The sequence below is a fragment of the Dechloromonas agitata is5 genome (assembly GCF_000519045.1).
Lineage (GTDB): Bacteria > Pseudomonadota > Gammaproteobacteria > Burkholderiales > Rhodocyclaceae > Azonexus > Azonexus agitatus.
The window spans coordinates 2595867-2653537 of the sequence record NZ_KI912532.1 but is presented as its reverse complement, the minus strand read 5'-3'; the positions used below and the strand labels follow the sequence as shown (position 1 = coordinate 2653537).

The 57671-nt window shown below is 60.5% G+C and carries 52 protein-coding genes and 1 tRNA gene (1 of these 53 only partly in view); 24 read left to right on the top strand and 29 right to left on the bottom strand.

Features of this window, described 5'->3' with window-relative positions; genetic code table 11:
• The 4 genes in view from K420_RS0112920 to K420_RS18980 are tightly spaced (at most 5 nt apart) and all read left to right on the top strand, a layout consistent with a single transcriptional unit that may run on beyond the window.
• Nucleotides 1-814, top strand: the 3' portion of a protein-coding gene (locus K420_RS0112920; protein ID WP_027458433.1) for a TolC family protein. It extends 428 nt beyond the left edge of the window; 814 of the gene's 1242 nt are visible here — the last part of the coding sequence; its start codon lies beyond the left edge, outside the window; it ends in the stop codon at nt 812-814.
• The gene (locus tag K420_RS0112915; protein WP_051453127.1) at nt 811-1938 is read left to right on the top strand and encodes an efflux RND transporter periplasmic adaptor subunit; all 1128 of its coding nucleotides are present in this window, start codon (nt 811-813) and stop codon (nt 1936-1938) included. The genes K420_RS0112920 and K420_RS0112915 overlap by 4 nt, the downstream gene beginning before the upstream one ends.
• On the top strand, nt 1935-5024 hold the full coding sequence (locus tag K420_RS0112910; protein WP_027458431.1) for an efflux RND transporter permease subunit: 3090 nt from the start codon (nt 1935-1937) through the stop codon (nt 5022-5024). The genes K420_RS0112915 and K420_RS0112910 overlap by 4 nt, the downstream gene beginning before the upstream one ends.
• Before the next feature lie 5 nt (nt 5025-5029).
• Complete coding sequence (locus K420_RS18980) at nt 5030-5566, top strand: SRPBCC family protein (protein WP_157275091.1); 537 nt, start codon at nt 5030-5032, stop codon at nt 5564-5566.
• Nucleotides 5567-5579: 13 nt separating this feature from the next.
• Here K420_RS18980 and K420_RS0112900 read toward each other — a convergent pair whose 3' ends face one another.
• A complete protein-coding gene (locus K420_RS0112900; protein ID WP_027458430.1) occupies nt 5580-5786 on the bottom strand; it encodes a hypothetical protein in 207 nt (68 codons plus the stop codon).
• Nucleotides 5787-5892: 106 nt separating this feature from the next.
• Between K420_RS0112900 and K420_RS18975 the strand changes: the two genes are divergently transcribed.
• A complete protein-coding gene (locus tag K420_RS18975) occupies nt 5893-6984 on the top strand; it encodes a formylglycine-generating enzyme family protein (protein WP_051453125.1) in 1092 nt (363 codons plus the stop codon).
• A 42-nt stretch (nt 6985-7026) separates the two neighbouring features.
• Here the strand turns inward: K420_RS18975 and K420_RS0112890 are convergent, their stop codons facing one another.
• The 11 genes from K420_RS0112890 to K420_RS18965 all read right to left on the bottom strand — a co-directional run bounded on the left by K420_RS0112890 (nt 7027) and on the right by K420_RS18965 (nt 22189).
• Complete coding sequence (locus tag K420_RS0112890; RefSeq protein ID WP_157275090.1) at nt 7027-9504, bottom strand: hypothetical protein; 2478 nt, start codon at nt 9502-9504, stop codon at nt 7027-7029.
• Nucleotides 9505-9542: 38 nt separating this feature from the next.
• Nucleotides 9543-12446: a type VI secretion system Vgr family protein gene (locus K420_RS18970; protein WP_051453124.1), complete on the bottom strand. Its 2904-nt coding sequence runs from the start codon at nt 12444-12446 to the stop codon at nt 9543-9545.
• Between the two features lie 39 nt (nt 12447-12485).
• A complete protein-coding gene (locus tag K420_RS0112880; protein WP_027458428.1) occupies nt 12486-12950 on the bottom strand; it encodes a hypothetical protein in 465 nt (154 codons plus the stop codon).
• 20 nt (nt 12951-12970) lie between these two features.
• On the bottom strand, nt 12971-15664 hold the full coding sequence (tssH, locus tag K420_RS0112875) for a type VI secretion system ATPase TssH (RefSeq protein ID WP_027458427.1): 2694 nt from the start codon (nt 15662-15664) through the stop codon (nt 12971-12973).
• 13 nt (nt 15665-15677) lie between these two features.
• A complete protein-coding gene (gene tssG / locus K420_RS0112870) occupies nt 15678-16742 on the bottom strand; it encodes a type VI secretion system baseplate subunit TssG (protein WP_027458426.1) in 1065 nt (354 codons plus the stop codon).
• Nucleotides 16706-18538, bottom strand: coding sequence for a type VI secretion system baseplate subunit TssF (gene tssF, locus K420_RS0112865; RefSeq protein WP_027458425.1), 1833 nt, complete (start codon nt 18536-18538; stop codon nt 16706-16708). The genes tssG and tssF overlap by 37 nt, the downstream gene beginning before the upstream one ends.
• A complete protein-coding gene (gene tssE / locus K420_RS0112860; RefSeq protein WP_027458424.1) occupies nt 18538-19014 on the bottom strand; it encodes a type VI secretion system baseplate subunit TssE in 477 nt (158 codons plus the stop codon). The genes tssF and tssE overlap by 1 nt, the downstream gene beginning before the upstream one ends.
• Nucleotides 19015-19063: 49 nt before the next feature.
• Complete coding sequence (locus K420_RS0112855) at nt 19064-19600, bottom strand: Hcp family type VI secretion system effector (protein ID WP_027458423.1); 537 nt, start codon at nt 19598-19600, stop codon at nt 19064-19066.
• Nucleotides 19601-19625: 25 nt separating this feature from the next.
• Complete coding sequence (tssC, locus tag K420_RS0112850) at nt 19626-21110, bottom strand: type VI secretion system contractile sheath large subunit (protein ID WP_027458422.1); 1485 nt, start codon at nt 21108-21110, stop codon at nt 19626-19628.
• Complete coding sequence (tssB, locus tag K420_RS0112845; protein ID WP_027458421.1) at nt 21107-21619, bottom strand: type VI secretion system contractile sheath small subunit; 513 nt, start codon at nt 21617-21619, stop codon at nt 21107-21109. Before tssB ends, tssC begins: the two co-directional genes overlap by 4 nt.
• Before the next feature lie 78 nt (nt 21620-21697).
• Nucleotides 21698-22189, bottom strand: coding sequence for a tetratricopeptide repeat protein (locus K420_RS18965; protein WP_198293847.1), 492 nt, complete (start codon nt 22187-22189; stop codon nt 21698-21700).
• Nucleotides 22190-22332: 143 nt separating this feature from the next.
• On the opposite strand from K420_RS18965, the gene tssJ reads away from it, so the two are divergent.
• The 8 genes from tssJ to K420_RS0112800 are packed head-to-tail and all read left to right on the top strand — an operon-like array spanning nt 22333 to nt 31361.
• Entirely contained in the window at nt 22333-23091 is a 759-nt protein-coding gene (tssJ, locus tag K420_RS0112835) for a type VI secretion system lipoprotein TssJ (protein ID WP_198293846.1), read from the top strand.
• Between the two features lie 13 nt (nt 23092-23104).
• Nucleotides 23105-24448, top strand: coding sequence for a type VI secretion system baseplate subunit TssK (tssK, locus tag K420_RS0112830; RefSeq protein WP_198293845.1), 1344 nt, complete (start codon nt 23105-23107; stop codon nt 24446-24448).
• Nucleotides 24445-25218, top strand: coding sequence for a type IVB secretion system protein IcmH/DotU (gene icmH, locus K420_RS0112825; RefSeq protein ID WP_027458418.1), 774 nt, complete (start codon nt 24445-24447; stop codon nt 25216-25218). The genes tssK and icmH overlap by 4 nt, the downstream gene beginning before the upstream one ends.
• 10 nt (nt 25219-25228) lie before the next feature.
• The gene (locus tag K420_RS0112820) at nt 25229-28018 is read left to right on the top strand and encodes a type VI secretion system Vgr family protein (RefSeq protein ID WP_027458417.1); all 2790 of its coding nucleotides are present in this window, start codon (nt 25229-25231) and stop codon (nt 28016-28018) included.
• A 9-nt stretch (nt 28019-28027) separates the two neighbouring features.
• Complete coding sequence (locus K420_RS0112815) at nt 28028-29467, top strand: hypothetical protein (protein ID WP_027458416.1); 1440 nt, start codon at nt 28028-28030, stop codon at nt 29465-29467.
• Between the two features lie 5 nt (nt 29468-29472).
• Entirely contained in the window at nt 29473-30414 is a 942-nt protein-coding gene (locus K420_RS0112810; protein ID WP_027458415.1) for a hypothetical protein, read from the top strand.
• A gap of 10 nt (nt 30415-30424) precedes the next feature.
• Entirely contained in the window at nt 30425-30727 is a 303-nt protein-coding gene (locus K420_RS0112805; RefSeq protein ID WP_035854811.1) for a hypothetical protein, read from the top strand.
• Between the two features lie 16 nt (nt 30728-30743).
• The gene (locus tag K420_RS0112800) at nt 30744-31361 is read left to right on the top strand and encodes a contractile injection system protein, VgrG/Pvc8 family (protein ID WP_027458413.1); all 618 of its coding nucleotides are present in this window, start codon (nt 30744-30746) and stop codon (nt 31359-31361) included.
• A gap of 114 nt (nt 31362-31475) precedes the next feature.
• Here K420_RS0112800 and iscX read toward each other — a convergent pair whose 3' ends face one another.
• From iscX to cysE, 10 genes are all read right to left on the bottom strand, one after another.
• Entirely contained in the window at nt 31476-31670 is a 195-nt protein-coding gene (gene iscX / locus K420_RS0112795; RefSeq protein ID WP_027458412.1) for a Fe-S cluster assembly protein IscX, read from the bottom strand.
• Nucleotides 31667-32011, bottom strand: coding sequence for an ISC system 2Fe-2S type ferredoxin (fdx, locus tag K420_RS0112790; protein ID WP_027458411.1), 345 nt, complete (start codon nt 32009-32011; stop codon nt 31667-31669). The genes iscX and fdx overlap by 4 nt, the downstream gene beginning before the upstream one ends.
• Nucleotides 32008-33897, bottom strand: a complete 1890-nt coding sequence (gene hscA, locus K420_RS0112785; RefSeq protein WP_027458410.1) for a Fe-S protein assembly chaperone HscA — start codon at nt 33895-33897, stop codon at nt 32008-32010. Before hscA ends, fdx begins: the two co-directional genes overlap by 4 nt.
• Nucleotides 33898-33900: 3 nt before the next feature.
• Entirely contained in the window at nt 33901-34428 is a 528-nt protein-coding gene (gene hscB, locus K420_RS0112780) for a Fe-S protein assembly co-chaperone HscB (protein WP_027458409.1), read from the bottom strand.
• Entirely contained in the window at nt 34428-34751 is a 324-nt protein-coding gene (iscA, locus tag K420_RS0112775; RefSeq protein WP_027458408.1) for an iron-sulfur cluster assembly protein IscA, read from the bottom strand. The genes hscB and iscA overlap by 1 nt, the downstream gene beginning before the upstream one ends.
• A gap of 2 nt (nt 34752-34753) precedes the next feature.
• Nucleotides 34754-35137 (bottom strand): Fe-S cluster assembly scaffold IscU, encoded by a 384-nt coding sequence (gene iscU, locus K420_RS0112770; RefSeq protein ID WP_027458407.1) that lies wholly within the window; start codon nt 35135-35137, stop codon nt 34754-34756.
• Between the two features lie 87 nt (nt 35138-35224).
• Nucleotides 35225-36436 (bottom strand): IscS subfamily cysteine desulfurase, encoded by a 1212-nt coding sequence (locus K420_RS0112765; protein WP_027458406.1) that lies wholly within the window; start codon nt 36434-36436, stop codon nt 35225-35227.
• Nucleotides 36437-36461: 25 nt separating this feature from the next.
• The gene (locus K420_RS0112760) at nt 36462-37619 is read right to left on the bottom strand and encodes a cysteine desulfurase family protein (protein ID WP_027458405.1); all 1158 of its coding nucleotides are present in this window, start codon (nt 37617-37619) and stop codon (nt 36462-36464) included.
• 9 nt (nt 37620-37628) lie between these two features.
• The gene (iscR, locus tag K420_RS0112755; protein WP_027458404.1) at nt 37629-38126 is read right to left on the bottom strand and encodes a Fe-S cluster assembly transcriptional regulator IscR; all 498 of its coding nucleotides are present in this window, start codon (nt 38124-38126) and stop codon (nt 37629-37631) included.
• Between the two features lie 58 nt (nt 38127-38184).
• The gene (cysE, locus tag K420_RS0112750; RefSeq protein ID WP_027458403.1) at nt 38185-38940 is read right to left on the bottom strand and encodes a serine O-acetyltransferase; all 756 of its coding nucleotides are present in this window, start codon (nt 38938-38940) and stop codon (nt 38185-38187) included.
• A gap of 164 nt (nt 38941-39104) precedes the next feature.
• Between cysE and K420_RS0112745 the strand changes: the two genes are divergently transcribed.
• Entirely contained in the window at nt 39105-39392 is a 288-nt protein-coding gene (locus tag K420_RS0112745; protein WP_269746431.1) for a phosphopantetheine-binding protein, read from the top strand.
• 63 nt (nt 39393-39455) lie between these two features.
• Here the strand turns inward: K420_RS0112745 and K420_RS0112740 are convergent, their stop codons facing one another.
• Both K420_RS0112740 and K420_RS18960 read right to left on the bottom strand, forming a co-directional pair.
• Nucleotides 39456-41342: a SurA N-terminal domain-containing protein gene (locus K420_RS0112740; protein WP_027458401.1), complete on the bottom strand. Its 1887-nt coding sequence runs from the start codon at nt 41340-41342 to the stop codon at nt 39456-39458.
• Between the two features lie 138 nt (nt 41343-41480).
• Nucleotides 41481-41693 (bottom strand): hypothetical protein, encoded by a 213-nt coding sequence (locus K420_RS18960; RefSeq protein WP_035854809.1) that lies wholly within the window; start codon nt 41691-41693, stop codon nt 41481-41483.
• A 154-nt stretch (nt 41694-41847) separates the two neighbouring features.
• Between K420_RS18960 and K420_RS20735 the strand changes: the two genes are divergently transcribed.
• From K420_RS20735 to K420_RS0112720, 3 genes are all read left to right on the top strand, one after another.
• Nucleotides 41848-42012, top strand: a complete 165-nt coding sequence (locus tag K420_RS20735) for a hypothetical protein (RefSeq protein ID WP_198293844.1) — start codon at nt 41848-41850, stop codon at nt 42010-42012.
• A gap of 37 nt (nt 42013-42049) precedes the next feature.
• A complete protein-coding gene (locus K420_RS0112725; protein WP_051453122.1) occupies nt 42050-42616 on the top strand; it encodes an O-acetyl-ADP-ribose deacetylase in 567 nt (188 codons plus the stop codon).
• A 96-nt stretch (nt 42617-42712) separates the two neighbouring features.
• The gene (locus K420_RS0112720) at nt 42713-43069 is read left to right on the top strand and encodes a CZB domain-containing protein (RefSeq protein WP_027458399.1); all 357 of its coding nucleotides are present in this window, start codon (nt 42713-42715) and stop codon (nt 43067-43069) included.
• A gap of 60 nt (nt 43070-43129) precedes the next feature.
• Here the strand turns inward: K420_RS0112720 and K420_RS0112715 are convergent, their stop codons facing one another.
• Entirely contained in the window at nt 43130-44842 is a 1713-nt protein-coding gene (locus K420_RS0112715) for an AsmA-like C-terminal region-containing protein (RefSeq protein WP_027458398.1), read from the bottom strand.
• Nucleotides 44843-44921: 79 nt separating this feature from the next.
• Between K420_RS0112715 and K420_RS0112710 the strand changes: the two genes are divergently transcribed.
• Nucleotides 44922-44997, top strand: a tRNA-Asn gene (locus K420_RS0112710).
• On the opposite strand, the gene K420_RS21185 is transcribed toward K420_RS0112710, so the two are convergent.
• From K420_RS21185 to K420_RS0112695, 4 genes are all read right to left on the bottom strand, one after another.
• A complete protein-coding gene (locus K420_RS21185) occupies nt 44956-46566 on the bottom strand; it encodes a recombinase family protein (protein WP_408605885.1) in 1611 nt (536 codons plus the stop codon). The two genes, K420_RS0112710 and K420_RS21185, sit on opposite strands and share 42 nt — an antisense overlap.
• A 2-nt stretch (nt 46567-46568) precedes the next feature.
• Nucleotides 46569-46784, bottom strand: coding sequence for a hypothetical protein (locus K420_RS20515; RefSeq protein WP_157275087.1), 216 nt, complete (start codon nt 46782-46784; stop codon nt 46569-46571).
• A gap of 204 nt (nt 46785-46988) precedes the next feature.
• Nucleotides 46989-47642, bottom strand: a complete 654-nt coding sequence (locus K420_RS0112700) for a hypothetical protein (protein ID WP_027458397.1) — start codon at nt 47640-47642, stop codon at nt 46989-46991.
• A 232-nt stretch (nt 47643-47874) separates the two neighbouring features.
• A complete protein-coding gene (locus K420_RS0112695; protein WP_035854808.1) occupies nt 47875-48507 on the bottom strand; it encodes a hypothetical protein in 633 nt (210 codons plus the stop codon).
• 1490 nt (nt 48508-49997) lie between these two features.
• Here K420_RS0112695 and K420_RS0112690 point away from each other — a divergent pair.
• The 6 genes from K420_RS0112690 (at nt 49998) to cas2 (ending at nt 57572) form a co-directional block, all read left to right on the top strand.
• Nucleotides 49998-50300 carry a DUF3077 domain-containing protein gene (locus K420_RS0112690; RefSeq protein ID WP_027458395.1) on the top strand — a complete coding sequence of 101 codons (303 nt, stop codon included), beginning with the start codon at nt 49998-50000 and terminating at the stop codon, nt 50298-50300.
• A gap of 461 nt (nt 50301-50761) precedes the next feature.
• Nucleotides 50762-51664, top strand: a complete 903-nt coding sequence (locus K420_RS0112685; protein ID WP_027458394.1) for an MBL fold metallo-hydrolase — start codon at nt 50762-50764, stop codon at nt 51662-51664.
• Nucleotides 51665-51748: 84 nt separating this feature from the next.
• Nucleotides 51749-52708, top strand: a complete 960-nt coding sequence (locus K420_RS0112680) for a GlxA family transcriptional regulator (protein ID WP_027458393.1) — start codon at nt 51749-51751, stop codon at nt 52706-52708.
• A 351-nt stretch (nt 52709-53059) separates the two neighbouring features.
• Complete coding sequence (cas9, locus tag K420_RS0112675; RefSeq protein WP_027458392.1) at nt 53060-56347, top strand: type II CRISPR RNA-guided endonuclease Cas9; 3288 nt, start codon at nt 53060-53062, stop codon at nt 56345-56347.
• Nucleotides 56334-57236: a type II CRISPR-associated endonuclease Cas1 gene (gene cas1 / locus K420_RS0112670; protein ID WP_027458391.1), complete on the top strand. Its 903-nt coding sequence runs from the start codon at nt 56334-56336 to the stop codon at nt 57234-57236. Before cas9 ends, cas1 begins: the two co-directional genes overlap by 14 nt.
• A gap of 27 nt (nt 57237-57263) precedes the next feature.
• Nucleotides 57264-57572 (top strand): CRISPR-associated endonuclease Cas2, encoded by a 309-nt coding sequence (cas2, locus tag K420_RS0112665; protein WP_027458390.1) that lies wholly within the window; start codon nt 57264-57266, stop codon nt 57570-57572.
• Nucleotides 57573-57671 lie beyond the last annotated feature (99 nt).

The following is a 57671-nucleotide window of genomic DNA, read 5'->3' as shown; positions in this document are numbered from 1 at the left end:
GGAAAAGCTCGAACTCGCCCGCGATACCGCAGCCCTCTACGGCAAGTCGGCCCAGGCCGGCCGGCTGCGCCAGAAGGCCGGCGATCTGGCACCGGTCGACGTCTCCCGCCTGCAGATCGACCAGGCCCGGGCCGAAGCCGATGCCCGGCAGGCGCAGGCCGACCTGGCCCAGGCCCAGCAGATGCTCGCCTACCTGATCGGCCGCGACCGCGAAGCCGAGCAACTGGTCGCCGCCGACAACTGGCCGCAACTTGAGGAAATTGCCTTCCAGGCCGCCCCGCTCGACGAGCGCCCCGACCTGGCCGCCGCCCGCAAGCGCCTGCAGGCCGCCGAGGCCGACCGCGATCTGGCCCGCGCCAAGCGCAATCGCGATATTTCGGTCGGCGTCCAGTTCGAACGCAATCTGCAGAATGCGCCGACCAACAGCTACGGCTTCGGCGTCAGCGTGCCGCTCTTCATCTGGCACGAGTACGAGGGCGAAATCGCCCGCGCCGAAAGCGATTACAACGCGGCCCGCCTGCTCGTCGAACAGCAGCAGGCCGTCGCCATCGGCCAGGTTGCCCAGGCCCGCAGCACCTTGCTCGCCGCCCGCGACCGCATGCAGCGCCTGGAGGGTGGCCTGCTGGCCGATGCCGAGCGCGTCGCCAGGGCGGCCGAACTCGCCTACGGCAAAGGTGCCATGAGCCTGATGGACCTGCTCGACGCCCGCCGAACCCTGCGCCAGATCCAGATCGAAACCACCAGTGCGCGGGCCGATTACGCCAAAGCCTTGTCTGCCTGGCAGGTCCAGGCCGAATTCAGGAAAACCCCATGAAGCTGACTCCCATCCTGGTTGCCCTCCTGTTCGCCCTCGCCGGCTGTTCGGCCGAACCGGAAGCGCCGAAGGCCGCCAACGTCAAGGTCGAGGGCGATATCGCCCTGCTCGCCGAGCCGGACAAGGCCGGTTTCCTCAAGCTCGCCGTCGCCGAGCCGGACAAGGGCGGCCTGTTGCGCCTGCCCGGCCGCCTGGTCTGGAACGAAGAAAAGACGGTGCGCGTCTTCCCGCAGGTCGGCGGACGGGTCCAGCGCATCGCGGTCGATGTCGGCACCCCGGTCAAGATCGGCCAGCCCCTCGCCATCCTGAGTTCGCCCGACTACGGCCAGGCCCTGGCCGATGCCCGCAAGGCACGGGCCGACGCACAGGTCGCCGCCCAGGCGCTGGAGCGCACCCGCGTGCTGCGCGAGGCCGGCGTCGTTGCCGAGAAGGACTGGCAACAGGCCGAAGCGGCGGCGATTGCTGCCCGGGCGGAAGCCGAACGGGCTGGCCGACGGGTCGCCGGGCTGGGGGGCGAAGGCGATGGCAGCTACGCGCTACGCAGTCCGCTGGCCGGCAGCGTCGTCGAGCGCAACCTGAATCCGGGCCAGGAATTCCGCCCCGACCAATCCGGCCCGCCGCTGTTCGTGGTCACCGATCCGAGCAGCCTGTGGATTCAGATCGACGCCAGCGAGGCCGACCTGGCCCGCCTGCGGAAGGGCGAGCCGCTGCTGATCGAAACCCGGCAATATCCGGGCGAGCGTTTCACCGGCGTCATCCGCCATGTCGCCGATTTCGTTGATCCGACTACGCGCACCATCAAGGTCCGGGGCGAAGTGCCCAACCCCGATCGCCGCCTGAAAGGGGAAATGTTCGTCAATGCCCTGGTCGAGCTGGAAGCGAGCCCGGCCTTGCGCGTGCCGGCCTCCGCCGTTTTCCTGTTGGGCGACAAGCGCTATGTTTTCGTCGAGGAAGCCGCCGGCCGTTACCGCAGGCAGGCGGTCGAGGCCGGCATCGAGCGCGACGGGCAGGTCGACATCCTGGGCGGCTTGCAGGCGGGCGACAAGGTCGTGGCCGAGGGCAGCCTGCACCTGCTCAAATACTTCAGGCCGGCCGGTGCCGCTGAAAAGCAGGCGGCAAAATGATCAAGCGCATCAGCCACTTCGCGCTGCATCAGCCGCTGTACATCGTCCTCGGCCTGCTGCTTTTCATCGGCGCCGGCATCGCCGCCTTCCGCAGCCTACCGATCGAGGCCTTCCCGGATGTCACCGACACCCAGGTCACGATCATCACCCTCTTCCCCGGGCGCGCCCCGGAAGAAGTAGAGAAGCAGGTCACCATTCCGCTCGAAATCGCCCTGTCCGGCGTGCCGAACTCGATCCGCATGTTCTCGCACACGCAGTTCGGACTCTCCTTCATCGTCGTCACCTTCGACGAGAAACCCAGCCTGTTCATGGCGCGGCAACTGGTCGAGGAACGCCTGCGCGGCCTCGACCTGCCGCCTGGCGTCGAACCCGAACTGGCGCCGCCGGCCACGGCGACTGGCGAGATCTTCCGCTACCGGCTCGACGCACCGGGCATGAAGCCCAGCGAGCTGCGCGCCATCCAGGATTGGACGGTACTGCGCCAGCTCAAGCAGGTGCCAGGGATTGCCGACGTGGTCTCGCTCGGCGGCCCGATCCGCCAGTACGAAGTGAATCCCGACCTGGCCAAGCTGCGCGACTACAAAATCACCATCGGCCAGCTCTATGGCGCGCTGCAGCGGGCCAACGCCAATGCCGGCGGCGGCTCGGTGGCGCAGGGCCGGCAGCAGTTCCTCATCCGTTCCATTGGTCGCCTGCGCAGCTCGGCCGATATCGGCGAGGTCGTCGTCGCCGAAAACAACGGAACGCCGCTCCGTGTCCGCGACGTGGCCCAAGTGGTCGAGTCGCGCGTCCCGGCCCAGGGCATCGTCGGCTATACCGACGCCGACAGTGACCAGGACGACGTGGTATCCGGCATCGTCCTGCTGCGCAAGGACGAGAACCCCTCCCTGGTGCTCGATGCGCTGAAGGCGAAGGTGGACAAGCTGAACAGCGGCGGCCTGCCGGCCGGTGTGCAGCTGATTCCCTACTACGACCGCTCCTGGCTGATCGGCAAGACCCTGAAAACCGTCTACAGCAACCTGCTGGAAGGCGCGGCGTTGGTCATGCTGGTGCTCTACATCTTCCTGGCCGACCTGCGGGCCGCCGGCATCGTCGCCACCGTGATCCCGCTCGCCCTGCTCGGCACCTTCATCGGCCTCAGCCTGGTCGGCATTCCCGCCAACCTGCTGTCGCTGGGGGCGATGGACTTCGGCATCATCGTCGATGGCGCGGTGATCGTCATCGAGAACATCTTCCGACGCCTCGGCGAAGCCAGCAAGCTGGAAGATCACCGGCCGCGCGTCCGGACCATCCACGAAGCGGTCATCGAAGTCGGCCGGCCGACGGTTTTCTCGATGATCATCATCATCGTCGCTCACCTGCCGATCTTCACCATGCAGCGCCACGAGGGCAAGATCTTTGCCCCGATGGCCTACTCCGTCGTCGCCGCGCTGATCACCTCGTTGATCCTGTCGCTGACGCTGGTTCCCTTCCTGTCGAAGATCGCCTTCCGCAACCACGTGCCGCACGAGGAAACCAAGCTGATGCACCGCCTGCACAACCTGTACGAACCGATGCTCGCCTGGGTGCTGGCCAACACGCGCAAGGTGCTGGGCGCCGCCCTGCTTGCCCTCGCCATTACCGCTGCCCTGGTGCCGAAACTGGGTACGGAGTTCCTGCCGGAACTCAACGAAGGCTCGATCTGGATCAACATCACACTGCCGACCTCGGTTTCCGTCGATGAGGCACGCGGCGAACTGCGCAAGCTGCGCCGCGTCATCGCCGATTTCCCCGAAGTCAAGGCGGTGATCTCCAAGGGCGGCCGCCCGGAAGACGGCACCGACCCGAAGAACATCAACATGACCGAAATGCTGGTCGACCTGAAACCGGACAGCGCCTGGCGCAAGGGCATGACCAAGGAACAACTGGTCCGCGACATGGAAGACAAGCTGAACGACATGCCGGGTATCGAGCCGACCTTCAGCCAACCGGTACGCGACCAGATCCTCGAATCCATCTCGCAGATCGACGGCCAGATCGTCATCAAGCTGTTCGGCGACGACATGGCAACGCTGCGTGCCGAAGGCCGGCAAATCCTCGACCGCATCGGCAACGTGCCCGGCGTCGTGCGCGCCTTCATCGACCGCGATGGCGACCTGCCGCAGTACCGTCTGGAAATCGACCGTGCCGCAGCTGCCCGCTACGGCCTGAACGTGATGGACGTCCAGGACGTCGTCGAAACAGCCCTGGCCGGCAAGGCCGCCACCGAGCTGTGGGAAGGCGACCGCCATTTCAGCGTCGTCGTCCGCCTGGCCGAACCCTCGCGCCAGCTCGACAAGCTGAAGGAAGTGCTGGTCCCGACGCCCGCCGGGGCTCAGGTGCCGCTCTCGGCGCTGGTCGATTTCAAGCTCGGCAGCGGCGCCATGAACATCGCCCGCGAATCCGGCCAGCGCGTCGTCGCCATCGGCGTCTTCATCCGCGACCGCGACATGGGCAGCGTCGTCGCCGACATGCAGAAGGCAACGGCCGACATGAAGTTGCCGCAAGGCTACACGATCACCTGGTCCGGCGAATTCGAGAACCAGGAGCGCGCCATGCAGCGCCTGATGCTGGTCGTGCCACTTTCCATACTGATGATCTTCGTGCTGCTCTTCGACGCCTTCAAGTCCTTCCGTGACGCGCTGATCATCATCTGCAACATTCCCTTCGCACTGATCGGTGGCATCTTCGCCCTGCTGCTCACCGGCATCCCGCTCTCGGTATCTGCCGCCATCGGCTTCATCGCCCTGTTCGGCCAGGCCGTGCTCAATGGCGTCGTGATGGTCAGCCATATCAACCAGTTGCGCCTGGAAGGCATGCGTCCCCACGAAGCAGTCTTCCGCGGCGCCCTCTCCCGTCTGCGCACCGTGCTGATGACCGCCTGGCTGGCCATGCTCGGCCTGCTGCCGATGGCGCTGTCGCGCGGGATCGGTTCGGAGACCCAGCGTCCGCTGGCGCTGGTCGTCATCGGCGGCCTGATCTCCGCCACGATCCTGACCCTGTACGTACTGCCCGCCCTTTATCATTACGTGGCGACCCACCCCCGGCTGGCCCGCGCGCTGCACTGAACGACGTGCCAAGATCGCTCACCCACATCGCCGCATTGCTCCTGCTGGCCGGAGCCGCCTGGGCCCTGAGCGATGACGAGGTCACGGTCGACTACCGGGATGGCACCTATTACGGCAGCCTGCGCCTGAGAACGCCGGCCTCGCCCGCTGTCGTGATGGCCGTGCTGACCGATTTCGAACGCATGCCGGAATTCATGCCGGGCCTGACCAGCAGCCGCATCGTTGCCCGCCATCACAACCAGTACCAGGTCGCCCAGCAAGGAAAAATCAGCTTCGGCCCCTTCTCGATGCCCTTCGAAAGCCTGCGCCAGATCGAGCTTGTCGACGGCCGGCGCATCCTGTCCAAATCCCTCTCGGGGTCGGCTCGACGCATGCAGAGCGTGATGCAGGTCCGCCCCCTGGAGGGCGGCAGCGAAATCGATTACCGCATCGAGATCGAGCCGGCCAACTGGCTACCCAGTTCCCTCGGCAGCAACTTCCTGCAACACGAACTGGCCGAGCAGTTCAATGCCCTGAGCCGGGAAATGTTGCGCCGACACTGATCCGCTGCGCCCCTCACCCGTGGCGCGCCACCTCGATCGGGTCGAGCTGGGCCGCCCTCCTGGCCGGCACATAGCCCAGTTCGCCGCTCAGGGCAGATGCGCCGGTTTCCTTGGGATGAAGGGCATAGCGCGTCAGCAACAGCGGGCCAAATTCGCTATCAGAGGTCTGCTTGCCCCCTGCCGAATCATTGTTTGTATCGGTACGTTGATTGTTATCCATGAAAAACCGCCTCATTGAAAATAATGCCGTTGACATTTTCCATCCGACACCATCGATACACCAATGTAAAATTCGTTTGGTATAGAACCCTCCCGCAAAGGAATCCATGTTCCGGACAGTTCCCCAACCCTTCCAGATCGTCGCATTGACCGTCTTGGCGCTCTTGGCCCCGGCGGCCTGCGCCAGCCCGGACTTCTCGGCCCTGCCGCGTACCGAGTCACCGAATCTTGCGCGGGTCAAGCCGCCGGCCAATCCCAGGGTGTTGAACGAACACATGCCCCGCGACCAGATCGAGAAGTTGCCCATCCCGCAGCAGTCGCCGGAACTGACTGCCGCCTTGCTCGATCTGGAAAAAGGTAGCATCGAGGAACGGATTGCCAAGCTCAAGAAGAAGACCATCGCCGATCTGATCTATGTGCGCGGCGGTTCCTTCATGCGCGGGGATTTCGCCAAGATCGCCGGCATTGGCGCCGCCTTGACGGCCAGCATGGACGACAAGGTGGTCAAGGAAATCACCTTGAGCGATTTCTGGATGGGCAAGTACAAGATCACCTATGCCGAGTTCGATGTGTTTACGGATGCGACCGGGAGGAAGCGCACGGGGATAGAGGATGATGGAGAAGGCCGCCATCCGCTGATCCCCGCTGGAGCATACTGGCAGGAGGCCAAGGACTACTGCCAGTGGCTGGGGCAAATCACCGGCTACCCCTTCGATCTGCCGACTGAGGCGCAGTGGGAATATGCGGCGCGTAGCCGGGGACAGTTCTTTGCGACGGCGACGGATGACGGGAATTTGGTGTACGGACGAAACACCCCAAAGGACGAACAGGCAGACAGAATTTCAAAGAGGCATGCTAGAACGAGCGATAGGCGCTATCCGGTTGGCCTCTTTCCGGCAAACCCACTCGGACTATACGACATGGCTTATTTGTCTTTCGAATGGGTGAACGACTGGTACGCCGAAGATGCTTACGAAAAATCGTCGATGCACGATCCACTTGGACCAAGCACCGGGACAGAAAAGGTGATTCGGAGTTGGTATCTGGGAAATGGGCAGATTATCGGCACCAGCATCTGGCGTAAGACTAAAAAACCGATTCCGTATCGGATGAATTCTCGTGACGAATATGTGCCAGTGAACACTTATAACTCCCCCACCCTCCGCTGCGTCGTCAACAGCGCGCCAGCCAGGCAGTAACAAGAACGAAGCACCAGCCTAAGCAACCAGAGCTTCCTCACCTCACGCCACGGCCGAATAGAACCCGCCCTCCGCCGACGCAAACAGCGGATGGTCTTTATCCATATCGCGTTGCAGGGCGTACTCCATCGAGTTGTTCGCCACCGCCACATAGCCCCGCGTCGGGTCTTCCTTGAGCGTGCCAGTCACTTGCTCATACCAGCCCCCAAAATCGCCATTCATCGCGATCTGGTCGATTTCTCCGCCCAGCGATTGTCGCGCCGCCGACAATTGCTGACCGGTGAAGCCGGCCTTGTTCATATATTCCTGGAATTGGTCTTCCTGCGTTGTCGTGCCGGGGAAATCCATGCCACCAGGGCCTTCTAGTGCGAAGAACTTATTGAGCATGTTTAGATTGGTACTAAAGCTTCCCTTGCTTCCATCTGCCCCGATATGCTGGATCACATTCTCAATATCCGCCTTCAACTGTGTCTGGCGCAGGATGGCGAGTACCGCACCCTTCTGGGTGCGCAGATAACCGCTACCCAGCCCCGGCTCGACCATGAAGCTTTCCTTGCCGTGTCGAGTGAGCTGGTAGATCAGAATACCCTTGCTCTCCGGTGGACTGAAACGGGTTTGGTTCGGGTTGGCCAGAATACGCTGACCGAGATCGTAGGAGGCTCGAGCTTTTCTGTAGTCTTTTTCCATATCTACAAAGAGTTGGATTAAGTCATCAGTTGTATTAAGGAAATACTGCTCAATCTTCTTCCCCTGACAAACCATCAGGTAGGTCAAATACTGAAACGCCTCAAACCCTCGCTTGGAGACAATCACCAAATTCCTGAACCCAACATTAAGCAGGTTGTAGTAAAGCCAGTAAAGGAAACTGGCGATTTGCTTCACATTCACCGCAAAGCTGACCGTACCCTCCGCGCCCACTCCAAAGCAAATGCCGGCATGGGCGGTCACGCGAAACACGCCGTCCACATAGTCGATCATCAGCTTGGCCGAGGCACCGATGCCGGCCTGACCTTGTAGCTCCGGTGCGATGCTCGCCATAGCCTCGAATTCCTTCTTGGCGTTGTGCGGGTTGCGCCATTGCAGGCTGCCCTTGAGTTCCAGCCCGCCCTTTGCACCGGCGAAGAGACTGACTTCCGCCGCCACGCCCGCCGTGTTCTTCCAGCCGTCGGCCTGCCCGCTCACGTCAATTTTGCGGGTACGCTTGGCCTTGTTGCGTTTGCCGGATAGCCGGGCTTCCTTGGCGGGTTTCTTCTTTCCATCGAGATCGGTGGTATCGATATCTTTCATTGCCACCCCGAGCGATACCTCACCCGCCAGGCTGACGCCGATCACCCCTTTCAGTTCCGCCGCCGCCACCAGGCGAATGGCGCCCATGTCGTAGGGTTTGCCGGGCATTGATTTTCCGTTGGCGATTGCGCCGATCTGCTCGATATCCAGCAAATAGAGCATGACGCCTTCTTTGGAAGGCAAAAACAAACTCGCACCGGCCTTGCCTTCGGCAAAGGCGATTTCCGCGCTGCCTTCGGCCTTGATATTGACGTTGCCTTTGAGCGGTGTAATCTCCCCCGACAGGCTGCCGCCGGTGAAGTAGCGCATCGCCGCAGCATCTGCCGAGAGATCAATGTCGCCCAATTGCGTATCGCCAAAGACCAGCTTGCCCTCCTGGCTGAAGGTGGCGTTGGCATTCCAGTTGGCGAGTGCTTCGGGACCGAGCGTGCCGGTATTGCTGATTTCCAGCTTGAAGAAATCCTTGCTCTTGAGTTTTAGTCCCTGAACTTGCTCGCCCAGGTATTGCCGCATTTTGGTGCGGTCAATCTTGCGTTTTCCGTCCTTGCCTTCTTTGTACACCTCCGCCCATTTCATGGACTTGTCGTCCTTGAATTTAGGCCAGGAGGCTTTCAGTTTGTCGGAGGAAACAACGCGTAAAGGACCAAGGCCCATGTAGCGTTCTTGTTGCGTGATCTTGTCCCGGATGCCGGCGGCGCTCTTGAAGCTCCACGATTTCTTGAGGTCAGTACCATCCCTCTTCCACTGGCCGTCCTCCTTGCCGCGATCAAAATTGGCCGGTTTGTCGCCTTTCTTTTCCATCAAGGGTACGAGTTCGATCAGCTTCTTGCCAGTTCCCCCCAGTTTGTCGAGGGGGGTGAGCGCTGTTCGCAGCTTTTCAGTGGCTTGCTCACGCCATTCCAACGCGAATCCTTGTGTCTTTTCGGCTTCCTTGATGACCGATTCCGCGATGCTTTTTTCGTTGATCGCCAATTCGCGGGCAATCGCTTCGAGCCGGGCATCGCAGACCGCCACCACCTCGTTGGCCAGCAACTGCTCATAGATCAAACGGTTCCATTGATCGAACTCGTTGTTGAGCGTGGTGATATCGCCGGCCGGGACGCCAATGACCTCGCCTGTATCAAGGCGCAAGTAAGCCATGGGTTCCGGTGCAATTTGCGCCTGCTCCTGACTGCCTTGGCGGGTGTTGGCTGTGCCGGTTTTCAGTTCCGGGGTACTGGCTCTATAGGACATCTTCTGGCTCTCGTTTCTTTTTTCAGACCACAAGCGGCTTATTTGCCCCACTGCAGTTTCAACTGTTCGGCTTTAGCGAAGGTCAAGCGGGCGGTTTGACCTTTCTCGTCAGCGATCCCGCTGAATACGACCAGGCCCTTACCGTTCACGATCCGATAGGGGGCGCCGGCAATCGGTGCCTGCGTTTTCTCGTCTCGAATGACGAATTGTTCGTCGTAGAGGTCTTTCGACTTCGGGAAGCTCAGACCATCTGGCGAAGCGCTGGCCGGCCCCGTCCAACTCTTCTGACTGGCCTTGAACTCCACCTTCCCCGGCGCATGCAGTTCGATACTCCCCCCCTCGATCTTCAGGTAAGCCCCCTGGGCGGTGGCCAGGATTTTCTGTTTGGCGCTGGCATTCAGGTTGCCGGTGGTGCTGGCCAGGGTGACTTTCTTGTCGGCGGCAGCAGTCGTCTTGCCGCTCTGGCTTTGCAGGCTGACGCTACCGCTGGCGGCATGGAGGTGGATGCCGGTTTCCTGGTTGGGTTTCTGTTTGTCGCCCGCTTTGCCGACGGTGTAGAGGGCGAGGCCGTTCTTTACCGCGAGGCTGTGGTTGCCTTGGGCGATGAGGTTGGTGTCTTGCCCGGTGGCGATGGTGAGGTGCTTGCCGGCGGCCAAGATTTGGTCCTGGGGGGTGAGTTGGGCGATGCCGGCCGGGGCGTTGAGTTGGAGGCGCGGTTCGGACCAGGCGGGAATGCTGCCGGTGCCGCCTTGCGTGGTTTTGATGGTGCCGTGGCTACCCTGCCCGACGTTCTGGCTGGCGGTGGCCTTCAGGACGCTGGCTGCGTGCTGGAGGCTGTCGATGGCGGGAAGCTGGTCGGCGGCAGGGTCGCCTTGGAGGGCGGCGTTTTGTTGGGCGGCGACTGCGGCGAGGCTTTGGCTGAGGCGCTGGGCGTCTTCGGTCTGGGCGATGGCTTCGCCGCTGTCGAGGTGGGCGCCGCTGGCGTGGGGCCGGGCGTCGGTGCTGAGGTAGAGACCGTTGCCGGCACGCAGGGCGAGGCTGGCCTGGGTCTTGAGTTCGGCGCCGTGGCCGCGGTCGGCTTGGCGGGCGTTGCCGGTTTGCTGTTTGAGGTGACCGAGCTGGAGGTGGCTCTGATATTGGGTGGTGCCGAGTTCGATGCGTGATTCGCCCGGGGTGTCGTCGAAGACGAGATGGTTGTGGCCACCCTGCCCGTTCCGGCTGGTAGCGAGTTGTTGGGTCTTGAGGCCGGAGAGGCTGGCCTGGTGGGTGTGTTGTCGATCGCTTTGGCCGGCGAAGAAGGCGGGGGCGTTGGGGCTGGCTTGTTGAGTGCCGCTGCCGAGGCAGTTGCCGGCGACATCGGTTTGGCCGCTACCGTTGTAGGCGGCGCCGATGATGAGGGGGCGGTCGATGTTGCCGTCCTGGAAGGCGACGAGGACTTCCTGGCCGGGACGCGGTACGAGGTGGCCGCCCCAGTTGCCGCCGGCGACGGGACTCATGACGCGGAGCCAGACGCCGAGGGCATGGCCGGCCGGGGCGTTGTCTGATCCGCTCGGGTGCGGGCTGCGACTGGCGGCTTGGCTGCCGCGTTGCCAGGGAAACTGGACACGGACGCGGTGGTCGCGGTCGGTATGGGTGGGGCTGCCGTCGCCGACGACGATGGCGGTCAGCGTGCCGCGGGCGGTTGGCCGGGGGTGGATGCAGCGGCCGTGGGCATCGGTGCTCAGCGGCTTCCAGGGAATGTCGGCACGGAGGGCGCTGATCCGGTTGCGATAGAAGTCGATACCGTGTTCTTCAGTGCTTTCCTGATCGGCATTGCCGTTCGCGTTCGCGGAGGAAAGCATGTTCAGGGCATTGCGCGCTTCGTGGGTGACGGCGGTGATGAGAAATTGGCGGTGTTCCTCGGTGTCACGATCATGCTCGGGGTGGTCGGCCAGCGTGAAGGTGGTGCCGGGGGCGGCGCTGCGGACGGTGCCCTGGCCGTGGTATTGCTTCAAGCGCGCGTCGATGGCCTGGCGTTGGTTGCCGAGCATGCGCTCGCCGTGGGCGCTGTTCGGCCAGGCGTATTGGCCAGGGTCGTGCCAGGCGGCGGTGCGCGGTAGTTGGCCGTTGGCGATGGCGCTGGCAGCGCTTTGCGGACGGCTGGACAGGCTGCGGTAGTCCCAGCTGCTGGCGTGGCTGTCGGTGGTGTCGATCTGACGCAGGCCATGCCACTGGTCGAGGCTGTCTTCCCCCAGCGTGGCGCCGGCCTGGGTGTAGCGGATGCGGGGCTGGGGGTTGGGGGCGAAGGCGCCGTTGCGGTCGGCAATGATCAGGGAATGCCGGCCAAGGGCTTCGCCCGCTTCGGCCCGGTGCTCGAACCAGCAGAAGAGCCCTTCTTCGGCGAGGAGGCGCTTGAGGAAGGCGAGGTCGCTTTCGCGATATTGCACAGTCATGCCACGCTTGGGGTAGGCCGCCGGGTCGGCCAGGCGCCATTCCCAGTCCGGGACGAGCTTACCCTGACCTTTCCAGTCGCCAAGAAGTTCATCGACGATGTCGATGACGCTCTTGTCCTGAAAGAGGTAGTTGTCGCGGTTATGGCCGAGGAAGGCGAGCCAGGGTTCGATGATCAGCCGGTAGCGCCCAAAGCCGCCGTCGGCACCTTGCCGCGTGATTTGCGTAATGTGGCCGTGGAACGGGCGCCGAACATCGCGCGAGGCGGAGGTTTGTAGATCGAGGCGGACGGGTTGGCCGAGCAAGGCCGTCAGCGATTGATCGGCGTTGAGCGATAGCGCGCTGAGTTCGATGCGGAAACCGGCGTGTTCGACAACCGGCCCGAGGGCTTCGTCGATTGTCACGCGCTCGGCCAGCAGCGCCTCTGGCCCGGCCGGCGTGGTCAGTTTGAGCAGGCGGTCGTTCTGGCTCCAGCCGGCGCCGCCGGCGATCATGTCGAGCAGGGTATTCATGGTCTTGTTTGCCGTGAAAGAGGTTGGCCTGGTAGGCGGTCAGCGCAATTCCCAGAAACGGATGTCGAGCGGGTGACAGGCTGCCGCCTTGCAGCACAGGGGTTGTGCATTGCGGCCGTCGACCAGTCCGATCAACCCGCCGGACGGGCCATTACCCTGAACAAAGGCGACGATGCCACGCCGGCCGAAGAGCTGGCCGGCGACCTCGCCGAGGCCATGATCGAGCGGAATGATCTCCGGCAAGGCATAGCGTTCGGAAAGCCAGTCAGCCAGCCGGTTGGCACCGCGGCACACCCGCCGGCCAGCGAGCGGCCCGGCGGCGATGGCTTGCGTGCCGGTCAGCGGAGCCCCTACGGCAAGCAGGGCCAGGCTGGTGACCAGGGCGCTGTTGGCACGTTGCGCGCCCTGCTCCGCCCAGCCCAACTCGGCGGCCAGGGTTTGCGCATCGCGGCAGGCGTAGCGGCGATAGGCGTTGGCGAAATTGGCATAGCTCAGGTTGAACATTCAGTCACTCCTCGCCCGGCTTACTTGATGGTGTATTTGAATTCGCCGTTTTTGCCGGCACTCAGCTTGATGCGTTCGACACCGCCTCCCTCGGCCATGCGGGCGAGAACGACCTCGGCGATTTCGGGCAGCAGCGAGCCATTGAGGATGTGGTCCACATTGCGCGCCCCGGAATCCACTTCCGTGCAGCGAGCAAGAACAGCCTCGACCAGCTTCTCGTCCCAGGTGAACTCGGCCTTGTGGTTGGCGGCAATGCGGTCGCGGATGCGGCCGAGCTTGAGTTCGATGATGCCGACCAGCACGTCGTCGGCAATCGGGTAATAGGGCACGACCTTCATGCGCCCGAGGAAGGCCGGCTTGAAGGACTTGAAGAGCACTGGGCGCAGGGCATCGGCCAGATCGTCGGCACCGGGCAGTTCGTCGGCCGGTTTGTTCAGGCAAGCCTGCATGATCTGGCTGGAGCCGACATTGCTGGTCAGAATGATAAGGGTATTGCGGAAATCGATTTCGCGACCTTCCGCGTCATCGAGCACCCCCTTGTCGAAGACCTGGAAGAAGAGTTCGAGCACGTCCGGATGGGCTTTCTCGACCTCATCGAGCAGCACGACGCTGTAGGGATTGCGGCGGACCGCCTCGGTAAGCACCCCGCCTTCGCCATAGCCGACGTACCCCGGCGGCGAGCCCTTCAGGCCGGAGACGCTGTGTGCCTCCTGGTATTCACTCATGTTGATGGTAACCAGCTTGCGTTCGCCGCCGTACAGGATATCGGCCAATGCCAGCGCCGTTTCGGTCTTGCCGACACCGGACGGGCCGACAAACAGGAAGACGCCCTTCGGCTTGTTCGGATCCTCCAGATTCGCCCGGGCCGTCCGCACGCGCTGCGCAATGGCTTCCAGCGCATGATCCTGGCCGATTACCCGCTCCTGCAGCAAGGGCTTCAGGTTGAGGACGGTATTGATCTCGTCCTTCACCATCTTTCCGAGCGGAATCCCCGTCCATGCTGCAATGATCTCGGCCACGACATGGCCATCGACCTGCAGCGGCACCATCGGCGCATCACCCTGCAATTCGCGCAGACGCAGCAAGGCTTTGTCGAGTTCCGCGTCTCCCGTCGACTCGTTAGCCTTCTTGCTCCCTTTCACTTTCGATCGGGCATGGGCAACCGGCGCCTCGCCTTGCTCCAGTTGGCCGCGCAATTCGAGAATGCGATTGACCAGCCCCTTCTCCTCGTCAAACCGCGCCTGCAGGATGGCCAGGTCGGATTCGATGGCGGCAATCTGCGCCTTGAGCTCCGCGATCCGGACATCGTGCCAGGCGCCGCTGGTCGCCTCACGCGCCAAGGCCGCCAGTTCAGCCTTTTCACGCAACAGGCGCTTGTCGGCCTCGTCGATCAGGGCCGGCGTTGCGCTTTGCCCGAGCGCGACCTTGGCGCAGGCGGTGTCCAGCACGCTGATCGCCTTGTCCGGCAACTGGCGGCCGCTGATGTAGCGGTGCGACAGGCGGACCGCCTCGGTCACCGCCTCGTCCAGCACGCGGATGCCGAAGTGCTTTTCCATCAACGGCACCATGCCGCGCAGCATGGCTGCTGCCAGCGGCTCGCTCGGTTCCTCGACCTTGACGACCTGGAAACGGCGGGCCAGAGCGGCATCCTTCTCGAAATACTTCTTGTATTCGGCCCACGTTGTCGCCGCCACGGTGCGCAACTCGCCGCGGGCCAGCGCCGGCTTGAGCAGGTTGGCTGCATCGTTCTGGCCGGATTGCCCGCCGGCCCCGATCATGGTGTGTGCTTCGTCGATGAACAGGATGATCGGCTTCGGGCTTTTCTTGACCTCGTCGATGACGTTCTTCAGACGATTCTCGAATTCACCCTTGACGCTGGCTCCGGCCTGCAACAGGCCCATGTCGAGGGTGTGCAGTTCGACGCCGAGCAGGGGCGGCGGCACATCTTCCTGCGCGATACGCAGGGCCAACCCTTCAACGACCGCCGTCTTGCCAACCCCTGCCTCGCCGGTCAGGATCGGGTTGTTCTGCCGGCGGCGCATCAGGATGTCGATCACCTGGCGAATTTCACCATCGCGCCCGATGACCGGGTCGACCTTGCCGTCCCGCGCCCGCTGCGTCAGGTTGGTGGTGAATTGGTCGAGGGCCGGTGTTTTGCCATTCGAAGCAACACCCTCCTGCGGTGAAGCATCACCCTGCCCGGCCCCGCCGGCCGCCCCCAGGCCAGCCACTTCGGCCGCCTCGGCAGAACCCTCGGTCATCTTGTCGAACTGGTGCTTGAGTTCATCAAGCCGCACCTTGGTCAGCAGTTGGGCGCCGCGCACGGCAAACTGGGCCAATTCCGGCTCGGTCAACAGGGCCAGCAGCAAGTGGCCGGAGCGAATGCGCGGCAGACGGGCATCGAGCGAGGCGATCAACCAAGCCTGTTCGAGCAGCTTGAGTATGCGCGGCGAGAAGACGGGCGTCCGCGTGTTGCCGGTCTTGAAGCGATCGATCTCCTGGTTCAACTCCCGCTCCAATCCCGTCGGGCTGATGCCACAGCGCTTGGCGATGACCAGCAGGTCGGCCCCCGGGTTTTCCAGCACGGCAACGAGCAGGTGTTCGAGATCGACCTCGTAATTGCCACGCGACAGGCACAGGCTGGCCGCCCGCTCGGCTGCCTGGCGGCAGGTGGTATTGAGTTTGCTGATCAGGGTTTTCAGGGAGTTGCTCATGGCGATGCTCTGGTTACTGGATGAAATGGGTCAAGTAGGCGGTGTCGGCCCGGTCTTCCGTCGCCGGCCGGCTCAGCATGAAACTGTCGTAGCCCAGGCGGCAGCCGCTTTGGTCGCCCAGGCAGGCCGGCTTGACATCTTCGGCCCGCAGGATGGGGCGGATTTCGTACTCGAACTGGCCGCCCGTCGCCAGCGAGAGGATTTTTTCCAGCGCAGCCGCCAGCCCCCCCCGAGGCAAAAAATCCAGGTAGCGCGCATGACGTAGCGGGCCGATGTGAATGCGCACCCGCAGGTTGCGTTGCCAGACGCGCTCGCCGAGCAGGGCATTACCGCCGAGCGTCATGTTCCTGCCGCCCAGCGTCGAACGTTGCTCGGCCGGCACGACGTACCAGTGACCGACAAATTGTTCGATTCGCACCGTCTCGCCGAAATAGCTGCCAATGGCCCTCTGCAGCGCCTCGGCCGAAACCGGCCGCTGCCGGAGCAGGCCGGCGAACTGGGCAACCGATTCATCGTCGATGGCGCCAGGCGCAGCGTTGAGGCGCTCGCGCAGGGCTTCGAAGCCAAGGCCACCCAGCGCCAGGATCAGCGGCAGGAAGCGGTTGCGGCGATCCATCTCGTACTGGATGGGCAAACGGTATTTTTTCCAGGCCCGGTAGAAATGGCCAACCGCCCGGTTGGTGAACAGATCGAGGAAGGCACGCCCCGATTCGTCGCGCTTGAAGCGGGCATGCTCGATCACCTGCTCGGTATAGTGGATGGGCAGCGTCCCGTTGACACCAAGCATGCCCATGAAACTGGGCGTGATCTCGACCTGCTCCAGTTCGCCGGTATCCAGCCCGGCCTCGTCCTGTTTGCTTCGCGCCGCAATGGCGTCGACCTGGCTCGGCGCAAAGCCAAGGCGCATCGAGTTGCGAAAGCGGATTCGCTCGCTGACCTCATCCCCCATCCCGCGCCGGCCTGACTCCCGGAAGATCAGCTCGTACAGCCGGACGAGTTGAAAGAACTCGTAGCGTTCCGGCTCCTGCAGGCTGTGCCCGGTCAGAGCAGGATCGAGTCGCCGTTGCGGGGCGCGCATCGGATCAGTTCCTCTCCCGTTCGGTTGGATACGACAACCAGCTGGACAAAGCTGTTCAGGCTGACATAAAGCCCGAGAAAGCGGTCGATGCAGCGGACGAATACATCCAGGCCGCTCCCGACGAAACTCGACGCGTCGATGCTCAAGCGGACTTCGACGCCCCGCACGAAGCAGGCGAAGGGCTGGCCGGGCATCCAGACCGTCCGGTCCGTCTGGGCGATATCCAGGATGCCCTCGATCTGCCGGCGGCTGGCGGCCGTGCGCGGCAGGTCGTAGAGCGCCAGCATTTCCTGGAAGGCCGCCAGGCCGCTTCCAGTCAACGACAGGTGGTTCAGCGACAAATGCGAAATGATGCGCCATTGCCCGTCGCGCCGATGATCGAAGCGGCAGGGCTGGCTCGGCTTGCGCAGCAGCTTGATCGCACGCACGCTCGAGCCGCCCTCCAGGAACAAGTCGCCGGACGGCAGGCCGACCGACATCAGGGTCGGCAGATCACGATTGGTGCAGGTCAGTTGCAGACTGAGGACATCGGTCTTCGGCTGCGCCGGGTCAAAATCGGCGTCGACCAGCGAGAGCGAGGTTTCATATCCCGGGCTGGTCTCGGCAAGCAGGGGATCGCGCTGGGCATACCAGTAATAGCCGTTGCGCTCGGGCGTTTCGCCATGGCGCAGCGAAAAGAAGGAGCGGAACTCGGTAATCGCCTCGCCCTGCGCCATCTGGCGTACACGACGCACGGCATCGATCGAATAGATGTCGTAGGCGTAGGCCCGCCGGCTATCGGCTACCACCGGGTAGCTGACCTGGCGGTGGGTAACGCGGATCGGGTCGCCGCGTTGGGCAAAAAGGTTGACCACCGGCACGCAGCCGAGACGCAGATTCTGGGAAGTCAGCGTCTGCAGCAGGCGGGAGGCATCGCTGTCGGCCCGCAGATCGCCCAACGCGACATGCAGGGTGATGCGACTCTCGCCCTGCAGGCTGGACGGGATGCTACCGATATCGATATCGAAGAAGTTGAATTTCTCCGGGAAGCAGAAATATTCGGTGAGGTAGCGATAGGCCGCATGCGAGGTGGCCGGCATGTCGATCAATGCCTCATCCTCGGCAAACCCGACCTCGCCGATCAGCCCCTCGCGGGCAACCCGCCAGCGCCCGTCGCCACCGGCGGCATACACTTTCAGGGTGCGGATGAACAATGCATCACGCAGTGCAGAAGCAACCGATGGCTCGGCATCGATGTAGACGCGCAGCTTGTTCAGCTTGCCGATCCCCGCTTCCTGGCAGCCCCCCCGGAGCGACAGCGAGAACGACAGCAGCGCATGGCACCCGAGCGGCAAGCGTACCTCGTTGGGTGCCGTGGCGATCGGATCGAAGGCCAGATCGCCGATGGCGGCCGGCGCCAGCGCGACATCCCAGGCCGTCCGGAATTTGCAGACGGCGCCCTTGATCGGCCGCGAATGCAATTCCGTGCCACGCGGGATGCGGGCGATGGCACTCAGCTCGCCACCGCCATGCTCGAAATGGGCAATCGAGCAGCTCGGGAACGGCCGCAAGTAATGTGGATAGAGAACGTTGAGCAGCGCCTCGGTGAATTGCGGATAGCTGTCCTCCAGCTTCTTGGAGACGCGTGCTGTCAGCAGGGCGAAGGACTGGATCATCCGCTCGACATGCGGATCATCGCAGCCCTCGCCGGAAAGCAGCAACTGGGCAGCGAGCTTGGGATAGCGCTCGGCAAACTGACGCGAGTGCTGGCGCAGAAAGGCCAGTTCGCGCTCGTAGAAGGGCAGCAGATCTTCCATCAGGCTGCTGGGCGCCGCTGCCGGCTGACGGAATACTGCAGGCTGGTCGGCGTCAACAGGGCATCGAAGCTGACCGGCTCCTGGGCCGGGCGAACGACGAGCACGGCATTGATTGAGAAATACAGTGCATTGATGGTCTTGCGCTGCAATTCGAGTTCCACCCGCACATCGCGCAGGCGCGGCTCATGGGCGGCAATCGCCCCTTCGATGGAGGAACAGATGCTGCGCCGGTGATGCACATTGGCCAGGCTGTGGCCAGCGAAATCGGCAAGGCCGAAGCCGGCAACCGAGCGCGCCGACAACGGAAAGGATTCGGCCATCGCCGGATCGAATACGACGCGGGTATTGAGCAGTGCCTCGAGATCTCGTGCCACGGAATCCTTCAATTGCTCCAGCGACAGGCGGCGCCGTGCTGCGCCCACCGGCTGATCATCGAAAATCTTGTCGAAAAACGACGGTTCGAAGCTGATATTCATAAAAAACGGCGGAAACCAGGTTCCGCCGCGTTCTCCATGACCGACGCGATTAGGTGAGGTTCGGGGTGTTCTTGGCCAGGTTCCATGCGCCCTGGATATTGACCTTGCCCGTCTTGGTACCGTCGATGTTCAGTTCGTCATAGGTCCACTTCACGGCGGAGTATTTCAGCGAGAAGCTCTCCTTCGGAATGCCTTCTTCATCAACGGCCGGAGATACGGAGGCGATGATGACGTTCTTCAACTCGATCTTCAGGTACTGGTGGCGATTCTGCGTGGCCGACGGATTGCCGGTATTGTTCTGGCCGCCAAAAGCCCGGTAGAAATAGATGATCACGTCGTTGACCACGAGGCCGGACGAACAGGCCTGGTACAGCTTCGGGCTGGAGCCGTCGATGTCCTTGGTGAAGATCATTTCGCCATGCTCGACCCGCTCCGCGGTATGGCCGCCGGCCGCCGAGGCCGTCGCCGACTTGGGCTGGCGCATAGAATGCGACCAGCTGTACACCTCGACGGTGTCCTTGTGCTTGGCATCGCGCGAATCGCCCTTGATGTCGCTGCCCTTGAATTCGACGTAGATATCCTTCATCTAGAAACTCCTCTGCTTTGAAAAATCAGCTCTTGCTGGATTGCGGCAATTCGGCGACCAGGCGCAGCGAAACCGACAGCTCGTCCAGTTGGAAATGCGGGCGAATGAACGACACCGCGCGATAGACGCCCGGCCGCCCAGGCACCTCGCTGACCTCGACCGATGCCTCGCGCAACGGGAATTGCGCCTTGGTCTCCTGCGACGCCGAATCGTCGGCCGTGACGTATTGATCGATCCAGCGCTGCAGATAGCTCTGCACGTTCGATGCCGACGCAAAACTGCCGATCTTGTCGCGCATCATGGCCTTCATGTAATGGGCGATACGCGATACGGCGAACATGTATTGCAACTGGGCCGACAGCGAGGCATTGGCGTTTGCCGCATCCGAATCGTATTTCTTCGCCTTCTGCACTGACTGGGCACCGAAGAAAGCGGCATAGTCTGTGTTCTTGCAATGAACGAGCGGGATGAAACCGAGATCGCTCAATTCCTTCTCACGTCGGTCGGTGATCGAGATTTCGGTCGGGCACTTCAGTGCCACTTCCCCGTCATCGGTGCGGAAGGTATGACTCGGCAGATCCTCGACCAGTCCGCCGCCTTCGACACCGCGGATGGCGGCACACCAGCCGTAGTTCTCGAAGGCACTAGTCAGGCGGGCGGCAAAGGCAAAAGCGGCATTGCACCAGAGGTACTTGTCGTGATCGGTGCCGTCGACATCTTCGACGAAGTTGAAGCCATCGGTCACTTCACCGTCGATCGGGTTGTACGGAAGACGCCCCAGGAAGCGCGGCAAGGCCAGGCCGACATAGCGCGAATCCTCGGATTCGCGGAAGGATTTCCACTTGGCGTACTCGACGGTGTCGAATACCTTGGCCATGTCGCGCGGCTTGCCGAGTTCGGTATAGGACTCCAGGCCGAACAGTTGGGGCGCTGCGGAGGCGATGAACGGCGCGTGGGCAGCGGCGGCAATGTGCGACATCTGATCAATGAAGTACATGTCTTCCGGCTGCCGGGATATCTCATACTGCCCGATCAGGGTGCCGAACGGCGCACCGCCGAAAGTACCGAACTCCTCCTCGTACACCTTCTTGAACAGGGCGCTCTGGTCGAAATCGATGGCGGCCTTGAAATCCTTGACCAGGTCGCGCTTCGCGGCATTGAACAGCTTGATCTTCTGCTGGACGCCGGTCGACGTCTGCTTGCAGAGGTAATGCAGCCCGGTCCAGGCACTCTCCAGCGACTGGAACTCAGGCGCATGCATGACTTCGCTCAACTGCTCGGAAATCAGGCGATCCAGTTCAGCAACGCGTGCATCGAGCGAGGCAGCCAGGTTTTCAGAAACGATGACCTCGCCCTCGAGAACCTGACTGACCAGTTCGCTGATGATGTCGCGGGCCCGGTTCTTTTCCTGTTCGGACTGGGCGACGCGGCTCTCGGTAATGATCTGGTCGAGCAGGCCGGACTCCTGAAAACCCGGAGCGGTCGCTGGGGAAACGGTTTGCAGGCTCATTGCATTTCTCCTGGCGCCTTCTTGCCACCCAGGCTCTGCAATTGTTCCGTACTGGCCAGCACGTCGTTCAGCAAATCTTCCAGTTTTTCATTGCCGGCCAGCTTGTTGCGCAGGTCGGCCAGCTTGGAACGGGCCTCCTGCAACTTGCGCAGCGGTCCGACCTGCTGGACGACCGACTCCGGGCGAAAATCCTCGAAGCGCTTGAACTCAAGATCAACCCCCAGTTCACCGCCATCGGAGGTCAGGCGGTTCTTGACGCGAAATGCGGCGCGGGGTGCCATCCCTTCCATCACATCATCGAAATTGTCCATGTCGATATTGACGAACTTCCGATCACGCACCTTGCCCTGCTCCTGCTTCGACTGCCCTGCGAAGTCGCCGAGTACGCCAACCACGAACGGCAATTCCTTCACCTCGATGGCATCGCCAATTTCGACGTCATAAGTCAGCTGAACGCGCGGTGGGCGAATTTTCTGCAAGCGTTTCTGCACACTTTCCTTTTTGGCCACAACTACCTCCGGATCAATAATGGGTTGGATGACTCGGCGGCGCCAGCACCAGCACCGCAGTCTTTCAAAAATCGTGAATTACCTGAGCGCGCCGAACGGATTGCCACCGGCAGCCGCCTGCGGCTTCTGCCCGACCGGCTGCTGGGCCGCTGCCACAGACTTGGCGCGAACCGCCTGGACCGACTTCTTTTTCTTCTCCTCCGGCGGCACCAGCACCTCCTCGCCCAGCGTCTCGCGCATGACCTTGGCCAGGCCAACGGCATCGGAACGGGCATCCCCCTTCAACTCGACGTCGCCCTTCAGATCGGCGAGAGACTGGGCAGCCACACGCAAACCACCGACCGCCCGAATGCTCTTGGCGGTGCGGTCGGTTCTGTCACGCTGCAGCGCCTCCTCGGCAGCAACGATGGCTTGGGCGTAGTTTTCACCATCGAAATGAATCCTGGCCAGACGCACCCAGGGGTCCTTGCGTTCGGGATATTTCTTGGCGAAATCACCAAGAAGCTTGACGGCCTCCTCGCGATTTCCTTTTTCCAGCAGGGAATCGGCGCTGGCACTGGATTGGGCCATTGCTGTCGAGAAATCCTCCGGCACGGAGGGTTTGCTGGTCGATGCACAACCAGAGATCGCTAGCGTCGCACTCACGCAAACGACCATCGAGAGATGCCTCAAGGAATACATGCCTTCTCCTTACTATGCCAAAAGACATACAAATGCCATTCGGTTTGATTGTTACAAACCGAAATAGTACATTAATGCTTTTGGAATTATCAACCCATTGGCATAATTTAATTCGCTCGATACCTTGCCTTCCGCTATCCGACATTTCCTTCAAGCACATGACATCCGCTCGATGCATCCGCGCCCCGCTGGTCAGCGCCATAGCGCTCGCCCTCGGACTCTCCCTTCTTCTTGCCGGTTGTGCCCAGCTATCCGCACTACAACTTGCCGGTTCGGCAGTCAGCCTGGTTCTCGAGGCAACGGGAGTAACCAAAAAAGAGGGTGACCCGACCAAGATCAGCCGGGACATGAACATCAAGATCCACGCCGGGGAGCAACTGAATCTATCGGTCAGTGGCAAGCCGCTCTCACTGGTTACGAAAATCTACGTGCTCCGCGCCAACGAGAAGTTCAAGGGCATGACCTACCCGCAGATCACCTCGGCGGAGGCGGAAAAGGAGGCACTTGGAGAGGAACTCATTGCCGCGCGGGAAATTGTCCTGCTGCCCGGGAAGTCTTATGACATTACGCTGAAAATACCGGGAGATGCGGCCAGCATCGGCGTCGTCGGAATGTTCCGCGCCCCCTATCAGAACCGTTGGAAGCTGGCCTTCGATAACAAACTATCGCTCGACAACGGCATCATCATTGGCGCTCACGCCTGTGCCTTCAATACGAGCAAGGGGGCGCTCGTCGCGGATATCAGTCCGGAAACCGTCCGCTCCCTGGTTGGTATCCAATGCAGTTCCTAGCCCGATTCTCATGATGAACAACGCCAAAATACTCTGGGGCGAAGGCCTTTTCCTGCGTCCGCAACATTTCCAGTACCAGGATGCCTACATCGACGCCCAATTCAAACGCACCCTGCTGGCCGCCAACCCCTTCGCCTGGGGGGTGCGCGATCTTGATCTCGATGTCGAATCGCTGAAAAACGGGGTTCTGCGTTTCAATCGAATCACGGCCATATTGCCGAATGGCGATTTCTTCTCGGCCCCGGATGTCGACCAACTCCCGGCTCCGCTTCTGCTTGAGGCAGCGATTGGCGAGGGCGGGACGAGCACCTTCCATCTGGCGCTCAACCACCTCAACGCTCATGGCGGCAACAGCATTCAAAATGTCGGCGAATCGGGCCAGGCCCGCTATCTGATCGTCCAGCGCGCTGCGGCCGACCTGCATACCGATGCGGCGGAAGCTGACATCGCGACACTCAGCCAGATCGCACACCTCAAATCGGAAAACGACAACCGTGATGCCTTCCTGAGCATGCCGCTGGCGCGGATCAGGCGTACTTCGAGCAACAGCTTCGAAAGCGACCCTTTCTTCATGCCCCCTTCGATCAGCCTGCGCAGCGCGCCCGGCCTCTATGCCATGCTGCGCCGGCAAATCGACGCCCTGCTCGCCAAAGTGGAAGCCTTGTACGGGTTTCACCGCGAGCCGTCGAAGAATGTCATCGAATTCCGCTCCGGCGACATCGCGTCATTCTGGCTGCTGCACACCGCCAGCAGCGCCTGCGCCACGCTGACCCACCTGTTCCGCAATCCGGATTCCTCCCCAGAACAGCTGTTCCAGGAACTGGTACGGCTGGCTGGCGGCTTGATGACCTTTTCCAGAGGCTATTCGCTGAACGACCTGCCCGGCTACGACCATCTGCAGCCCGGCCCCTGCTTCTCGCGCATCGATCAAATCCTGCGCGACCTGCTCGACACCGTGATTTCGACCCGCTTCTTTGCCATCAACCTGACCCAACCGAAGCCGGCCTTCTACACCGGCCATCTGGACTCCGAAAAAATCGATGGCGAAACTGCGTTCTACCTGTCAGTCACCGCCGCCCACCCGCAGTCAGAAATCATCGAATCGATCCCGCTGCGCATCAAGCTCGGCGCTCCGGACGATGTCGAAAAACTCGTTTTGTCTGCCATGTCCGGCGTCCGATTGACGCATGCCCAGCAAGTCCCAGCTGCCATTCCGGTGCGCCCAGGCGCCATCTATTTCTCTCTCGATGCCCACGGCCCGCTTTACGAGCGCATGCTCAAGGCCCAGTCCGTCATGATCTACGCCCCGGAAAGCTACCGGGATCTCGCCATTGAACTGATCGCCGTCACCCCATGACCACAGCCCCCAGCCTTTTTTCGATTGCCCCCGGCAACCGCCCCGAAGACTCGTCTGCCGATCGCCCGGCGAGAAGCCTGGTTGATCTCCTCTATGACGGCTTTTACATGCTGACCCTGCTCAAGCAGCGCAGCGTGCCGAAAGACACTGAAGAGTTTTCCCGCCATATCCAGAAGTTCCTGGAGCAATTCGAGCGGGCAGCCCAGAAGAACCATTTCAGTGCCGAGGATATATTCGACGCCAAGTACGCCTTCTGTGCCGCCATCGACGAGGCCGTACTCTCCTCGCAAATGAACATCCGGGACAACTGGGAGCGCCGCCCGCTGCAACTGCTCCTGTTCGGCGACCAACTGGCTGGCGAACATTTCTTCGACAAGCTCGAAACGGCCCGGAACGGGGGCGCCAGCCGTATCAACGCACTGGAAGTCTTCCACATGTGCCTGCTGATCGGCTTCAAAGGGCGTTATCTGCTGGAAGGGCCGGAAAAACTGAAATACGTGACCCAGCAACTTGGTGAGCAAATTGCCCACATCAAGGGCAAGCCAGCCCTTTTTGCGCCGCACTGGTCAGCACCGGACAGCATCTCCAATGCCATTAAGCGCGATATTCCGTTGTGGGTCATCGGCTCGCTCCTCGCCCTGCTCGGCCTGCTCGCCTACGTCGGGTTGGATTGGCATGGTGGCAGCGCCGTCCAGCAAACCCTGTCCCCCTTCCAGAACATCGTTCAGTTGGCGCCACGCGCCCCAACCCTGACCATCACGCTGCCCTGACCGGCCCACTATGCAGCCCTCCCTGCTCGATACGCTGTTCAATCAGCATGCCCGCCTGATCGAACTCAAGACAGCGCTCCCCGACGCTGCCCTGCTCGTCGAACGTTTCACCGGCCGCGAGGCAATATCCGAATCGTTCCGCTTCGAGATCGATTGCATCTCGACCAATGCACATTTCGACCTCAACCCCCTGCTCGGTGAAGAAATCACCCTGCGCCTGCTACAGGCCGATGGCAGCAAACGCTCCTGGCACGGTTACGTGACGCAAGCCATGCAACTAGGAGCCGACGGCGGTCTGGCCCGCTATCGGCTGGTCATGGAGTCCTTCCTGGCCTTCCTCACCCAACGCCGCGACTGCTATTTGTTTCAGGACAAGACGGTGATCGACATTGCCGGCCAGATCCTCGCCGATTACCCCGAAGCACAGTGGTCAAACCAGGTCACCCAGCGCTTGCGCACCCATAGCATCGCCACGCAATACCGGGAAACCGACTTTGACTTCCTCCGTCGCCTGCTGGCCGAGGAAGGACTTTCCTTCCGTTTCGAGCACGACCAGTCAGCCTGTGCCGGCGATGACAAAACGCATGCCCGACATCAATTGATCCTGATCGACCGTGACAGCGAGTGGCCGGCCGGGCGGCAGGCCGAATTGCGTTTCCACCGCCGGAACGCCACCGAGGCGAGCGATACAGTCCAGGCGTGGCAGGAAACCCGCCAGGTGCTGCCCAATGCCGTCTCGCTCGCTGGCTGGGATTACAAGACCCTGGTCGCCACCGGGGCGCAGGCAGAGAGTGCTTTGCCGAATGGGAAATTGCCGCGACTGGATATCCATGACGCCTCCCGCCCCTATCGCTTTGAGGATGGCGAAGCAGCCCGCTTGCGCACCGATCTGGCCCTGGCTGCCATCGAGTCGGCCTATCGACGCTTTGCCGGCGAGAGTACGGTACGCTCCCTGGCAGAAGGGAGCGTTGTTTCCCTTCGCCAGCATGGGTTGTATACCGGAGACGCCGCCTGTTTCAAGATATTGGCCGTCAACCATGCCGCCGCCAACAATCTGGGAGCCCAGGCAGCCGATCTGTTGGGATCGAGCAACGTCGAGCGCGGGACGTACCAGAACACCTGCCTGGCGCAGCCAGCCACCCAGCCTGTCGTGGCCGGCGCCTTGCCCAAACCCGTGGCGCGGGCGCAGGTGGCGCACGTTGTCGGGCTGGCCGATCAGGTGCTAACCACCGATCGGGATCATCGCATCCGCATCCAGTTCCCCTGGCAGCGCGGTGCGTCTCCCCTGGCCGGTGGCTTGTCTGAAACCGGCCCGGCCGGACGCACTGCCGGCAAGACGGGCAATGCACCCGGCAACGATCAATCCGGCACCTGGGTCCGCGTTGCCGAATGGCTGGCCGGACCGGATTGGGGCGGGCATTTCCTGCCCCGGGTGGGTACCGAGGTGCTGGTGGATTTTCTGGATGGCGATATCGATCGCCCTATCGTCATCGGCCAGGTTTATAACGGGGCTGACTTGCCCCCGTTCTCGGCCGGGCATGAGGCCGGAGCGAATCATCCCGGCGTGATTTCCGGTTGGATGAGCCATAACCATGAGGCGGGATTCAACCAATGGCTGATCGACGATGCGCCCGGCCAGCTACGTACCCGTCTGGCGAGCAGTGAGAATGCGAGCCAGCTTGGCCTGGGACACTTGATCCATCAGGCGCCGGAATCGGCAACCCGGGGCGCCTGGCGCGGCAGCGGTTTCGAACTGCGGACCGATGGCTGGTTGGCCATCCGCGCCGGCGAGGGCATCCTGATTTCGGCGACGGCGCGCCCGAATGCGCAGAGCACGCAGATGGATGTGGCTGAGACGGTTGCGCAACTGAAGGCTGCCCGGGAAACGGCAAAGGCTTTGTCCGATGCCGCCCAGGCTCAGAGTGCCTTGCCACTGAAGGCGAATGCGGCACAGGAGCGCTTCATCCAGGCGATCGATCCCCAACAGGAGGGCAAATTCACCGGCAGCGTCGGTGGCCAGGAAGCCAGGAAAGCCCAGCCGGGCAGCCGGGAATGGGGCGAGCCGACCGAGCGTTTCGCCCAGCCCTTCATCGTCAATGAGGCGCCGGGCGATATCGGCTTCTCGTCCCCCGCTTCCACCCTGCTCTTCGCCGGGGCCAGCCTGCATGCCACCGTGCAGCAGGATTGGCATGTCGCCAGTGCGCATACGTTTTCGGCGGCGGTCGGTGAAGGTGCCAGCTGGTTCAGTCATTCCGGCGGTATCAAGAGCATCGCCCAAGCGGGAAGCCACACCCTCCAGGCCCATACCGATCAGTTGGAGATTCTGGCCGATCAGTCGATCACGGTGACCAGTTCCAACGACGAGATCCACATCCTGGCCAGGGAGAAGATCGTGCTACAGGCCGGGCAATCGTCCGTCACTCTCGACGGGCAGAACATCACCTTTGCTTGCCCGGGGAGTTTCTCGGTCAAGGGGAGTGGGAGTGCTTTCTTGGGGCCAGGGAACGGGGCGGCAGGGTTGGAAGGGTTGCCGGAGGGGAAGGTCGACAAAGCCCCGAACTGGATTGAAGTTTCGCATCTGGATGCCGATGGGGCTGCATTTGCCGGCCAGGGCTACAAGATTCATTTCGAAGACGGGTCGATCATCGGGGGCAACCTCGACAGCAGTGGCTTTGCCCGGCACGAGAACGTGCCGAAAGCGGCGAAACACGTCGAGTACGAACCGCGTACGCCGCAAGCCGAGAAGCCTTGGGATGCACTCGCCACTGCGGTAGCAGCCGCCAACAGCAAGAAAACTTGAGAACAAGCCATGTGGGATGAATTCACCAATGCATTGGCGTGGTACAAGGCTGCGCCTGCTCGATGGATCGACAGCGCCAAGCAGGACATGGCCGCTGCAGCTGAATGGATGTGGATTGTCCTGCAAGGCGATTTCGCCGAAGAGCAGAGCACGGCCCAAGTCGTCACCGGAACGATCATTTCGATGATTCCGTTCGTCGATCAGATTTGTGACATCCGTGACATCACCGCCAACTGCGGCAAGATCAAACAGGACACCAGCAACGCTTTCGCCTGGCTGGCCCTCGTCCTGACGCTGATCGGGCTCTTCCCCTGCCTCGGCTCGCTGGCCAAGGGCTGCCTGAAAATTCCTTTCAACTATGCCCGAAAATATGCGTTGAAGGGTACCGCCAAGACACTGGATAGCGATCTATGGAAGGCCATGAAACCCCAGGTCGAGGCAGGTATAACCAAGCTAAACCAGCACTTGGCCGACCCGGCCGTGCGCAAGACACTGGCCTTCCTGAAAATCGACAACGTCTACAAATACTTGGCGAACAAGGTTCGGGAACTGAAAGGGCAATTAAACGCCTCAGCGCTGACCAAGGCCTTCGACGAAGGTATCAAAGCGCTGGAGGGGCTGGTCGATTTCATCAAGAAATGGGGCAATGAGGCCCTGCAGACCAAGGCCGGTCAGTTACTCAAAATGGTCAAGGAAATCCGGCGCGAAGCCAACCGTCAGTTTGCCAGGATTCTCGGCCCTGTTCAGGGCTGGCTGGATAAACTGGCCCGACGGCTTGAAGTCGAGGGCGACATGAACTATCGCGCCACGACCAACGCCCTCAACCCTCACGCCTATCGCCGCCCGCAGCTTGCCGATGAAATCGATGAATTGGGCAAAGGGAAACCGGATTGGGTGGATGGGGGGAAGAAGGAGTTGAAGTATGAGTCGATGGAAACCCCCCCTCACAAGGCGGGTTGGCCCAGCCTGAATCCGCCACGCAATCCGGATGGAACCAGGTCGCCGCTTCATGAAGCTTTTAAGACCTTTCACGATGCCGCCCCGATCACCCTCACTCCGGGTGAAAAGCTATACCGCGTGGTGGCCCCGGACAGCGCCGACAACAGTATCTGCTGGTTGCGCGAGGCAGAATTCCTGTCCATCAAGGACAAAGCTGACTGGCGACGCCGCTTCGCCGTCTGGCGCTACTGGAACCGCAATGGTGAATATGTCACCTACACCGTCCCCCCGTCCGGCCTGCGCGCCTGGGAAGGCAAGGCAGCCAGCCAGAAACTGGAAAGCACACATTACACCCTTGAAGGCGGCGGTACGCAGATCGTCATCGACCCCGCCGACCTCGACAAGGGCATCGTCGGCAAACGTCAGCCAACCAACTGGGGCTACACTGATTTCACTGGCGAAACCGACCAATTCCTCGGTCTGCCGAAACTGACCAACAACTGGAAATAAGCCACATGCCGACCCCGCTGAACCCGCAGGAAATCTATCTTCTCGAACGCTACAGTTCGCTCGAATACTACGAGGAAATGTACAAGGCCTGGCGCGAAATGCTCGATCACGTTGAGGCCTGCTACGACAAGTTCATGCACCACCTGCCGCATGATTACCGTAAGCGTGCATTGCCGTATCAGCCTGATTCGGCCTGGGGGCAGACGGTGTTGCCCAACTTTCGCAATACCATGCTCTCGCTTGAGAACGGTTACCTCAAAATGAAACGGGGCGACGCCTCCGGGATCAGCGCTTCGATTGGTGTAGAAAACGATATGCGCGGCGTACGCGATTATTGGGATGGGTGGATGAATGAAGTGATACCCACTGCGCTGGCAACATATGGCGAAACCAGTTCCCGCGCCAGTCACTACGCCAGCAATATGTATCACACCTACAATGCCAGTTGGAATCCCACTTCACTAACCACCAATTATTGGGACCGCGGCCGCGGCCCGCTCAATCCGCCACCGTCATGGCCAATTTACCGGCTGAACCCATCTGTCACGGTGAAGACAGATGATCCCGTGCCGCAAACCGGCATCTACCTGCCCACTGCCGATGACAGTGCGGCCCAGTTTCTGGTCAAGGGCGAAGAGGCTGTTAACGCCAAAATCGGCTATGACACCAAGCGTCTGCAGTACATCTCAAAAGCGCCAACGCTGTGGACCCTGGTCGAACGCATCGCTGACAGTGGCGGAGGCTCCACCACCGATGCTACGGAAGAAACACGCCGCCCCAACGTCCCCGCCGGTTTCCCCTGCCCCGAAACCGGCTGGTGGTTCACCCCGGCACAATCAGGCTCCCGCCGTTACTTCAAGGCGGGCGACAACATGCCGTCAGTCGGCGGCGATTACGGCCTCACCTTCTGGCAGTGGTCGCCTGATCAGTCGGCACCGAAACTGTGAGGTCGCTTTCATGAAACTTGCCCATCGTTCGCCTAAATCCAAAGAAAAATTCGCCGACGGTCTCATGTCAGTCGCCAATGCGATTCACGCGGCGGCACTGATCGGTGTGCTGGTCTTCCCGCTGACTGCGTTCATCACGGCAGTGTTCTCTGGCGGAAGCATCTACTCGCCCACTTTGATACTGACCAAGCTTGCATGGAACGATATTGCTTTTTTTGGAGTGGTCTATCTGCTACCGATTGCAGCCGGCCAATATGCGAAAGAGCAGGCCATGGACCTGTATGACGATGCCAACAAGGCGACCGGCGCTTAGTCATAAATTTCAATTTTTGGCAAAATTTCCGGCCTACCGTAGCATTTCAGTTTCTACCCCGTTCCTCCGCCGCCTGCTCGCCGAAGAAGGCCTGTCCTTCCGTTTCGAGCACGATCAGTCGGCTGTGGCCGGGGACGATGCCCCCCATGCCCGGCATCGGGTGGTCCTCTTCGACCGGGAGACCGAGTTGCCCGTGGTGGCCCAGCCAACCATCCGTTTCCACAGCAATCACGCCACCGAAGCTGCCGACACCCTGCAGCAGTGGCATGAAACCCGTTCCGTGTTGCCCAACGCCGTCTCACTCGCTGGTTGGGATTACAAGACCCTGGTCGCCACCGGGGCGCAGGCAGAGAGTGCTTTGCCGAATGGGAAATTGCCGCGACTGGAGATTCATGACGCCTCCCGCCCCTATCGCTTTGAGGATGGCGAAGCAGCCCGCTTGCGCACCGATCTGGCCCAGGCTGCCATCGAGTCGGCCTATCGACGCTTTGCCGGTGAGAGTACGGTACGCTCCCTGGCAGAAGGAAGCGTTGTTTCCCTTCGGCAGCATGGGTTGTGCGTTGGAAATCCCAACCGAATTGAAACGATTCCCGAGGCCCGGAAATTGTTGAAGCAGTGCAAGGGGCAACAATGAAACCTCGCCATGCGCGGTGAGGTCAGAAAAGCCCCAAGCCCTAAAAACAAAAATACCCTGCTCTGCAGCAGGGCATTTTTATAGTGAATTCACTGAATTCTCGTACGAGCAACCTCAAGACACCTCATCGATCCAGGCCTGCTGTATGGCTTCGAGGATCTTTTCGCCGCAGTGCTTCGGATCGTCATTGAAGCCGGGCAGCGCCATGACCCAGTCGCGCAGGTCGACGAAATTGACGGTCAGCGGATCCTTATCGGGATGGGCATCGGCCAATTCGATGGCGATGTCGTTGATGTCGGTCCATTTCATTTGCGGTGGCCCTCCTTCGCCATGTTGATGCTGTACTTGGGGATTTCGACAGTCAGCGGCGTGCCACCGACGATGGCCTGACAGCCCAGGCGGGAATTCGGCTCCAGACCCCAGGCCTTGTCGAGTAGATCCTCCTCGGCATCCTCGGCCGGCTCCAGGGAATTGAAGCCCTCGCGCACGATGACGTGACAGGTGGTGCAGGCGCAGGACATCTCACAGGCGTGATCAAGCTCGATGTCGTTGGCCAACAGATTTTCGCAGATCGACTTGCCGGGCTCAGCTTCGATCACTGCCCCCTCCGGGCACAATTCAACATGCGGCAGCACGATGATTTGCGTCATGCTTGTTCTCCTTCTTCGCCAACTTTGATGTCGTCGACCTTGCGGCCCGACAGGACTTTCTTGATGCTCTGATCCATGCGCCGATGGGCGAAGGCCTGGGTTTCGTAACCAAGATCGTCCATCGCAATATTGATTTGTCGCCGGTTGTCGCCGGCGGCCGTTTCGCGCAATTTAGCGATAGTCGCCCGGATTTTGGCAATTTCTTCCGCGCTCAGTAGATGGGCATCCTCGGCCAGCGCCGCCTCGGTTGCCTCGATCATGCGCTCGGCCTCAACCTGGGACTCCTTCAGGGCACGGGCTGCGGCATCTTCCTTGGCATGCTCCATGGAATCCTTCAGCATGCCGGCAATCTCGTCATCGGAAAGACCGTAAGATGGCTTGACCGTAATGCTGGATTCGACACCGGTGGTCTGCTCGCGGGCCGTAACCGACAGCAAGCCATCAGCATCGACCTGGAAAGTGACGCGAATGCGTGCCGCGCCGGCCACCATGGGGGGAATGCCGCGCAGTTCGAAGCGGGCCAGCGAGCGGCAATCGGCCACCATTTCACGCTCGCCCTGCACGACATGGATGGCCATCGCCGTCTGGCCGTCCTTGAAGGTCGTGAATTCCTGCGCCCGTGCGGTCGGGATGGTCGAGTTGCGCGGAATGACCTTTTCGACCAGGCCGCCCATTGTTTCCAGGCCAAGCGACAGGGGAATGACATCGAGCAGCAGCCAGTCGTCCTTGCCAGTCTTGTTGCCAGCCAGCAGATTGGCCTGCGTCGCCGCGCCCAGCGCAACCACCTTGTCCGGGTCGAGGTTGGTCAGCGGCTCCTGGCGGAAGAAATCGCCAACTGCCTTCTGCACCTGTGGCATGCGCGTCGCACCGCCGACCATCACGACGCCCTTGACGTCTTCCGGCCGCAAGCCAGCATCGCGCAAGGCCTTCTTGACGGGTTGCAGCGTCTTGGAAATGAGGGTCTGCGTAATGCTGGCAAAGGTCGCCACATCCAGCTTGACGTCGATCATTTCGCCATTGGCCAAACGCAGCGAAATCGGCGCTTCGGGATTGTTGGTGAGAAACTCCTTGGCTTCGCGACAGCGCATCATCAGGCGACGCGAATCCTCCAGCGACAACGGCTGCGGAGTGGCCTGCTCGATCACCCAGCAATAGATGCGGTGGTCGAAGTCGTCTCCGCCCAGCGCCGAATCGCCACCGGTGGACATCACCTCGAACACTCCCTTGGTCAGCTTCAGGATGGAAATGTCGAACGTCCCTCCCCCCAGGTCATACACCGCATAAACGCCTTCCGCGGCATTATCCAGGCCGTAGGCGATGGCAGCAGCCGTCGGCTCGTTGAGCAGGCGGAGAACATTCAGGCCGGCCAGGCGGGCGGCATCCTTGGTTGCCTGGCGCTGCGCATCATCGAAGTAGGCCGGCACGGTAATGACTGCACCGACCAGATCGCCACCCAGCGCCGCCTCGGCACGCGCCTTGAGCGCTTTCAGAATTTCCGCCGAGGTTTCGACCGGACTCTTGATGCCGGCATGGGTCTTCAGCTTGACCATGCCGGTCGCTTCAACAAAGTCGTAAGGCATCGATTCGATGTGAGCGATGTCCTTGGTGCCCCGCCCCATGAAGCGCTTGACGGACACGATGGTGTTCTTTGGATCGACTGCCTGGTTCTTCTGCGCGTCGTAACCGACTTCAGTACTGCCATCGGCGTGGTAGCGCACCACCGACGGGAGCAACGGGCGGCCCTGCTCGTCGTTCAGGCAGACGGCCAGGCCGCTGCGGACGGTGGCAACCAGGGAATTGGTCGTACCGAGGTCGATGCCGATGGCGAGCTTGTGCTCGTGCGGTGCCGCCGATTCACCCGGCTCGGCGATTTGAAACAAAGCCATTTTTTATTCTTCCAGCGACGCCAGCGCGTCATCGATTTCGTGCAAAAGTTTTTCCAGGAACATCAGACGACGCACACGATCCGTCGCCAGGGCAAACTCTGCCTTGTCATCGAGCAATTGCCCGAGTTCCTCGTAGCGCGCCGAGATGTCGTTGCGCAGGCGGTTGTGCAGGCGCTCCAGTTCATGGTGATCGCCGCCGTCGCGCGCTTCCATGACGGCCTCGCGCCACTCCATCTGTTCCATCAGGAAATCGGGCGGCATCGCGGTGTTGCTCTCGGCCTGGATGTCATGACCGGCCAGATGGAGCAGGTACTTGGCCCGCTCCAGCGGTTTTTTCAGGGTCTGGTAGGCCTCGTTGGCGTGGGTGGCCCACTGCATCGACAGGCGGCGCTCCGCTTCCCCGGCATGGGCGAAGCGGTCCGGATGAACCTGCGCCTGAATGTCGCGATAACGAGAATCCAGATCCGACAGGTCCAGCCGGAACGTCGGCTTGATGCCGAAGAGGACGAAATGGTCAGCCTTGAAATCCATCAGACGTTGAACGACTCGCCGCAGCCGCACTGATCCTTGACGTTGGGGTTGTTGAATTTGAAACCTTCGTTCAAACCCTCACGCGCGTAGTCCAGCTCCATGCCGTCGAGATAGGGCAGGCTCTTGGCGTCGATGAACACCTTGACGCCGTTGCTCTCGAAAACCTGATCATCCGGATTCACCTCATCGACAAATTCCAGCTTGTACGCCATGCCGGAACAGCCGCTGGTGCGCACGCCAAGGCGCAGGCCGATACCCTTGCCGCGCTTGGTCAGGAAATTGGCGACGTGTTTCGCCGCCTTGTCGCTCAAGGTGACTGCCATGCTTACTCTCCGTGCTTCTTCTTGTAATCCGCCACGGCCGCCTTGATGGCATCCTCGGCAAGAATCGAACAGTGGATTTTAACCGGCGGCAGGGCCAATTCCTCGGCAATTTCCGTGTTCTTGATGGACAGCGCCTGATCGACTGTCTTGCCCTTGACCCACTCGGTGACCAGGGAAGACGACGCGATGGCCGAGCCGCAACCATAGGTCTTGAACTTGGCATCCTCGATCACACCGGACTTGTTCACCTTGATCTGCAGCTTCATCACGTCACCACAGGCCGGTGCACCGACCATGCCAGTACCGACCCCGTCCTCTTCCTTGCCGAAGGAACCAACGTTACGCGGGTTTTCATAATGATCAATGACTTTGACGCTATAGCTCATGTTGTTTCTCCTAAAATCAGTTGTTAGCAGCTTGTTCGTAATCGTCAGCTTAAGCTCGGTAATAACTAACGACCCGTAACCATCAACTCAATGGGCGGCCCATTGAACCGTGCTCAAATCAACGCCTTCCTGCACCATTTCCCACAACGGTGAAAGTTCGCGCAATTTGCCAACTTTCGCGTGCAACAATTTGATTGCATAGTCAATTTCTTCTTCTGTCGTGAAGCGACCAATGGAGAAACGAATCGAACTATGGGCCAGTTCATCGTCACGCCCCAAGGCGCGCAACACATAGGACGGCTCCAGGCTGGCCGACGTACAAGCCGAACCGGACGACACGGCCAGATCCTTGATCGCCATGATCATCGACTCGCCTTCGACATAGGCAAAGCTGATATTCAGATTGTGCGCCACGCGATGCGTCAGGTCGCCGTTGACGTAGGTCGCCTCGATATCCTGCAAGCCCTTGAGCAACTTATCGCGCAAGGCGCCGATCCGCTTGTTCTCTTCGGCCATTTCTTCCTTGGCCAAACGGAAGGCCTCACCCATACCGACGATCTGGTGCGTGGCCAGCGTGCCCGAGCGGAAGCCGCGCTCGTGGCCACCACCATGCATCTGCGCTTCAAGACGGATGCGCGGCTTGCGGCGAACGTACAACGCGCCGATACCTTTCGGGCCGTAAGTCTTGTGGGCCGAGAAGCTCATCAGATCGACCTTGAGTTGTTGCAGGTCGATATCGACCTTGCCGGTCGCCTGCGCGGCATCGACATGGAAAACAATGCCCTTCTCGCGGCAGATCTCGCCCAGTTCGGCGATCGGCTGAATGACGCCCACTTCATTATTGACGAACATCACGGAGGCCAGCACGGTATCCGGGCGAATTGCGGCCTTGAACGCTTCCAGGTCAAGCAAACCGTTTTCCTGGACATCGAGATAGGTCGCCTCGAAACCCTGACGCTCCATTTCGCGCACGGTATCGAGCACCGCCTTGTGCTCGGTCTTGACGGTGATGATGTGCTTCCCCTTCGTCCCAGCGTAGAAATGCGCGGCGCCCTTGATGGCGAGGTTGTTGGATTCCGTGGCGCCGGAGGTCCAGATGATTTCCTTGGGATCGGCATTGACCAGCGCGGCGACCTGCTCACGGGCCTGCTCGACAGCTGCATCGGCTTCCCAGCCGAAGCTGTGCGAGCGCGACGCCGGGTTGCCGAATTTCTCGACCAGATAGGGAATCATTTTTTCCGCGACGCGCGGGTCGACCGGGGTGGTTGCCGAGTAATCCAGATAGATGGGGAGTTTCATCGTCATTCTCGCTAAGTCGGGTTGTTCAGACAGCCAGCGCTGTCAGTCCCTGCAGGCGTCCGACCGTAGCCCGCAAGGCGTTGATGAATTGGTCAATCTCGCTTTCATTGTTGCCGGCGCCAAGGCTGACCCGCACTGCCCCACGGGCAAATTCCGGTGCCACCCCCATCGCCTGCAAGACGTGCGACGGTTCCGGATTGGCACTGGAGCACGCCGCCCCGCTGGCCACCGCAAACCCTTCTCGGTCCAGTTTGCCGACCAGGGTTTCACCATCGATATCGACAAAAGCGAAATAACTGGTATTGGGCAAACGTTTCTCAGCCTGAGCAAAAACCTGGGCCCCTTGGGCCAACAACCCCGCTTCCAGCCTTTCCTGCAAGGCACGCAAACGGAGCGCCTCTTCGGCAACGCGCTGGGCCGCAAGTTCCGCAGCAACGCCAAATCCGACGATTGCCGCGACATTCTCGGTACCCGAGCGCAGGCCGCGCTCGTGCCCGCCACCGGCAATCAGCGGCTGGAGTTCGATGCGCTTGTCGAGGATCAATGCCGCCGCCCCCTTGGGGCCATAAGCCTTGTGGGCCGACAGCGTCATCGCGTGGACGCCCGCTGCATTCAGCGAGCGAAAATCGATCGCCAACTTGCCCAAACCCTGGACGGCATCAGTATGGAACCAGGCACCACGGCCGCGGGCAGCCTCCGCCAGCGTGGCGACATCCTGCAGCACACCGGTTTCGTTATTGGCCAGCATGATCGAGAGCAGCTTCGGCCGGAGTTCCAAGGCGGCAGCATAGTCAGACGTATCGATCCGGCCATTGCCATCGACCGCCAGCTGCCGCACCTGCCAGCCCTGCCTTTCCAACTGACCGGCGGGTTTCAGGACGCAGGGATGCTCGACCGCACTGACCCCGACCACACCGGGCTTCAGGCAGGCCGCAGCCCCCTTGATGAACAGGTTGTTGGCCTCGGAACCACCGCTGGTAAAAATCACTTCGGTCGGATGCGCCTGAACCGCTGCCGCCACTCTTTGCCTCGCCTCGTCAATCGCCTGCCGGGCCTGCCGACCGTATTCGTGGCGGCTCGACGCATTGCCGAACCGGCTTTCCAGCCAGGGCAACATGGCCGCCAAGACCGCTGGATCAAGCGGTGTCGTGGCATTGTGGTCGAGGTAGACGGGGCGGAACATGGCGTGCGATCAGTAGGTTGCCGGCACCTTGTCACGACCCCGGGCGCGCGGCTGGGGCCCCAGGCGGCGCTGATCCTCGATCACCGCCATGCCGTCGTGTTTGCACCTTTCGCGCCGCACCAGTTCAGCCATGGTGACCGAAGAAAGATACTCGTACATCTTGATGTTGAGCGTCGTCCATAGATCGTGCGTCATGCAGCGATGCTCGTCGTGGCAGTTTTCCCGTCCACCACACTGCGTGGCGTCGAGTTGCTCGTCGACTGCGCGAATGATGTCGGCCACCCGCACCTCTTCGAGAGGCCGGGCGATGCAATAACCGCCCCCCGGGCCGCGCACGCTATCCACCAGCTTGTGGCGGCGCAACTTGCCGAACAACTGTTCAAGATAGGACAGGGAAATCTTCTGGCGTTCGCTGATGCTGGCCAGTGCCACCGGCCCATCTTCACCGCGCAAGGCCAAATCCATCATGGCCGTCACGGCAAATCGCCCCTTGGTCGTCAAACGCATTTCTTGAACTCCTGAAATAACCTAGTATTCAAGTCAACTATAATCAAACCAGACAAAATTAGTCAACTATTTTGCTCAGGTATTGCGGATCGAAATCGTCAGCCTGCCGCACTTCGTTGTCACACTTGACCCCCTGCGCTTCCAACTCTCTGAGCAACGAAGCCAGGCGGCGGTCGGTTTCGGCAGCATGATCGAGCAGGCCATGAATCGCCTTGGCCAGCGGATCATCCTGATCACGTCCGACGGCATAGGCAGAAAAGCCCATTTTCTCCGCCTGCGCCTGACGCTGGCGCCCCTGCTCGGTGTTGTCGATGATGCGCGCCGGGTTACCCACCGCCGTCGCACCGGGCGGCACCGGCTTGGTGACCACCGCATTCGAGCCGACCTTGGCCCCGGCCGAGATGGTAATCGGCCCGAGCACCTTGGCTCCGGCACCGACAACCACCCCATTTTCCAGTGTTGGATGGCGCTTGCCCTTGTTCCACGACGTCCCCCCCAAGGTCACCCCGTGGTATAGCGTAACGTCGTCACCGATGACAGCCGTCTCGCCGATCACCACCCCCATGCCGTGATCGATGAAGAACCGCCGCCCGATAGTAGCGCCGGGGTGAATTTCGATGCCGGTCAGCACGCGCGACAAATGGGCGGTAAAACGCCCCATCCAGCGCAGGCGATGGCTCCACAGCCAATGCGCCAGACGGTGCATGATCAACGCGTGGATGCCGGGATAACAGGTCAGCACCTCCCAGAACGAGCGCGCCGCTGGATCGCGGTCGAATACAGAACGAATGTCCTCACGCAGTTCCCGGAACATGAAACCCGATCTCCCCATTTGAAAGAGGGATAATTCTAAAATACTCGAGTGAATTTGTCAGCTATTTACCAAACCAAGCGCAGCAAACTGGCAAGGCGCCATCCGCATATAATCCGCACCTCATATTTGCGCCACACCGCCCCACCCCGCAGGCAACCGAGAAATTGAAAAACCCCAGCATGAACCCACTGCATCAGGAACTGAAGGTCTTCATCATCGAAGCGATGAACCTTGAAGACATCACCCCCAGCGACATCGGCGACGACATGCCGCTATTTGCCGACGACGGTCTCGGACTGGACTCGATCGACGCATTGGAACTGGTACTTGGCCTCAAGAAAAAGTACGGCATCTCCATCGAGGCCAGCGACGAGGCGTCACGCCAGCATCTGCGCTCCATCGAAACGCTGGCCGCCCTGGTGACGGCCAAACAGCAGAATCGCCAAACCTGATCTCCAGTCAACAGGCACAAAAAAAGCGGGGAACCCCCGCTTTTTCTTTGTCTGGACACTCACTTACTTGTCCTTGGCCTCCAGCGCAACCTGGTTGATCTCGACCTTGTAACGAGCGCGCAGGGCAGCCAGGTAGGTCTGAACCTCTTCCTTCGACAAGAGTGCACCCAGTTGCTGGAGCATGCCCTTGCGCGCTGCGTCATCCATCTTGTCCCCAGGAAGCACCTTGCCCAGTTTGAGCAGTGCATAGCCTTCGCCCGGCAGTTCGACACCGGCATAGGCCGGCAGCTTGCCGGCATCCATGCGGAAAACAGCCTGTGCGGCAAGTGGCGGAATGCCACGCGCATCGAGTCGCGACACCGTCTTGACCGCTCCCCAACCCAGTTTGTCTTCGCCCTTCTTCAGCGCCTCCAGACGCTCGGCACCATCGCGGGCTGCCAAGACAAGCGCTTCCTTGCGCTTCAACAGGGTCTCGATACCCGCCTTGACACTATCGAAGGGCTGCAAGGCAGCGGCCTTGTAATCGAGGATGCGGGCTGCCACCAAGGTATTGGGTGCAACTTCCACCGCCTCAGTATTGCGCTTGTTCTGGATCGAATCCCCAGAGAACAGGGCTGCCAGGATCTTTTCATTACCCAGCACGCCATTGGCCGGCGCGGCCTGGCGCCCCAGCCAGTCGGACTGTTTGATGGTCAGTTTGAATTTCTCGGCCACGGGAGCCAGGCTGTCCGCTTGTTCGTAAACCATGTTGCTGAAGGCTTCGGCTGCTTCGGCAAACTTGCGCGACGCTGCCGTTTTCTTCAACTCGGCCTCGATTTCGTCCTTGACCTCGGCCAGCGGCTTTTCCTTGGCGGCGTGAACGCCGGTCAGCTTGATGATATGGAAACCAAAGTCAGATTCGACAACACCGGAAACTTCCCCATCCTTGAGTCCAAAGGCGCTGTCCTCGAAGGATTTGACCATCATGCCGCGGGCGAAGAAGCCGAGATCGCCCCCCTTGGCGGCCGAACCCGGGTCGTCGGAATGTTTCCTGGCCAGATCTGCGAAAGCAGCTGGCGTCTTACGGATTTCGGTGAGCAACTCCTCCGCCTTGGCTTTGGCCTTGTCCTTACCACCCTTTTCCGAGGAAATCAGGATATGGCTGGCACGGCGCTCTTCCGGTTGCACATAGCGCTCCTTGTGACTGTCGTAGGCTGCCTTGATCTCGGCCTCGCTGACGGACAGTTGGGCACCGATGGTTTCCATCGACAGGACGACATATTCCGCCTTGGCTTGTTCCGGCGTCTGGAACTGGGCACTGTTCTCGTCGTAGAACTTCCGGGCGGCATCATCAGGCAGTTTGACCTTGTCGAGATAGCTGTCGAGGCTCAGGCGATATTCGGCCACCTCGCGCTTTTCGGTCTGCAGGGCGAGCAGGCGATCACCGACCGTACGGGAAACAATGCCGGACTGCCCGATCGCACCGGCCAATTGCTGCAAGGTCAGATCCTGGCGCAACTGCGCCTCGAACCCCTGCGGCGACATACCCTGAGCGCGCAAGGCCGCTTCGTAGCGCTCATTCGAGAACTTGCCATCCACCTTGAAGGCATCGACTCCCGCAATCGCCCGGCGCACCGCATCATCGCTGGCAAACATGTGGTTCTTGCCAGCCTCGACGAGGAGCAGGCGCTGGTTAATCAGGTCGTCGAGAATGGCCTTGCGTGCCTCCGGGTTGTCCAGTAGTTTGGGATCAAACTGGGCACCAAGTTGAGTGCGCAACCGCTCCTGCTGCTCGCGCAGCGTTTGCTGGAACTGTTGCTGGGTGATCTTCATGTCGCCGATGGCGGCGACATCGCCGCCAGTACCGGAATTGCGCATGTAGGAATCGACGCCAAAAAAGGCGAACGGCAGGGTGATCAGCGCAAGGAACACCTGGACGATGCGTTTGTTGTTGCGGACTGCGTCGAACATGAGCAGAAAAATCCTTCGAATGCGTTCAGAAGGGCAAGACGGCCTTGCCCAAAAGCGGCAATGATACCGTAGTTTTGTCCTCGCCCTATTTGCTCGGAAATCGGTGAAACAGCCTCCCGGCCGCTACCGGGTAGCAGGCTAATCGAACAGGCCGGGCTGTAGCGGGCGCAGGTTTTCCTGCTTGATGGTCAGGCGTACTGGCACGCCTTGCCGGCCGATTGCCTCGACCACCATGCGACCGCCCGACGCCTCGGCCAGCACCCGCACATTGCGCTCGGATTTGCTGCTCCGCCCGCGATAGACGACGACGGTGCCGGCACTGGGCAATGAACAAGCTTTGTCTGTGGACATGGTTGCGCCCCGGCGAATTCGACGGGCGAAGGCTACCAATCAATAGTCAAAACACGAAAACTGTACATATATACAGTTATTGGTTAATCTTCGCTATAAATAACAACTGTTCATCCATACAGTAAGCGTAACATCACAAACGGAGGCTCTGATCATGGAACGCATTCAGAAACTGTTCGAACTTCTGGCCGGCATCTCTGCCGAGGAAAACGCCCGTCTGGCGCGCGCCAAGGCCATATTTGCCGATCGCGACATCGATCTCGACGTACTACAACTACCTGCCTGCTGGCGTCGCAAGCAACGAACTGCCCTACAATAAAAAGGGCTTTACCGATCGACGCCCCCCTAAATATCGCATGCCCTCCGAACCAATCACCTACCTCGCCGGCCGTGTTTGTGTTCTCGCCGGCGATCTGACTGAACAAGCGGTGGACGCCATCGTCAATGCTGCCAACAGCAGTTTGCTCGGTGGCGGCGGGGTGGATGGAGCAATTCACCGGCATGGGGGTCCAGCCATTCTGCAGGCCTGCCGCAACCTGCGCACTAGCCTTTGGCCAAATGGCTTGCCGGCTGGCCAAGCAGTCATCACAACTGGGGGCGATCTGCCGGCCCGCTACGTGATTCACACTGTCGGCCCCATCTATGGCCGACATGGCGGGCACGAAGCCGAATTGCTCGCCGATTGCTATCGGAACGCCCTCGCACTGGCAGCCGGCCACGGACTGCGACGCCTCGCCATACCGGCCATTGCGACAGGCATCTACGGCTACCCGGCGGATGAAGCGGCGCGAATCGTATCGCTCACATTATGCGAAACCCTGCCCAAACACCCGGAAATCGAGGAGATCAGGCTTGTCTTTTTCAGCGACGAACAACGCGACATCTTTCTGGCCCACCAGTGTTTTGCCGGTAATTGTCGCTAACCCCCATTTGTCCAAGGGCGGCGCTGCGGCATAATTGATCCCCTGAGCCAGCCGCAGCTTCTGCCTGTGGCCGTATACCACCCGGAGAAACGACGCATGAAGCGTATCGACATCGACCGCGCCATACGCTTGCACAACCAATGGCGGCGCCAGTTCCTGAATGCCTTTGCCGGCGGCGCCTATGCCGACATGCCTCTGTCGGAGCACCGCTGCTGCACACTCGAACTTGAACTGACACGGCAGGTGGCCGAAGGGAACAACAGCATCCTGGCCGCCCTGCTCGCTGCCGACCGGCACTTCCATGCCCTGGCCAACGAAATTATTGACTTGAGCAACAACGGACTGGGCGACTCGGCCGACCTGTTGCTACCCGACCTGAACGAAGCTGCTCATCGGCTGATCGCACATCTGGACGACGCACGCCCCATCTGCGACAGCAAATCGCCGGACTGAACATACCGGGCAGCACCACCCGGTGCCCCCAACGCTGGGAGAGCCTCCCTCCCCTTGGCCCTACTTCCGACCGATGGCTGTCAGGTCCGGCAGGGTACCGTAAATGTGAACCGGAACCCGCACGGATGACACGGAGGTCTGCAGGGTCACGGCCATGCTGCCATCAACCTGCCCGTCGCGCCCGGCAACGAACTGGCCGGATGCTGTCACCATGCCGGCCTCCATGCGAAGGTCTTTCGAAACGACCTGACTTGGCGTGACATTGACCGTTGCACGCAAGCGATCGAATTTGGTCGTCCCGGCGCGCACCTCAGAAACACCGTTGCGCCTTGCCGCCTCGCCCAGATCGACGCCATGCAGCGCCCCACGGGTCACCTCAGTATCCAGGACCGCCTCGACATCCCGCCACAAACCGGCCCAATCACGGCTGCCGGAGCGCATGCGGAGCGTGCCACTGACCTCCCCCTCCAGTTTCAGGCGCGGCGCGAAGGCTGCAGCGAGCTTGCGCGCATCGATCCGGCTCAAACTGGCATCGCCCGCCATGGCCAGCCCGCTGCTCCAGTCGAGTAGCCAGTTACCGCGCAGAATGCCGCCCAAAAAGGTGGTATCGATGTTCTGGATCAGCAGTTTTTCCGGTTGCAACACCCCTTTCGCCTGCAAGGAGGCGAAGGAAGCGGTCGGTCCCAAAGGCTGCCAGGCCCGGCCCTCGATATTCAAGGCAACGCCGAGCGGACTGGGCTGCGCTTCGATCAGCAAACTGCGATCGGCGCTCTCGATGCTCGCTTTTTCCAGTTGCGCACCGGGCAGGAAGCTCAATTCACCGAAAGCATCCTGAAGGCCAACCCCCTCGGCCAGCATTATCTCGGAATGCTCGATCAGCACCTTGCCAACGGTCAGCACAGCCGGCTTGGCGGTTTCGTTCCGGAAAAACGGCATGGCAACCAGTTGCCGGCTCGGCAAACGTGCCCCGCTGACATGGATTCGCCCAACGGTAAACGGTGCCGAGCCAAGCAGGGCCAAGGGGGAACCAACCCGAACTTCCGCGACGCTACCCTCTCCCGCCTGACCAATACGCAGGCTGCTGAGCCGCAGATGAGGCACCGGATAAAAGGCCATGTCCACCCGCTCGATCCGGACCGGCGCCCCGACAAAATCCGACGCCGCCGCCTCGATGGCCGGTTTGAATCGATCATAGGGATACAGGACCAGCGTACCGGCAGCTAGCAGCAGCGCAGCCCCCATGCCAAGCGCAATACGCCGCAGCGTAAGGATGGGCGATGCGCGCTCCACGGTCGAAAATTCGGGCGCGGGCCGATCCGGCGGCGGCGCCACAGAGGGCTTGAATGCGCTATCCGGCTTTACATTCCGGGTCGGCAAAATCGGCTTGCCAAAGGATGAAAAATTGCTGGCGGCACTGGCGGCGCTGGCCGACATGCCGGAATCCGCGCCCATCGCGCTTCGCGGTCCGAATACGGAAAACTGCGACAGCGGCTCCGTCGCATCGGATTCACCTGCCGCCTGAGCAGCCTTCCTCGTTTCTTCCCAAACCGATGCAGCCACGAGAGCGGGAGCGATGTACCCCCCCTCCTCCAATTCGCGCAGAGCCGCATGCACCAAGCGAGGATTGCCGATCTTGTTTGACAACTCCTCAACGCTCATCTTGCCGTCCACCTGGACCAACACCATACGCAGATTGCGTTGCACGACGCGGGTGCTTTGCCTGACCGCCTCATCCCCGATCGGGGTTTTGGCATAAATGAGATTGGCGTCCATATATCGGCTTTTATTGTTGTTGAGCAGGGGCAAACGGCTTGACCGAAGGGAATTCTACTCCTATAATGCGCCTCTCTGTTCCCCGATAGCTCAGTCGGTAGAGCGCCGGACTGTTAATCCGTAGGTCCCTGGTTCGAGCCCAGGTCGGGGAGCCAACCCAATACAGATTTGGGCACTTCAATTGAAGTGCCCTTTTTTGTATCTGCGACGGCCATCGCAAGCTTCTCCTTGCTGCCCGTGACCAGCACCTCACCGCCGGTGACTCTGACCTCATTGACCAAGCAGTTGAGATACGCCTTGCCAAAGCCGCTGGAGCGATCCAGCAGTTTTTCCCGTAGTGCCTTGCAGAAGTTGGAGACCTGCCCCGCCTGGATTTCCGGAAGCGCACGACGACGGCTGAAGCGATTCATCTTGCTGACTACTTCCTCACGCTGGGCTTGCAGCTTCTCGCTGCGGACCCGCAGAGTTTGGTCAAGCGGGAAGAGGCCTTTCTCCACCGCTTCGTAGAGCCGGGCTGTCGCCTTGTCGAGTTCCTCCATCTCTTTCTGCAAACCGGCAATCTCGTTCTTCTCCTTGTTCTGGCACGCCTCAATTTCACCCCGTAATTCGGTCAGCATCGCCATGACCCGTTCAGGCGTAAAAACCTGCTCGGCCAGCAGACCGAGAATGGCATCATCGAGCTTGTCCATCGGCATTGCCGGGTTCTCACAGAGGTGATTACCTTTGCACGTACGGGTAGCACACTTGTAATAGCGATACTTGCCTCCCTTGCCCGTCACCAGGGTCATCCCCGCGCCACAGAGTCCGCACTTGGCGATCCCCGTCAGCAGTGTTTTGGACCCCACGATGGCCGGATTGACCACATCAGCACTACGTGAAGCTTTGCGCTGCTGAACGGTCTCGAATGTATTCCGGTCGATGATGGCTGGTACGGACATGTGAATCCATTCGGCCTCGGGCTTCTTCTCGCCGGTTTTGTTGCACACCCGGTTGAAATAAAAATCGCCGACATAGGTGCTGTTCGACAGGACTTCATGCACGCGCCCGCGAGTCCACGTCGTTCCACGATGGGTGTAGCCCAGACGGTTCAATTCCGTGGCAATGAGCTTAGCCCCCTGGCCAGCGCCACTGTCACCCCGCAAGTACCCCTCAAATATCTGGCGAACAATTCGGGCTTCCATCTCGTCAATGACCAAGCGCTTCTTGACCTTGTCCTTGCTGACCGTGACCACCTCGGTGGTATAACCAAATGGCGGACGCGAGCCATTCCAGTAGCCCTGACGCGCGTTCTCCCGCATCGCCCGCAGGGTGTGCTTGCCGTTTTCCTTACTCTGGTATTCGTCGAATATCGAAAAAATCTTGCGAGCCATCTCCCCTGAGGGGTCATCGCTCGTCTGCTGCGTAATCGAAATGAGCTTGACCCCGCACTGGTTGAGCCGGCGCTCGTACAAGGCAAACTCCAGCGAGTCACGGTAAAAGCGTGACAGGCTGTGCACAATCACCGCCTCATACGGCGACGGCTTTTGGCAAGCCTCGGCAATCAATTCCTGAAATGCAGGCCGCCGGTCATCGGTGCCGGATGCCCCTTTTTCGATGAACGCTTTCGCGACGACATAGCCATGCTGCTCGCACCACTCCCGCATTTGCTTGATTTGGTCGGGAATGGACAAGTCCTTCTCGAACTGACGTACAGTTGAGACACGTCCATAGAGTGCGACAGCCATGATTATTCCTCGCTATCAACGGCAGATTCGGTCATTAGCTGCCCGAGGAGTTCCGGTAGCAGCCCCGAAATCAACGCCAACTCTGCAGCGCTCGGTTGAGCAGTCACTGGCGCGCGAAGTGCCAATTGGCAGATGATTCTAGGTACCTTAGCAGATTCTGCCGAAGGCATGCCAGGGTGATTTTTGATTGGCAGGGAAAGTTCGATGATGCGAGACATGATGGGCACTCAAAGTGAGTGCCCGTGCGGGTTGGATGGGGTGTCCTGGTGCGCCTTACTATCATCATGTCCTCAGAGAAACCCCGTCACGGGCAGATTAAAAAAGTATCTGCCCGGAGGGGCATTGCGATGTATAGCGATCAGACGAGCAAGTTTCCGAATTTTTTTCGAAATCAACAGAAGCATCGCCCGTCCCTGAAGCCATCAATCCTGGCCGGCGCTCCAGTTCCTCGGCCGGCGTAGCTGCGAGCGTGCGCTCAGCGAGGCAATTGCATGGGAACTGCTGAACCACAGTTGTCGAACCTGTTCGATGGTCTCTGCCGCAAAACGGTAGCCCCTCGGGAAGGCCTGACGGGCTGTTGGCATCAACTCGGCAATGTCGGCACATGCGCTACTGACGGTGAGGAGAAGCCGCTGCAAGCGTTTCTCCGGCGATTCGACTGGCTCGCGCGAAGGACACTCATTCACCACCCGCGCCTCCAGCACACGCTGGGTACCAGCCTGTAGTTCCAGGAGGAGGCGCTGAAACTCAGCTGAGCCGGTCAATGTGAGGTAGCCCGGCATTTCCGGGATGTCTGTCAGTCCCTGAACGACATGACCAAGGGCAGCCACCAGGGCTTTACCTTGACGGATAGCCTCTTCCTGCTGATGCCGGATTCTTGCCGGCCTCAGCACCTCGTTATTGATACGGGCAATCAACGCCTGGTAACGTGCGGGTTGGCCTCGAGTTGCCTCACGCAGTGCCGTCTCGAATGGGGCCGGTATGTCGGTTGCTTTCCTTGAGAACGAGGCCAGGTAGGTCTGTATCGAAGCTCCACGCCCGTCGGGCAGTCGAACATACTGATTGGCGTAAAGCATGACGCTCGTCGCGTTAAGTTTCAGGTAGACTGAATTCGGTGATGGGGTCGGCATTGGGCGTATCTCCGGTGAGTGATACCCGGTATAGCGATGTCTCACGCATTTCACGCCAGGCTGATCCGCGACCGGAAGCCCATCCTCACCCATCGGTGAGCACTCAGGGTGAGGCGGGTATTGCCCCGCCAACCCGCCGGGGTGAGACCGCTTGGTGGCCTCCCGCTCACCCGCAAATCTAGCCGGTGAGGACTATCCGCTCACCGTGACTCACCTTCTGCGTGTAATAGAGCACCGGCAGCTCCCCCGAGTGTCCCAAACGCCGCGCCGACAGACACAGCGCCCGAGTCTGCTCACGTACGCCATGAAACCCGGGCTGACGCGCGAGTCGCTCCAGGAATTCGGACATCCCCTGTTCGTTCCGGCGACCAGCGATGTTTTGCAGCATCAGGTAATGCTCAGCCATTTCAGATTTTGGGCGGCGCCACGTCCAACGGGTGCCCCCACGCGTGGCGTGACGGACCAACTCGTACCCCAGCCAGTTCAGCCGTGGCTTGTCCGTGACCAGTTGCAGTTGTTCGCGCTCGAGGCCAGCCCCGTTCGTTGCGAGCAGCAGCCAGTGCGCGGCCGGCGTATCCGGCGGCCAGTAAATGACCATCAATGCATTGGCCAGGCCATCCCGCTTGCGAGTCAGTCGTTGCGCCGGCGTGGCCCCAATGCCGTACAAGCGGTGAAATTTGTTGGCAAGCGTGATGACCTTGTCAGAGGAAACAACGCCTGCGGTAAAGCGGACATAGCCGCGAGGGACGACGTCAAGGATGCGGGACAGTGCGGCGGTTTTGCTATGGGCAATGGGGGTAGTAGGTGGCATGGGTGCGGGATTCCGTTTCGTTGGGCTATATCCCCGTATAGGAATCCCGCACCCATGCAGTGTGATTTGTTGTGACGAAGTCACACATATTGATGTTCCAACTATTTTTGCGGACATCGCTATACCTCACAGGACACTCGCGAGCAGCCGACGCAGGTCGACTGAGAGCGCATGCCGTGGCGGTCTGCCCAGAGTGCCTGATCACTCGGGTTCTCTGGGCAGACCGCCAACTGCAAACACACTGCCGAAAGGCAAGCTGGATCGCCAATCCAGCAGGTTGAAGATCGCCTATCTTCAACCGAGCAAACGCTGAAGCGCAGTGCCCGTAGTTGGGCTCGCTGCGCTACGCTGGGCGCTCCGGGGTGCAACTCCCCGGTTCGACCCAATCGCACGTCCCCGCTCGTTGCAAGCAAGCGACCAGCGAGAACCGGGGCAATAGGATAACGACGTTGGGCGACCATGAAACGGCATCTGGCAGGAAATGGCCTGATGACCTGGTTGCGAGTGAAAGCGGGTAGATAGTCCCGCCAACGGGGCGTACCGGAAGGGCGCAACGTCTGCCGCACACGATGGCTGATGAGCATGCAGCGATGCATGAGGGCTGCAAGGGGAAACCTGGCGCAGTTGGCACCTCGGGAAACCGGGGGTCTCTGGATAGCTCAAGCGTGTAACGGCACCCACGAGGGTGCTGTGCGGAGTTCCGTAGAGCCATAGGCATGAAGCCGTGGTTCGTCGTCGATGAAGCATGACCTGAGTACCCCAGCCGCTATGGAACATCGGGCGGGGGAAATCCAAGGAAAGCCGGAAGGCTAGGGAAATGTGGAGACAGTGGCGCTACGGAACGCAGTAGCTGCAATCTAAATGGGGAGCCTCTCTCCTGACCATGACGGGTGGCACCGTGTGGCACGACGGAGAGAGAGGGAGACTCGGTGACTAGGGTTTGACCAATTGGACGATACGACCGAAGTCGATTGGGAACTGCATACGCAGTGGCGAGGCTGGCACCTCGTCCCGAAAGCCGGGAGCGTTTGCGACAGTGTGTTCCCCGTGAGGGGAAAAAAGGGCTTGGCAGCCCGTTGCAGGTTTGCGGCCTGCCCGATCGCTTGGCGGCGATGGGGCAGACAGCATCGTTTGGCGACGATGTGAGCGCGAAAGGGTTCGGCGAAGTTTGCCGAGCATGACTAACTATTTTCCGGGCACCCCGTTTTGCGGGGTGCCTGTCTTGGATCGCGTTCCTTTGCCTTGACAGGCGTGAGGCGGGAAACGACACTTTGCGCGCTGCTGAGACAAAGGCAGCCGGGGGTGAGAGCCCGACTTGGAGATGCGAGGTGAAGCCAGAGCTTGACCTCGCCGCTTGGTATGCCTATGGGCGACCGGGCGGGGGGAGCCTCAGTGCTCGCCGGTGCTCCATCGGTCTCTCAACCCCTGTTTCGGTCGCCCACCCGATTGAGAGCGGATGTGCGACTTCATTTCACGAACTGGAGCACACCATGCAAATCCATACCCCCCAGACGGACCTCCGCCACGTCACTGGTCACCACGAATTCTGTGTATTTGATGATGGCACTGAATCCCATTCACTGCTCGCGGTCCAGGCCGGCATCCCGATCACCCAGGCGCTTGCCGTTGCTGAGCGGATTTTTGAATGTGTTGGCGAATTTGAGTGCGAAAACCAGCAGTCGGGGCAGCACAGCCCGATGAGCCAATGGGCATCGCGTTGGCTGCTGACGATCGCCGAGGCACTGGTGGTGTCGGCGCGCAAAGGCAACGTTGGTACGAAGCTGATTCCATGATTTGATATTTGCCCCCTTCTCATGGGAAGGGGGCTATCGTTGATTGCTGGGCAGCCGCTCCTCGGCCTTTGCCGCCGTTAGCTGATCGGTCAATGTCGGTCAGCAGTCCAGCAGTAAGCTGCCGTTGGGGCCTTCATCATGGCGACAGGCAGCTTTCTCATTTAGCAAATACGTGCTCCCGACCCAATCCGGTCTTTCGCCGTTTTGTTGTTCAAACGGGAGCTTTCTGAGTGAAGCGGCCATAGGGAACATCTAGCCAGTAGCGGCACGTCGGCCAAAGTGGATGATTGTGGCCCGTTTCTTTCGATGACTGGCCTCGGGGCCAGTGTTTCACCCCTGGCCCGATCCCGATAATGGCGACATGCGCTTTCTGCATCGCTCACGCAGTGCAGAAGAATGCAAAAGCAAAATCCACGTCGCTTACCGACCTGATTATTCAGGCGTCTGGAAAAGGAAATCCCATGAAAGCCCCTCAGATTATTCGTACGACTCTCGTTGCTGGCGCACTGGTGCTCAGCACATTCGCAGCAGCCGCTGATGCAGTGAATAGCAGCGTAGTCCCCACGCAAGGCCAAGCCTTGAAATTCCAGCAAATCCGCAATGCCACCATCAAGCTGGACTATGCAGGAACCACCTTCCTGATTGATCCGATGCTGGCCGTCAAAGGCGCTTACAAAGGCTTCGAAGGCACGCCGCGCAGCCATCTGCGCAATCCATTGGTGGATTTACCCATGCCGGTCAGCGAAGTGATCAAGGCCGACGCCGTCATTCTGACGCACTTGCATGACGATCATTGGGATCATGCCGCCCGTAACCTGATTCCACGCAACATGCCGATTTTTACGCAAAACCAGCAAGACGCCAGCAAGGTGCGGGAAGATGGATTTACCGATGTGCGCGTGCTTGCCGAACAGGGCACGGACTTCAAGGGCACCCGCCTTTACAAGACTGGCGGGCAGCACGGCAGCGATAAGATGTATGCCACTCCCGGCTTGCGTGAGTTGCTGGGCGAGGCCATGGGGATCGTGTTTCAGCGGCCCGGATTCAAAACCACCTATGTGGTGGGAGACACCATCTGGCGCAAGGACGTTGATTCGGCCCTCAGCCGCTTCAAGCCTGATGTCATTTTCCTGAACACCGGGTACGCGCAGGTGCTTGGCTTCGAGGGCTCCATCATCATGGGCAAGGAAGACATGCTCCGTGCTTACCAGATGATGCCGCAGGCCAGAATCGTTGGTATCCACATGGATACGGTCAATCACGCCATGCTGACCCGGGCGGAACTGCGCGCCTTTATCAAGGAGAAGAAGATGGACACGCAACGCGCTCTGGTTCCAGAAGACGGTGACGCCTATTCATTCTGAGTCAGCAACAGACTATCCTGAGCTGTGACACGGCGGGGCGGACCATGAAGGTCTGCCCCGCATTTCCATTTCAAAGGATGTGACATGAAGCCTCCCGTCGTGGCTGTAGTGGCCTATCAACACTTCAGCCCCTATCACCTGTCCGTGCCCTGCCTGATTTTCAGTGACGAGATTCTGAACGGACAGAAACTCTTCTCCCTCAAGGTCAGCGCAGAGAGCAGTACACCAGTGCGGGCTTCCTATGGCATCAGCCTGGCCGCCTCACACGGGCTGGAGGTACTGCAAGACGCCGATATCGTGATCATTCCGGGCTGGCACGATCCCGCCACACCGCCGTCGCCCGAACTTATCGCGGCCTTGCGCAGCGCTCACGCCCGAGGCGCCCGCATCGTGGGCCTGTGTCTGGGAACCTACGTGCTGGCCTACGCCGGATTGCTCGATGGCCACCGGGCGGCAACACACTGGGAAGCTGAGAGCGACTTCACGCGCCGATTCCCGCAAGTCTGTCTGGATGCCAATGCGCTCTACGTGGATGACCAAGGGATCGTCACCTCAGCCGGTACCGCTGCGGGCGTCGATTGCTGCCTGTACCTGGTGCGCAGCTATTACGGCAGCCGCATCACCAACCAGATCGCCCGGCGCATGGTGGTGCCCAGTTACCGCGAGGGCGGGCAGGCCCAGTTTATTGAACGGCCAGTTCCGGTTTCTACGCTCGATGCACGAATCAACGCGCTACTGACTTATCTGCGCGAGAACCTGAACGAAAAGTTGTCGCTGGATGCCTTGGCACAGCAAGCGCATATGAGCCGGCGTACCCTCACGCGCAGTTTTCATCAAGCAACCGGCATGTCTGTTGGGGAATGGCTACAGGCCGAACGCCTGCACCGGACACAGGAACTCCTGGAGTCCAGCGCCCACGGCGTAGAAGCTATCGCAGGACTGGTTGGATTCGGCACGGCGACGGCGCTGCGTCAGCAATTCAAACAGACCTTCGGCGTTTCTCCAGTCGAGTGGCGAAAGCAATTCCGGAAAGTGGATTTCTGAGTATTGATTCTGCCAGTGGCGATGCACCGTCCGGAGTCGTGCCCACAGCTGTCATTGCCAAGAGAGATGTTGGGCGTCTGTTTTGGCCGAGGACCGGAAGTCGGCCTTTGCGGCCATTGGAAAAGCCTTTACTCAACGGCAGCTATGTAGCCAGTTCCGGCAATTGGTAAGTCAATGCGCGCTCTAGGAAAGTGGGGCGTTTGGATGCCCAAATGAAGAAGGCCCGACAGGTTTCCCTGCCGGGCCGGATTCGGTCGTCACCCGGAGGTGACACCTTATTGTAGCAACGGCTCTCACCCCGGAAAGCTACATGGCGTTATTCTACGCACTTTGAATATCGAACTGCAAATCATGAGTGCGGCATACATCCTCGGCTTGGACATCGGCATCGCATCGGTCGGCTGGTGCGTACTTGGTGAAACCCACATCATCGACTTGGGCGTGCGCGCCTTCGACAAGGCTGAAACAGCCAAGGAAGGGGAATCGCTGAATCTCGCCCGGCGCAATGCGCGCCTGATGCGACGGCGCTTGTTCCGGCGGGCGTGGCGGTTGAAGAAGCTGGCCCGCCTGTTGAAAAGTGAAGGTCTGATCGCCGATGCCAAGGCATTCCAGCCCGAGCACGCTTTCACCCGCCCGCTCTGGCAATTGCGCGTCGACGGCCTCGACCGCCGCCTGAACGACGAAGAATGGGCACGCGTCATCTACCATCTCTGCAAACACCGGGGCTTCCATTGGATCAGCCGCGCCGAAGCAAAGCAAGCCGAGGGCGACAGCAAGAGCGAAGGCGGTAGGGTCAAGCAGGGGTTGGCTGGTACGGCCAAGCTGATGGCGGAAAAAGGCTATCGCAGCGCGGCCGAAATGGTGCTGGGCGAATTCCCGGAGGCGCAACGCAACAAACAGGGCGAATACACCAAAGCCCTGGCGCGGGAACTGCTCGCCAAGGAACTGGCACTGCTCTTCGAAAAACAACGAGAGTTCGGCAATCCCCACGCATCCAGCACGCTGCAAACCGCCATCCTCGGCAACGGCGACAAGAAGTCCGGATTGTTCTGGCAGCAAAAACCAGCCCTCGCCGGGGCCCACTTGCTCAAGATGCTCGGCACCTGCACCTTCGAAAAAGGCGAATACCGCGCCCCCAAAGCCAGCTTCACCGCCGAACGCCACGTCTGGCTGACGCGCCTGAACAATCTGCGCATCGTCACCGATGGTGTCACCCGCCAACTGACCGAGCAGGAACGCCAACTCTGCCTGCCCTTGCCTTACCAACAAGCCGGCGACCTGACCTACAAGCAACTCGGCACGGCGCTGATCAAAGCCGGGCTGCTGGAAGCCGGCAGCTTCAAATTCACCGGTCTCGCCTACCCGACCGAAGCGCAAAAAGCCGAAGGCAAGGCCAAAGACCCCGAATCCGCCACGCTGATCAAAATCCCCGCCTGGCAGGAACTGCGCCAAACACTGAGCAAGGCCGGCCTCGACGACGAGTGGAAAAAGCTCTCGGGCGATGCACTCTGCGGTCAACCGGAAATCTTCGACCAAATTGCCTGGGTGCTCAGTGTCTACAAGGATGACGACGAAGTCTGCGCCGAACTCGCCAAACTGCCGCTCCCCAACCACGACGCGCTCATCGACGGCCTGCTCAATATCCGTTTCGACAAATTCCACGCCCTGTCGCTAAAAGCCCTGCGCGCCATTGTCCCGCCCATGGAAAAAGGGCTGCGCTACGACGAGGCCTGCCTTGAGGCTGGCTATCACCACAGCCAGTTGCACAAGGTCGGCGAAGGCGAACACAAATATCTGCCGCCGCTCTACGCCGGGCGCGACAAGGACGGCAGAATGCTCTTCGCCGAAGATGCCGACATTCCGCGCAACCCCGTCGTCCTGCGTTCACTGAACCAGGCGCGCAAGGTGGTCAATGCCATCATCCGCCGCTATGGTTCACCGGCTGCGGTCCACATCGAAATGGCTCGCGATCTCTCGCGCCCCCTCAACGAGCGCAACAAGATCAAGAAGGAGCAGGACGAATACCAGGCCCGGAATCAGCGCGACCGAGAACAGTTCATCGAATTGTTCGGCCATCCCCCCAAAGGCCTGGAGTTCGAAAAATGGCGCCTGTACCGGGAGCAAAACGGGCAATGTGTTTACTCGCAGAAGCCGCTGGCGCCGTCAGGCAACGTTGCCGAAATCTTCCTCGAAGGCTCCACCGAAATTGACCACGCCCTGCCCTACTCGCGCAGTTTCGACGACAGCAAGAACAACAAGGTGCTGGTCCTGACCCGCGAAAACCGCGACAAGGGCAACCGCACGCCTTACGAATATCTGGGCGGTGCCGAAAACAGCGAACGCTGGCAGCGCTACGTCGCCTTTGTCGAAGCGAACAAGGCATATCGGCTGGCCAAGCGCACCCGCCTGCTGCGCAAGGATTTCGGTGCCAAGGAAGCTGAGGAATTCCGCGAACGCAACCTGAACGACACCCGCTATATCTGCCGTTTTTTCAAGAACTACGTCGAACAACATCTGAAACTGGCGGAAGGCAGTGAGGCTAAGCGCTGCGTCGTCATCAGCGGACAACTGACCAACTTCCTGCGCGCCCGCTGGGGACTGCTCAAGGTGCGTTCCGACAGCGACCGCCACCATGCGCTGGATGCGGCCGTTGTCGCGGCCTGTAGTCACAGCATGGTTCAACGCCTCTCCAATTACTCGCGCACCCGAGAACTGGAACAGGTCCGTGATGGCTTCGTTGATATCGAAACCGGCGAAATCGTCAATCCAGCGATGCATCAGCAACTGCGCGAGCATTTCCCCGATCCGTGGCCCTACTTCCGGCACGAACTCGAAGCCCGCCTGAAGATCGATTCGCCGGAATTGCTGCGCGAAGAAATGGCGCGCCTAGGCAGTTACAGCGAGGAAGAACTCGCAACCCTCAAACCCTTGTTCGTTTCCCGCGCAGTACAGCGTCGAGGCAGCGGAGCTATTCACGAGGAAACCATTCGCTCATCCAAGCGAATTGCCAATAACCAAAGTCATGTAAGAGTCTCGCTTCAAAAACTCAAGTTGGCTTCGCTTTCAAACATCGTAGGCGCTGGCGATCCTCGAAACGCTTCGCTAATCGATCTGCTGCAAAAACGCTTGATCGAATTCAAGGACGATGCGAAACGCGCCTTTGCCGAGCCCATTTTCAAACCTTCCTGCGACGGCAACGGGCCACAGGTCAAAACCGTCAAACTAATTTCAACTCAAAAGGGGGGAATGAAAGTTCGCGGAGGTGTCGCTGAGCTTGGTGACATGCTGCACGTTGACGTGTTTCGCGATGGAAAGCGGATTCTGATCGAACCTGCCTACATGGCTCACAATTCCGCTCGAATCGCACCTAGCTCTATCCCTGACAGTGCAGAGTTTCTGTTCTCTCTGACCAAAAATGATTTAGTAGCCGTTGCGCTCGGGGATGTCACCTATCAAGGGTACTTTGTCATGTACGAAAGCGATGGCCGTCTAACTCTTCGTGCCCACGACCAACCCAAGCCGGACAAAGACTATTTCCGGAAATCCGTGGCGAGCGCAAAACGAATCCAAAAATTCCACGTCGACACCCTCGGCAACATCTACCCCGCCCCGCCGGAGAAACGTCGTGGGCTGGCGTAGTGTGATGATCTCCCGGCCGGCCAAGCTGCGCCGGGAACATTTTTCCCTGGCCATCGAGCAGGAACACACTGCCTTCGTTCCCTTCGAGGACATTGCCATTATTGTCCTCAACCACCGCGAAATCCAGCTGACCCACCCCGTCCTCTCAGCCTGCGCCGATTACGGTATCGGCCTCTACGCCACCGGCGACAACCACCAGCCCAACGGCGTCTTCCTACCGTTTCTCGCGCACTCCCGCACCACGCGCCTGATGCGCAAACAGATGGAGATTCCCCGCCCCTTGGCCAAGCAGGCCTGGGCCAGCATTGTTCGGCGCAAGATCGAAAACCAGGCGGCGGTGCTGCGTTTTTGCGCAAAAGCCGGGGTTGACCGTATGGATTCCTACGCCCGGCGCGTGCGTTCAGGCGACACGGAAAACCTCGAAGGTCAGGCCGCCGCTTTCTATTTCACTCAACTTTTCGGCCAGGACTTTTATCGCGCCGAAGAACGCTGGGTCAATGCCGCGCTCGATTATGGCTATGCCGTTTTGCGCGGCGCCATTGCCCGGGGACTGGTCGCCCACGGCATGCACCCGCCCATCGGTCTCTTCCACGCCAGCGAACAAAACGCCTTCAATCTGGCCGACGACCTGATCGAACCCTTTCGCCCCCTGGTCGACCTGCATGTCGCCAAGAATCCGGCTTTCACCGAAGGCGATCTCAGCCCGCAGGACAAGGCAGAACTGGTTGCCCTGCTCAACGTCGATGTTGGCATGCCGCAAGGCAAGATGTCCGCACTATCCGCTATCGAATACGCGGTCGAGAGCCTTGCCCGGCTCTTCGAGGAAGGCAACAGCGAACTCGAACTTCCAGCCTTGATCGGCTTGCAGGCGCATCGGCTGGAATGCTAAGGCATGGGATTGGAGACACGACGTTTCATGCGACTCATCGTCTTCTTCGATCTGCCCATGGTCACCAAGACCGAAAAACGCGCCTACGTCCAGTTTCGTCGCTTCCTGCTCAACGACGGGTACGACATGATCCAGTGGTCCGTCTACGCCCGCTTGCTGAACGGCAACGACGACCACGAAAAACACCTCAAACGCCTGATCGATAGCCTCCCGCCCGCCGGCTCCATTCGCTGCATGACCGTCACGGAAAAGCAGTTCGTCGGCATTCGCCTGCTGGTCGGCATGCCACTTTTTCAGGAAAAAACGGTTCCGGCGAACCAGATGCTGCTGTTCTGACGCAAATTTGCATGAAAAAATTCCCGCTCAGCTAAGCCGGGCGGGAATTTCAGTTTGGTCAATTGTAGCTTTCCGGGGTGAGAGAGGGAGCTACAACGA

Coding starts and splice junctions, on each gene's coding strand:
- K420_RS0112815 (WP_027458416.1), top strand. CDS start 28,028: ATGTGGGATGAATTCACCAATGCATTGGCGTGGTACAAGGCTGCGCCT.
- icmH (WP_027458418.1), top strand. CDS start 24,445: ATGACCACAGCCCCCAGCCTTTTTTCGATTGCCCCCGGCAACCGCCCC.
- K420_RS0112680 (WP_027458393.1), top strand. CDS start 51,749: ATGAAGCCTCCCGTCGTGGCTGTAGTGGCCTATCAACACTTCAGCCCC.
- K420_RS0112880 (WP_027458428.1), bottom strand. CDS start 12,950: ATGTTCAACCTGAGCTATGCCAATTTCGCCAACGCCTATCGCCGCTAC.
- K420_RS18970 (WP_051453124.1), bottom strand. CDS start 12,446: ATGAATACCCTGCTCGACATGATCGCCGGCGGCGCCGGCTGGAGCCAG.
- hscB (WP_027458409.1), bottom strand. CDS start 34,428: ATGGATTTCAAGGCTGACCATTTCGTCCTCTTCGGCATCAAGCCGACG.
- tssF (WP_027458425.1), bottom strand. CDS start 18,538: ATGGAAGATCTGCTGCCCTTCTACGAGCGCGAACTGGCCTTTCTGCGC.
- K420_RS0112765 (WP_027458406.1), bottom strand. CDS start 36,436: ATGAAACTCCCCATCTATCTGGATTACTCGGCAACCACCCCGGTCGAC.
- K420_RS0112700 (WP_027458397.1), bottom strand. CDS start 47,642: ATGCTTTACGCCAATCAGTATGTTCGACTGCCCGACGGGCGTGGAGCT.
- K420_RS20515 (WP_157275087.1), bottom strand. CDS start 46,784: ATGTCTCGCATCATCGAACTTTCCCTGCCAATCAAAAATCACCCTGGC.
- tssH (WP_027458427.1), bottom strand. CDS start 15,664: ATGAGCAACTCCCTGAAAACCCTGATCAGCAAACTCAATACCACCTGC.
- K420_RS18975 (WP_051453125.1), top strand. CDS start 5,893: ATGTTCCGGACAGTTCCCCAACCCTTCCAGATCGTCGCATTGACCGTC.
- K420_RS0112890 (WP_157275090.1), bottom strand. CDS start 9,504: ATGTCCTATAGAGCCAGTACCCCGGAACTGAAAACCGGCACAGCCAAC.
- K420_RS18965 (WP_198293847.1), bottom strand. CDS start 22,189: ATGGCCCAATCCAGTGCCAGCGCCGATTCCCTGCTGGAAAAAGGAAAT.
- K420_RS0112900 (WP_027458430.1), bottom strand. CDS start 5,786: ATGGATAACAATCAACGTACCGATACAAACAATGATTCGGCAGGGGGC.
- iscX (WP_027458412.1), bottom strand. CDS start 31,670: ATGAAATGGACCGACATCAACGACATCGCCATCGAATTGGCCGATGCC.
- K420_RS0112855 (WP_027458423.1), bottom strand. CDS start 19,600: ATGAAGGATATCTACGTCGAATTCAAGGGCAGCGACATCAAGGGCGAT.
- K420_RS0112805 (WP_035854811.1), top strand. CDS start 30,425: ATGAAACTTGCCCATCGTTCGCCTAAATCCAAAGAAAAATTCGCCGAC.
- cysE (WP_027458403.1), bottom strand. CDS start 38,940: ATGTTCCGGGAACTGCGTGAGGACATTCGTTCTGTATTCGACCGCGAT.
- K420_RS0112690 (WP_027458395.1), top strand. CDS start 49,998: ATGCAAATCCATACCCCCCAGACGGACCTCCGCCACGTCACTGGTCAC.
- iscU (WP_027458407.1), bottom strand. CDS start 35,137: ATGAGCTATAGCGTCAAAGTCATTGATCATTATGAAAACCCGCGTAAC.
- K420_RS0112820 (WP_027458417.1), top strand. CDS start 25,229: ATGCAGCCCTCCCTGCTCGATACGCTGTTCAATCAGCATGCCCGCCTG.
- K420_RS0112810 (WP_027458415.1), top strand. CDS start 29,473: ATGCCGACCCCGCTGAACCCGCAGGAAATCTATCTTCTCGAACGCTAC.
- tssJ (WP_198293846.1), top strand. CDS start 22,333: ATGCCATTCGGTTTGATTGTTACAAACCGAAATAGTACATTAATGCTT.
- cas9 (WP_027458392.1), top strand. CDS start 53,060: ATGAGTGCGGCATACATCCTCGGCTTGGACATCGGCATCGCATCGGTC.
- K420_RS0112715 (WP_027458398.1), bottom strand. CDS start 44,842: ATGGACGCCAATCTCATTTATGCCAAAACCCCGATCGGGGATGAGGCG.
- K420_RS18960 (WP_035854809.1), bottom strand. CDS start 41,693: ATGTCCACAGACAAAGCTTGTTCATTGCCCAGTGCCGGCACCGTCGTC.
- K420_RS0112760 (WP_027458405.1), bottom strand. CDS start 37,619: ATGTTCCGCCCCGTCTACCTCGACCACAATGCCACGACACCGCTTGAT.
- iscA (WP_027458408.1), bottom strand. CDS start 34,751: ATGGCAGTCACCTTGAGCGACAAGGCGGCGAAACACGTCGCCAATTTC.
- tssC (WP_027458422.1), bottom strand. CDS start 21,110: ATGAGCCTGCAAACCGTTTCCCCAGCGACCGCTCCGGGTTTTCAGGAG.
- K420_RS0112720 (WP_027458399.1), top strand. CDS start 42,713: ATGAAGCGTATCGACATCGACCGCGCCATACGCTTGCACAACCAATGG.
- K420_RS0112685 (WP_027458394.1), top strand. CDS start 50,762: ATGAAAGCCCCTCAGATTATTCGTACGACTCTCGTTGCTGGCGCACTG.
- iscR (WP_027458404.1), bottom strand. CDS start 38,126: ATGCGTTTGACGACCAAGGGGCGATTTGCCGTGACGGCCATGATGGAT.
- K420_RS0112740 (WP_027458401.1), bottom strand. CDS start 41,342: ATGTTCGACGCAGTCCGCAACAACAAACGCATCGTCCAGGTGTTCCTT.
- tssG (WP_027458426.1), bottom strand. CDS start 16,742: ATGCGCGCCCCGCAACGGCGACTCGATCCTGCTCTGACCGGGCACAGC.
- tssK (WP_198293845.1), top strand. CDS start 23,105: ATGAACAACGCCAAAATACTCTGGGGCGAAGGCCTTTTCCTGCGTCCG.
- K420_RS0112910 (WP_027458431.1), top strand. CDS start 1,935: ATGATCAAGCGCATCAGCCACTTCGCGCTGCATCAGCCGCTGTACATC.
- K420_RS0112725 (WP_051453122.1), top strand. CDS start 42,050: ATGCCCTCCGAACCAATCACCTACCTCGCCGGCCGTGTTTGTGTTCTC.
- K420_RS21185 (WP_408605885.1), bottom strand. CDS start 46,566: ATGGCTGTCGCACTCTATGGACGTGTCTCAACTGTACGTCAGTTCGAG.
- tssE (WP_027458424.1), bottom strand. CDS start 19,014: ATGAATATCAGCTTCGAACCGTCGTTTTTCGACAAGATTTTCGATGAT.
- K420_RS20735 (WP_198293844.1), top strand. CDS start 41,848: ATGGAACGCATTCAGAAACTGTTCGAACTTCTGGCCGGCATCTCTGCC.
- cas2 (WP_027458390.1), top strand. CDS start 57,264: ATGCGACTCATCGTCTTCTTCGATCTGCCCATGGTCACCAAGACCGAA.
- K420_RS0112695 (WP_035854808.1), bottom strand. CDS start 48,507: ATGCCACCTACTACCCCCATTGCCCATAGCAAAACCGCCGCACTGTCC.
- fdx (WP_027458411.1), bottom strand. CDS start 32,011: ATGACGCAAATCATCGTGCTGCCGCATGTTGAATTGTGCCCGGAGGGG.
- K420_RS0112915 (WP_051453127.1), top strand. CDS start 811: ATGAAGCTGACTCCCATCCTGGTTGCCCTCCTGTTCGCCCTCGCCGGC.
- hscA (WP_027458410.1), bottom strand. CDS start 33,897: ATGGCTTTGTTTCAAATCGCCGAGCCGGGTGAATCGGCGGCACCGCAC.